Origin of the sequence: Streptococcus sp. HMSC078H12 (assembly GCF_001814615.1) — a bacterium.
Taxonomy (GTDB): domain Bacteria; phylum Bacillota; class Bacilli; order Lactobacillales; family Streptococcaceae; genus Streptococcus; species Streptococcus salivarius_F.
Genome location: NZ_KV817316.1, coordinates 537,101 through 580,377 on the forward strand (window position 1 = coordinate 537,101; position 43,277 = coordinate 580,377).

Consider the following 43,277-nt stretch of genomic DNA (forward strand, 5'->3'; position numbering starts at 1 on the left):
CACCTCTTTAGAATTAAAGAGAGGACTGTCTCCATTGGCCAAAATAGTGGCCTCAGGTGCCTTAGCAGCACCATCTAAAATCATCTGATAAGTGGTATAGATTTCACCATAGCGGTCCATTTGGTCACGGAAAATATTTGTGAAGACAAAAAGACTTGGAGTGATGTATTCAGTGATTTTTGGAAGGCTAGCCTCGTCAATTTCCAAGACAGCGATTTTCTTACCAGACTTGGCTTTTTTAGCTGTTAGGAAAGTAGAAGTGATTCCTGTGATCATGTTGGCTCCACTAGGGTTGGTCACAATCTCACCAAAAGCTTCTTTAAGAATTCCTACTGTTAAAGCTGTTGTCAGAGTCTTACCATTGGTTCCAGTGACAACGACAATCTCGTAATCCTTGGCTAAAGTGTCTAAAATATCTTTGTCAAATTTAAGGGCGATTTTTCCAGGCAGGGTTGAGCCACGTCCCAATTTTGAAAGGACGAAATGGCTAGCTTTACCCGCCAGAATTCCCATGGTAGTTTTCATAGTCATGAATTTATTTTATCACAAAAAGTAGTGATTGTAGTCTCAAAATAGTTAGAATTCGTGGTATAATAGAAACTGTTTAAAAATTAAAAGAAAGTGTGATATGTATGGGAATACTTTCGTCCATTGATATTGATTTTTGGCGGTCACTCTTTGATAGTCCGCTGAAAGTTATCGTCAATAGTTTGGACATATTGATTGTTGCTTTTTTAATTTATCGCTTTATTAGGGCCCTACGAGGGACAAAAATTATGACCCTTGTTCAAGGGGTTGTCTTATTTATTTTAGTCAAACTGATTTCTGATTTTATAGGCTTCACGACGATTTCTTATTTGATGAATCAGGTTATCAACTATGGGGCCATTGCGGCGGTTGTAATCTTTGCGCCAGAGCTTCGTTCTGCACTTGAAACCTTTGGACGGACACCTCAGCATTTTTTGCAAAATAAAGAGGTTAGCTCAGACGAGAAGTTGGTTCAAGCCTACGTTAAAGCTGTTAAGTACATGAGTCCTCGTAAGATTGGGGCGCTGGTTTCTATTGAACAGACTCAGACCTTACAAGAGCAGATTGCGACTGGAATTCCACTTGATGCGGTGGTGACTGGGGAACTTTTAATTAATATATTCATCCCAAATACACCGCTTCATGATGGGGCAGTTATCATCAGAGATAACAAGGTTGCGACGGCTTGTTCTTATCTGCCATTGACGGAATCTAATAAGATTTCCAAAGAGTTTGGGACTAGACATAGGGCTGCCATTGGTCTTTCAGAACAGACAGATGCACTGACCTTTGTTGTGTCTGAGGAAACTGGTGCGATTTCAATTGCGTACAAGGGAAATTTCATCCATGATCTCTCTGTTCAAGAATTTGAACAAGAGTTGAGTCTTATCTTGTTGAAAGAACAAGAACCACGTCAGTCATTCTTCCAACGTTGGATGGGAGGTAGCAAAAAATGAAGCGTTTCGTAAATTTCTTTAAAGACGATCGTTTATGGCAGATGCTAGTTGCTCTCTTCTTTGCTGTGGTACTCTTTTTCACGGCATGGTCGGGAAATACGCAAAATAAAAACAATAGCTCAAGTGCATCTAATACCTTTACACAAACCGTTGAATCGGTTCCTGTGGATATTAAATATGATAGTGATAAGTACTTTATCAGTGGTTATTCCTATGATGCCGAAGTCTATTTGACAGCGACAACACAGCTGGCTTTAACGACTGAGACAAGTAGTGATACGCGTCACTTTAAATTAGTTGCTGATTTGTCGAATCTGGGTCAAGGAACCAGTCGAGTACCTATTCAGGTTAAGGATCTTCCAGCTGGAATGTCTGCGCAAGTATCGCCATCAACCTTGACGGCGACTATTGGTAAAAAAGCCAGCAAGACCTTTGACGTCGTAGCTAACATCACATCAGATAAGTTAGCAAATGGCTATGAAGTAAAAAAAGTTAGCCTGGATGCAACCAAGGTAGAGGTGACGTCGAGTGAAGATATCATTAACCAGATTGATCATGTTCAAGCAGTATTGGAAGGTGATTCCAACCTGTCTGAAGATTATGATGGGAACTTGGTCCTTCAAGCAGTTTCGACAAATGGAACAGTCCTAGCAAGTTCAATCTCACCAGCTAAGGTGCATGCCAAGATTAGTTTGCGAAAATTAAGCAAATCTGTTCCTGTCAAGGTCGAACTGACTGGAGATAAGGCTAGCAATGTGTCTAGTATCAGCTATAGCTTTGATCGTGGACATGTGACTATCGTTGGTAGCCAAGAAGCTATGGATAAGATTGATAGCATCACAGTCCCAGTAGACATTAGTCAAGTGACTAAGGACACTTCAAAAACAATAGACCTTAAGGCAGAAGGTGTTACGGTTCAGCCTGGCACTGTTAAGGTTAACTTAAAAGTCACGCAAAAATAGGGGAGTTACATTTTCCCAAAATTCATGTATAATGGATGGGATTGAGAGGGACTAATCTCATAAAAATGTAACCAATTAAAAATATTTAAAATCAAGGGTTGAAAATATTGGCGAAATCTTATAAAGTTAGATTATCTAGATAGATTTCACTAGATTGACTCTTGCTAAACAGCATCACAGTTTAAGGAGGATTTAGTGCTCAAGCACTAATAATAAAATTATGGGTAAATATTTTGGAACAGACGGTGTTCGTGGAGAAGCAAATGTTGAACTTACGCCTGAATTGGCCTTTAAATTAGGTCGTTTTGGTGGTTATGTGCTTAGCCAACATGAGACTGGCCGTCCTAAAGTTTTTGTGGCACGTGATACACGTATCTCTGGTGAGATGTTGGAATCTGCCTTAGTAGCAGGTTTGCTCTCAGTGGGTATTGAAGTCTACAAACTTGGAGTACTTGCAACACCTGGCGTCTCATACTTGGTTCGTACAGAAAATGCAAGCGCTGGGGTTATGATTTCAGCCAGCCATAATCCAGCTCTTGATAATGGTATCAAGTTCTTTGGTGGTGATGGCTTTAAATTGGATGATGCGCGTGAAGCGGAAATTGAAGCCCTTCTCGATGCTGCAGAAGATACACTTCCACGCCCTTCAGCTGAAGGACTTGGAACACTTGTTGATTATCCAGAGGGTCTTCGTAAATACGAAAAATTCTTGGTAGCTACAGGTGTTGACCTTGGTGGCATGAAAGTTGCTTTGGATGCGGCTAATGGTGCGGCTGCGGTATCTGCACGTAATATTTTCCTTGACTTGAACGCAGAAATCGCTGTCATTGGTGACCAACCTGATGGCCTTAACATCAATGCTGGTGTTGGTTCGACACACCCAGAGCAGTTGCAAGCCTTGGTTAAAGAAACTGGCTCAGCAATTGGTCTTGCCTTTGATGGAGACAGTGACCGTCTCATCGCTGTTGATGAAAATGGTGATATTGTTGATGGTGACAAGGTGATGTACATCATCGGTAAACATTTGTCACAAAAAGGCGAGTTGGCTAAAAATACCATTGTAACGACAGTTATGTCAAACCTTGGTTTCCACAAGGCACTTGACCGTGAAGGCATTAACAAGGCAGTGACTGCTGTTGGTGACCGTTACGTTGTTGAAGAAATGCGTAAAAACGGGTACAACCTTGGTGGTGAACAATCTGGACACGTTATTATCATGGATTACAACACAACTGGTGATGGCCAATTGACAGCAATCCAATTGACTAAAGTCATGGTTGAAACAGGTAAGAGCTTGTCTGAATTGGCTTCAGAAGTGACTATCTATCCACAAAAATTGGTTAATATTCGTGTGGAAAATAGCATGAAAGATAAGGCTATGGAAGTTCCTGCCATTGCCGCGATCATTGAAAAAATGGAAGCTGAGATGGCTGGAAATGGCCGTATCTTGGTTCGTCCAAGTGGTACCGAACCTCTCCTTCGTGTTATGGCAGAAGCACCAACAGATGATGAAGTAAACTATTACGTTGATACGATTGCTGATGTTGTTCGTGCAGAAATTGGATTGGACTAAGTATGATAGCTAAACTGAGAGCCTTCATGGCTACCGAAGTTTTCAAGTACCTTTTCTTTGGTGTCTTGGCAACTTTGGTCTATATGGTTAGTCGTACTTTGATTTTCCAGTTTACCCAACAAGGAACACTTTCAGCAGTCTTAGCAAATGCGATTGCCATTATCTTTGCCTTTTTTACAAATGACATGTTTGTCTTTAATCAGGAAAAGACAGGTATGGTCACGCGCTTTGTTAAGTTCGTGGGAGCCCGCCTCTTGACCTTGGTTTTAGATTTGGCTCTGGCCTATTTCTTGGTCGATACCTATCCAGAAATTATTGGTCAATTTGTTGGGCATAGTCATGCTTGGGTAAACGGTATCGAGAGCCTTTTCTCTCAGGTCCTTATCATTGTATTGAACTACATTATTTCTAAATTTTTCGTCTTTACAGGCGAGAAAGTATAAACAAAAAGGAAGTTGTTAGGAAATGTGTTAAAACCATTTCTTACCAACCTCCTTTTTTGATATAATTGAAGAGACTTAAAAAAATAGAAAGATGAAACATGTACGTACAATTATCTCAACGCCTCAAGGACGTAGCAACCTACGTTCCGAAAGGCGCAAAACTCTTGGATGTAGGCAGTGATCATGCCTATCTTCCGATTTATTTACTTGAAAAAGGTTTGATTACTTCAGCTATTGCTGGTGAAGTGGTAAAAGGCCCTTATGAATCTGCTCTTGCTAATGTCTCAGCTTCTGGTTTCCAAGATAAAATAGATGTGCGCTTGGCTAATGGCTTGGCTGCCTTCGAACCTGCTGATGAGGTAACAACTATCACGATTTGTGGCATGGGAGGACGTCTTATTGCGGATATCCTAGATGCTGGAAAGGACAAACTAACAGGCGTAGACCGTCTGATTTTACAACCAAATAATCGTGAAGATGATCTCCGTATTTGGTTGATGGAAAATGGTTTTGAGATTATTGCCGAATCCATCATGACTGAAAATGGCAAATATTACGAAATCATGGTGGCAGAAGCTGGACATATGAGCCTTTCAGACAAGGAAGTGCGTTTTGGTCCTCATCTCATGAAAGACCAATCTCAGGTTTTCCAGCTCAAATGGCAGAGAGAAATCAATAAACTAGAGATTGCTTTAGGCTCCATTCCTCTTGCCAATCAGACTGACCGTGCAGCTATTGAAGATAAAATTCAAACCATTAAGGAGGTTTTGAACTATGTTAGCTAGTGAACTTATCAAGACTTATGAAGAATTTTGTCCACAGGAGCTTTCCATGGAAGGTGATGTGGTTGGTTTGCAGATTGGCAGTCTGGACAAGGAGATTCAGAAGGTCATGGTTACCTTGGATGTTCGTGAAAATACAGTAGCTGAAGCTATTGAAAAGGGTGTGGACCTTATCATTGCTAAGCACGCTCCAATTTTCCGTCCAGTTAAGGATTTGGTGTCTTCGCCTGACCGAGATATTTTGCTTGACCTGGTTAAGCATGATATTGCAGTCTATGTGAGTCATACTAATATTGATGTTGTTAATGATGGCCTTAATGATTGGTTCTGTGACTTACTTGACATTAAAGACACCACTTATTTAACGCAGACTTCTGAAAATCATGGAATCGGTCGAGTGGGTGATATCGCGCCACAGACCATTGAAGAACTTGCTCTCAAAGTAAAAGCAGTTTTTGGCTTGGACAGTGTTCGCTTGGTTCGTTATGACCATGATAATCCTCTTGTTAGCCGTGTGGCTATTTGTGGGGGTAGCGGTCAAGGATTTTACAAGGATGCTTTGAAAAAGGGGGCACAAGTCTTTATCACTGGTGATGTTTACTATCATACAGGGCAAGAAATGATTACTAATGGTCTCTTGGCTATTGACCCTGGGCACCATATTGAAGCCCTCTTTATCTCAAAGATTGCTGAGAAACTTGAGGTCTGGAAACGTGAGCATGAGTGGAATGTGACCATACTTGAAAGTCAGTCCTCAACCAATCCTTTTGACCATTTGTAGGAGGATGTGTCTGTGACTTGGCTTTTGCATCAAAATGTGGTCTTTTTGGCCTTACTTGCAGGTCTTTTTACTTGGGGCTGTACCATTGTCGGCTCGGCCATTGTTTTCTTCTTCAAGAATATTAGTCGTAAATTATTAGATATCATGATGGGCTTTGCGGCTGGTGTCATGATTGCGGCCTCTTTTTGGTCACTTTTGGATCCCTCTTTAACTTATGCGACTCAAAATGGCTATGGGAAGTGGTCATGGTTCCCTGCGGCAGCTGGTTTCTTGCTTGGAGGTGTTGCCCTTCGTTTGATTGATGCCGTCGTTCCCCATTTGCATTTGGGGAATGACATCTCTAAAGCAGAAGGTATTCAACCTCGTAAGAAAAAGTTGTCCAAGACAGCCCTGCTTTTTTTGGCTATCACCATTCATAATTTTCCAGAGGGATTAGCAGTCGGTGTGACTTTCGGCGCCTTGGCTGGTGGCAATATGACATTCGCGGGTCTTATGGGAGCCATTGGTCTAGCTATAGGTATTGGTTTGCAGAATGTCCCTGAAGGTGCAGCCCTCTCAGTTCCTATTCGAGCAGATGGAAAATCTCGTATCAAGGCCTTTTATTGGGGATCTATGTCAGCTATCGTGGAGCCTATAGGGGCTGTTATGGGAGCTGCTCTTGTCATGTTGATGATGGCGATTATTCCTTATGCTTTGGCCTTTGCGGCTGGTGCCATGATTTTTGTGGTAACGGAGGAATTGATTCCTGAATCACAAACCAATGGTAATACTGACGTAGCAACCTTGGGCCTTATGGTTGGCTTTGTCGTCATGATGGTCATGGACGTGGCCTTGGGGTAAAAGAATAATAAAGAGCTGTGCCTATTGATATAGGACTCAGCTCTTTTCAAATAGATGGAGTAAAAAATGAAAATTGCAATTGTTGGAGCAGGTATTGTCGGTTCAACGGCTGCCTATTACTTATCAAAAGAAAAAGGCGTAGAAGTTACAGTATTTGATCATGGTCTTGGACAAGCAACCAAGGCAGCAGCTGGTATTATCAGCCCCTGGTTTTCCAAGCGTCGTAATAAGGCCTGGTATCGCATGGCCCGTTTGGGAGCCGATTTTTACCAAGATTTAGTTTCAGATCTTAAAAAGGATGGTTATGACACGAGCTTCTATGATCAGTCTGGTGTAGCCCTTCTCAAGAAAGACGATAGTAAATTGGACGCTTTGTACCAGCATGCAGAAACGAGACTAGAAGAATCACCCATTATTGGTGAACTCTCTATAAAAAATGCTGAGAATCTCCCTGAATTCACTGGATTTGACCATTATCTCTATGCTTCTGGAGGAGCCAGAGTGGAAGGGGCAGAGTTGACAGCTACCTTGATTGATGCCTCTGGTTTTGAAAAGGTGGGGGGACGAGTTACACTCTCTCCTCTTGACAATGGCACTTACGAGATTAATGCTCAAACTTTTGATAAGGTCATTCTCGCTTGTGGTGCCTGGCTAGGTCAAACGCTTGAACCCCTTGGTTTTGAAGTAGATGTTCGCCCCCAAAAAGGTCAATTACGTGACTATTTCTTTGAGGGGTTAGATACTGGTAAGTTGCCTGTTTTGATGCCAGAGGGTGAACTAGATGTTATCCCATTTGCTGGTGGAAAGATTTCGGTAGGAGCCAGCCACGAAAATGACCAAGGCTTTGATTTGACAGTTGATGAGACTGTACTTGCAAGTCTGGAGGAAGAGGCTAAGACCTATTTCCCTGACTTAAGCACGGCTAAGTCCTTCTCAGAACGTGTGGGAACGAGAGCCTACACGAGTGATTTCTCTCCTTTCTTTGGAGAAGTTCCAGAGCTTGAGAGTGTCCTTGTTGCTTCTGGTTTAGGATCTTCAGGGCTCACGACAGGGCCACTGATTGGAAAAAATCTGGTTGATTTGGCCATGAATCGACCTGGTAGCTTGGATAGTGCGGACTATCCAGTGGCTCAGTACATTAAGAAAAAAGACTAATAGTATTAAAGTTATTCTAGATATTTAGACTCAAGAATCAGTTGGCTATTTCTTGCTATTGAGGGATGTTGGCTGATTCTTTTTTTATTAGAGTTATTTACATCCATTTCTTATTTGATTAGAAAATGATAAAATAGTAACTGTTCATCGATTGTAGGTGAATACTAATAAAAAATGGGGAGGGACTATGTTCCAAAAAGTTAAAGTATATGTGACAGTCTTTGTTTCCTTGTTAGCCATAAGTTTAGGCTTGTCTGTCAAAGCAGGGGCAGCAGAAGACTTGGCTGTGACAAAGACAAGAATTGTCCTAGAGAGTTATGAGTTTGGTCCTGCTGTAACCAAAGTCATTTTTGAATTTAATCAGAAGGTCACACCAGAGGTTGTCCACAGCTCAACCCAGGTTACAACAGCAGGAGTTAGCCGTCAGGTGACGAATTCTTATGTGTCCGACGATCAGGGGCATGTGGTCTATTATGATAACAGCAAGTACGTGACACTTGAATTGAGCCTACCTTCTTATAATCGCTACAACATGGGTGGAAATGCTGAACCTATGTATTTTAACCTTTCTACTTGGACTAACCAATGGCTGGAAAGTTATATGGTATCGATGAAAGATTTGTCAGTAGTGGCAGAAGGTAGTAGTCAGTCGCAAATGGTGTCTTCTGAGCAAGATGCCATCAATAATCGTTTGATGCCAACAACGGAGGTTTTCGATGAGCGAGGGCAGGTAGGTAACATGCAGTATGCGGCTTATAGTGCCCAGACCGGTACGGGAAATAGCACCAAACCTTTGATAGTCTGGCTACACGGCATTGGTGAAAGAGGGACAGATATAAATATTCCCCTTCTTTCAAATGACGTCTATGCGCTTACCCAGCCTGATATTCAAGGCCATTTCTTAACAACTGGTGATCAGGCGCGTGGGGTCAATGTGCTTGCTGTTCAAACGCAGACACCTTGGGGGTCGGATAATGCATCACAACTCAAAGAGACCATTGATACCTACCTAGCCAATCACCCAGAGGTAGATAAGGGACGAATTTATCTTGCAGGGGTTTCCAATGGTGGTGGTATGGTCTTGACCATGGGAGCAACCTATCCAGATTATTTTGCAGCTCTCATTCCAATTGCTGCTCCCTTAACTATTGACCAATCTGGGATTGATAAACTGAAGGACCAGCCTATGTGGTTGATTCACACGAAAGCAGACGCAACAGTTCAACCAGAAAATAGTGTCTTGCCTCTATACAAGAGTTTGATTACCTCTGGAGCTTCTAACAAATGGTTTTCATACTTTGAAACAGCTACCGGGACTGATCTTCCTGGTACAGAGTATGATGGGCATTGGGCTTGGATTTATTTCTTCCATGACCAGGTGATTGGCGTTCAGCATCCTGAAAATACGAAAAATTGGGATGGTTATAGTGGTATGGTAGCCACTGACCCAACCTATGGCGGTGGCTCTCGAGCTAGTGTCAATGGGCAAACCTATAACAGTATCTTTGACTGGATGAGTGCACAAAGGCACTGAAGAAGATGATGATTACGCTTTCTAAGGAAAGTGCTACAAGAGGTTATCTTCAATCTAAAAGGGTTTCAATCGAAATCCTTTTTTCATTGGATTAAGAAAATGGACACTTGTGATTTTCTTAATGAAAGCTTAAGAACATAGGGTTTACCGTGACAAGAGGGCTGAAAAATGCTAAAATATAGGTAATATATTAGAGAAAAAAGGAGCCTTCTTATGAAAGGTATTATTCTTGCAGGCGGTTCAGGGACGCGTTTGTATCCATTGACTCGTGCTGCATCAAAACAACTGATGCCGATTTACGATAAACCAATGATTTATTACCCACTATCAACGCTTATGTTGGCTGGTATTAAGGAAATCCTCATCATCTCAACACCACAGGACCTTCCACGTTTTGAAGAGCTCCTTGGTGATGGTTCTGAGTTCGGTATTTCCCTTTCTTACGCAGTACAACCAAGTCCAGATGGATTGGCTCAAGCCTTTATCATTGGTGAAGACTTCATTGGTGATGATAGTGTTGCCCTTGTTCTTGGGGACAATATTTTCCATGGCAATGGTCTTTCTGCTATGCTTCAACGTGCCGAAGCTAAGGAAAAAGGAGCTACAGTCTTTGGTTATCAAGTTAAGGATCCAGAACGTTTTGGTGTTGTTGAATTTGACGACAATATGAATGCCATCTCAATCGAGGAAAAACCTGAGCATCCAAAATCAAACTTTGCTGTAACTGGTCTTTATTTCTATGACAATGATGTTGTGGAAATTGCCAAAAATATCAAGCCAAGTCCTCGTGGCGAACTTGAAATCACGGATGTTAACAAGGCTTACTTAGAACGTGGTGACCTCTCTGTTGAACTTATGGGACGTGGCTTTGCTTGGTTGGATACAGGCACTCACGAAAGTCTCTTGCAAGCTGCTCAGTACATTGAAACAGTTCAACGTTTGCAAAATGTTCAAGTGGCTAACCTTGAGGAAATTGCCTATCGCATGGGCTACATTACTAAAGAGCAGGTCCTCGAATTGGCACAACCACTTAAGAAGAATGAATACGGGCAATATTTGCTCCGTTTGATTGGAGAAGCATAATGACTGAACAATTTTTTGGTAAAGAATTAGCTGCACGTAAGATTGAAGCCATCCCAGGTTTACTTGAATTTGATATTCCAGTACATGGAGATAACCGTGGATGGTTCAAGGAAAACTTCCAAAAGGAAAAAATGTTGCCGCTTGGTTTTCCAGAATCATTCTTTGCAGAAGGAAAATTGCAAAACAATGTTTCTTTCTCACGAAAAAATGTTTTACGTGGTTTGCACGCTGAGCCTTGGGATAAATACATCTCAGTAGCAGATGAAGGAAAGGTTCTTGGAACATGGGTTGACCTTCGTGAAGGCGAAACGTTTGGAAATACTTACCAAACAGTCATTGATGCCTCAAAAGGAATCTTCGTTCCTCGTGGTGTTGCCAATGGTTTCCAAGTTTTATCTGACAAAGTATCCTACAGCTACCTTGTGAACGACTACTGGGCACTTGAACTCAAACCAAAATACGCCTTTGTCAACTATGCTGACCCAAGCCTTGATATCAAGTGGGAAAACTTGGAAGAAGCAGAAGTCTCAGAAGCAGATAAAAACCACCCATTACTCAAAGATGTTAAACCCCTAAAAGCAGAAGATTTGTAAGAATGAGTCTTGCATAGCAGTATCGCGACTGCAAGGAGCGTTATAAGATTGTTCCTGCCCTAGTGAAAACAAGATTCCCTAAGGGAATCTTGTAGGGAAATCTGGAGACTTAGGCTCCGGATTTAGCCATGAAACCGAAGGGTTGCTGGCGTCCCTCACTAGCTAAAGGAACGGTCAAGGAACTAAGAAATTTGGAGAAAAAATGACTGAATATAAAAATATCATCGTAACTGGTGGCGCAGGTTTCATCGGTTCAAACTTCGTACACTATGTCTACAACAATCATCCAGACGTACATGTGACTGTCCTTGACAAACTCACTTACGCTGGTAACCGTGCCAACATTGAAGAAATCCTTGGTGACCGTGTTGAATTGGTTGTTGGTGATATTGCTGATGCTGAATTGGTTGATAAATTGGCTGCTAAGGCTGATGCTATCGTTCACTATGCGGCTGAAAGCCACAACGATAATTCATTGAACGACCCATCACCATTTATCCACACAAACTTCATTGGTACTTACACACTCTTGGAAGCTGCTCGTAAATACGATATTCGTTTCCACCACGTATCAACAGACGAAGTGTATGGTGACCTTCCATTGCGCGAAGATCTTCCTGGACACGGTGAAGGTCCTGGTGAAAAATTCACAGCAGAAACAAAATACAACCCATCATCACCATACTCATCAACTAAGGCTGCTTCAGACCTTATCGTTAAAGCATGGGTGCGTTCATTTGGTGTTAAGGCAACTATTTCAAACTGCTCAAACAACTATGGACCATACCAACACATCGAAAAATTCATCCCACGTCAAATTACCAATATCTTGTCAGGTATTAAACCAAAACTTTATGGTGAAGGTAAAAACGTCCGTGACTGGATTCACACTAACGACCATTCAACTGGTGTTTGGGCTATCCTCACTAAAGGTCGTATCGGTGAAACTTACTTGATTGGTGCTGATGGTGAAAAGAATAACAAGGAAGTTCTTGAACTCATCCTTGAAAAAATGGGTCAACCAAAAGATGCTTACGATCGTGTAACAGACCGTGCTGGTCATGATTTGCGTTACGCTATTGACTCAACAAAATTGCGTGAAGAACTTGGTTGGGAACCACAATTTACAAACTTTGAATCAGGTTTGGAAGAAACAATCAAGTGGTACACAGATCACCAAGACTGGTGGAAAGCCGAAAAAGAAGCTGTTGAAGCTAACTACGCTAAGACACAAGAAGTGCTTAAATAATTGGGAAATCTATCACTTCCAAGCTAGTGATAGATTTTTCTATTAAGAAATCTTAGGAGAGATGATGAATAGAAAAGAATGGATTGAATATTTTGAAGCGATTAATAATCGAAAGCCCACTATTCAGGAGTGTCAGCAGGCCCTTCTAAATGGTGAATTTGTTATGGAAGGAAAACAAGCTACTTTTTCCAACAATGGAAATTCCGTGACTGAAGGAGCCATGCCTTTACCAAATCAAATGACTGGTCAAATGGTTAACCCAGCTTATTCACAGCAAATGGTTTTTGTTAAGAAGAAAAAGTTTGGCAGGAAGACTTTTATTGGTCTTGGGATTGCTATATTTCTTGTTGTAGCAACAAGTCTTGGACTCTTTTTGTTTTCTTCCAAAGGAACAAACTTGGGAGGTTTGTGGGTAACTAATGATAATGTTGGTTTGGTTTATGATTTAAGTGGGAAGAAGTCAAAACTTGTTGCAGGCTATAGGGAAGAAGAAATCAAAGAAATCTCTATTGGTAATAAAGTTAGACAGGAGTTTGAAGCACGTTTAGAAGATGTCAGTAATTCAAAACTAAAAACGATTGCTGATTTTGACAAGAAATACCAATTACAGACAAAAGAGATCATCCTGGTAAAGACGAAAGTGTTTGGATACTATAATCTGATTCAGAAAGATGGGACAAACTTAGTTCTAGATTTATTCTTATCAGACCTCTACTATGGATCAAGAAGTACCAAAGATTTAAAAAAGACATGTCTTTTTCATAAGGCAGCGGTTCCAAAAGTTTTTGTTGGGCAATGGAAAAAATTTGATTCCGATGATGATTCAGAAGGAGAAGGGACTATCTCTGAAAATGGGGTTGTTACTACAGATTCTGATGGTAAAGATATCTTAATTGCTAAGACTTTAAAAGAATATCTGGTGGATCAATCAGGCAGTATAGATAATGATAAGGTGCAAAAAGAGTTTGCTAAAATACAGAAGTCTCTTAAGTCACATGGTTTTCAGGCTAAGAGTGTTAATGACATCTACCACGATGCGAGCAAGTCATACTATTATGTCCTTGTAGATGGTGGTAAGCGCATTATTCTCTTAGAGGATAGCTTTAACCTTCTCTCTTATAAAGGTTATCTTGAAAGAGAAGACACTCGCTAATCACAATATCTCTATCAGATAAGATAAGAAGTACTTAAATAATAGTCAAGAGTCTATCATTCCTCAAGGAGTGATGGACTTTTTTTTACTAGTAAATACGACATTAACTTATGACAGCGATACAATTGATTACATAAATATTACAAAAGTTACACAAAACACTTGATTTCTGTAACAAAATAGATATAATAGACATATAGAAAAGAGGTTTATGAAAATGAAAAGAAAAGTTATTCGTGTTTGCTCACTTGTTTTGTTGTCTGTAGCTGTTTCTGGAGCACTTGTCGGATGTGGCTCTAAGTCAGAAAAAGACACTGCAGCATCATCTACAACGTCAACTTCTAAAGTAGCGAAGTCATCTCCTAATACAAAAACATCTGAGAAGAAGTCTGCTAAAAAGGCTAAGACAGAAGCTTCAGCTTCAAAGGATTCTCAAGGTCAAGAAGAAGTGAGTGCTCCTGAAGCTAGCTCTTCAAAAAATCAAGCCTCAGCTGGAAATGATGCTCAAGCAGAGACAAATGGTAGTGCTGCTTCTGAGTCAAACAAGTCTAGTCAAGCAACAGCTGATACCCAAAGTGACGCTCCTGTCCCAGCAGCTTTGGTTGGAACTTGGACTGGTACGAGTCCTCAAGCAACAGACATTAGTTTTACAGTTGATGCTGATGGCAACATTACTTCAAAGGCAAATTTCAATGTCGATTACGAACCCTATCGTCAAAGCTCTACAACTGCAAAAGCTGTTCAAATTTCTGGTAATCTCTACGTTTGGGAGGGTGGCGATTTTTCAACCTTGCTTCCTGGTATTACTGGACTAGGGGGAGCTGGTTTCCAAGCTAAGCCAGGCTTTATTCTTGAAAATGGAACTTACACGCCAGTTCAATTCATCTCTGACTTGGGACCAACCTTTGATTATAGCAACTATAATGCTTTCCCATTCTCATTAACAAAATAAAGTATAGAAGCTATCTGGAGAGATGGCTTCTTTTTTGGCTCACACTCTTATCATTCGAGGTCTCATTTCTGCTTAAAAAATGGTAGAATAGTTACATGCAAACAAAACCAACGTCAGCCTATGTGCACATTCCATTTTGCACACAAATTTGTTATTATTGCGACTTTTCCAAGGTCTTTATTAAAAATCAGCCCGTTGATGACTACCTACGGGCTTTGATTCGTGAGTGGGAGCTTTTAGATATCAAGGAGCTTCGTACCCTTTATATTGGTGGTGGGACACCGACAGCTATTTCTGCGGAGCAATTGGACTACCTTTTAAGTCATCTTCAGAAAAATTTGGATTTGTCTAAGTTGGAGGAGTTTACTATTGAGGCTAATCCTGGTGATTTGACAGTTGATAAGATTGAAGTACTCAAAAAATCAGCTGTTAATCGCGTATCTTTAGGGGTTCAGACCTTTGATGACAAGCACTTGCGTCAAATTGGTCGCAGTCACAATCAAGCACAGATTTATGAAAGTATTGATAGCTTGAAGGCTGCTGGTTTTCATAATATTTCCATTGACCTCATTTATGCGCTACCTGGTCAAACCATGGATCAGGTCAAGGAAAATGTGAGAAAGGCACTGGAACTGGATATTCCACACCTAAGTCTCTATAGTTTGATATTGGAACATCACACGGTCTTTATGAATAAGATGCGTCGAGGTAAGCTCAATCTCCCAACGGAGGACTTGGAAGCAGAGATGTTTGACTATATTATCCAAGAGTTGGAAAACAATGGTTTTGAGCACTACGAGATTTCAAACTTTACCAAACCTGGGATGGAGAGTCGTCACAATCTCATGTACTGGAATAATGATGAGTATTATGGCGTGGGTGCTGGAGCCTCTGGTTATGTCAATGGTGTTCGTTATCGCAATAGAGGGCCTATCCAACATTACCTAAAGGCTATAGCCGAGGATGGTCATGCTAGACTCAATGAAGAACATCTGACTAAGGCGGAGATGATGGAGGAGGAGTTCTTCCTTGGTTTGCGTAAAAAGTCGGGTGTGTCTATCAAACGTTTTGAAGAGAAGTTTGGCTTGTCATTCGCGGATACTTATGGAGACATTGTAAAAAAACTACAGGAAGATGGGCTCTTGGTTAAGGATTCTGAGGTGGTTCGTATGACCAAACGAGGACTCTTTTTGGGTGATAGTGTCGCTGAGCAATTTATCTTGGAGGATTAGATGGGATTAAAATTTAGTATTCCTTATCAGATTCCGTTTTATGAGACGGATATCACGCATCAGGTAAAATTACCGCACTTATTGGCTTTTTCATTGCAAGTATCTGGTATGCAGTCAGAGTCTCTGGGAAATACGGACAAGGACGTTTTTGATAAGTACGGTTTGGTTTGGATTGTGACAGACTATGCGATTGAGATTGACCGTCTGCCTCGCTACAATGAAAAGGTAACTATTACAACGGAAGCTATTTCCTATAATAAGATTTTCTGTTACCGTAATTTTTACATCACAGATGAAACTGGTCAGCAAATTATGCTCTTTAAGACTACTTTTGCTCTCATGGATTATGAAACGCGTAAGGTAGCAGAAGTGCCAGATGAGGTGGTAGCACCTTATGGGGCTGATAAGACTAAAAAATTGCTTAGAGGGCCTCGCTATAAGGCTTTGGAAAATCCAATTGAGACGCTTTATCGTGTGCGTTATTTTGACCTAGATATGAATGGCCACGTTAATAATAGCAAGTACTTGGAGTGGATGTTGGATGTTTTCGATTTGGACTTTTTGACCAAGTACACACCAGCCCATATTGACCTCAAGTATGTTAAGGAAATTCATCATGGGTCAGAGATTTATTCAGGCTACGAGTTTGACCAAGAAAGTTTGAGAAGTCAACATCAGATTTGTGTTGATGGCAATATTCATGCTCAGGCTATTATCCAATGGAAAAAAATAGGAGACGAGTAAGATGACATATAAAGGTTATTTGATTGATTTAGATGGAACCATTTACAAGGGCAAGGACCGTATTCCTGAGGGAGAAGCCTTCGTTAAGGAGTTACAGAAGCGTCAGATTCCCTATCTTTTTGTGACTAATAATAGTATGCGTACACCAGAGATGGTGCAAGAGCTTTTGCGTAATCAGTGTGAATTGGAAACACCTCTTGAGACCATTTACACAGCTACTTTGGCGACAGTTGACTACATGAACGATATGAATCGTGGCAAGACGGTTTATGTTATCGGTGAGACTGGGCTTAAATCTGCTATTGCGGATGCAGGTTATACGGTAGACGAAGAAAATCCTGCCTATGTTGTGGTGGGCTTGGACCGTGAAGTCACTTATGAAATGTTGGTTAAAGCAACGCTTGCCATCCATAAAGGAGCTATGTTTATTGGGACAAACCCAGATTTGAATATCCCAACAGAACGCGGCCTTCTTCCAGGTGCCGGTTCCCTTTTAGCCCTTATTGAGGCAGCAACACGTGTGAAACCAATCATTATCGGTAAACCTGAAGCTATTATCATGAACAAGGCTCTTGAAATCCTTGGGACAGAACGTAGTCAAACTATCGTGGTTGGTGACAATTACTTGACTGATATTACAGCTGGCATTAAAAATGACTTTCCAACACTTCTTGTGACAACTGGATTTACCAAGGCGGAAGAGGTTGCGAATTTACCAGTAAAACCCGACCATGTACTTTCTAGTCTAGCGGAGTGGAATTTTGATGCGAACTAAAATTGAGGCTGTTCTGACTCCGATTTGGCTCTTGGCCCTGTCTATCCTAGTGACGATTTATCTGGCATGGGGCTTTTATTATTTTGATATTGATTGGATGCATCTTTTGGACTATGTCATTCTTGGCAAGACAGAGCTCTGGCATAATTTTAATATCCTCATGCAGTACCTGACCTTTCCTTGGGTTGATCATCTGTCCATGCCTGATTTTCCATCGTCGGAGAGTGGGCTCAAGCATTTCCATGATGTGAAGTGGCTCTTTCATTTGGTACAGGGGCTTGTTATTCTACTAGCTTATCCAGCAGTAACCTCTCTTTGGCGAAATGTGAAGAAAGGGACCTTTGGTCTTTACGTTAAACTTTATATGAGTCTAGCACTCTTGCCGGTCCTTATTGGGGTTGTGGGGCTTTTTCTCGGATTTGATGAGTTTTTTACGCTCTTTCATGAAGCACTCTTTCCTGGGGACAGCAGTTGGCTCTTTAATCCAATCTTGGACCCGATTATCAACGTTTTGCCAGAAGAGTATTTCCTTCAGTGTTTTGTCATTTTCTTTCTTGTCTATGAGGGAATCATGGTGAGTCTGACCTGGTTGGCCCGTAAGCAGCTTAAAATGTATTTGAAAAATAAGGAGTAGTTATGTCTATTCGTGATAACCATTTGCATACCCATCATTCCTATGATTCGGATGCGAACTTTACTGATTATTTGACGCATTTTGATGGGGAGATTGTAACGACTGAGCATTATGATCTCTCTAATCCTTATACCAAACAGGATGATGTGCCAGAGTATGAGGCCTATAGTCGTGAGATTGAAAGTCTTAACCGTAAGTATGGCAATCGTATTAAACGTGGTATCGAGATTGGTTATTACCAGCCTAGGGAAAGGGATATTGTAGACTTTCTGGATGGTAAGGACTATGATCTCAAACTTTTATCTGTTCACCATAATGGGGTCAATGATTATCTTGATGATGAGGTAGCTGATATGGACAAGGCAAGCATTATTCAAGAGTATCTGGACAAGTTGGAGTATGCTATTGGCCGTGTGGACGCAGATGTTCTGGCCCATTTTGACTATGGTTTCCGACTGTTTGACGTGACTGTTGATGAGTTAAAAGCTTATGAAGAACAGCTCAAACGTATTTTCCAGAAAATGATTGCTAATGATTTGGCTTTTGAGCTGAATGCAAAGAGTATGTATCTCTATCATCACGAAGACCTCTACCGTTATGCCCTAGGCCTTGTTAAGGATTTGGGATGTCGCAAGTATTCTATTGGCTCTGATGGGCATAAGTTAGAGCATTTTCGTCTGAACTTTGATAAGATTCAGGGGCTCTTGAGAGAATTTGATATTACTGAAGATATGATTATATAGCGAAGATGGCTTCAACTGAAGCTGTCTTTTTCTTAAGGAAAACTTAAAGGAAAAGCGTGGTTGTGGGATTTATAGAAGATTTTAAGTTTTGCTTGTTATGCTAATGTCAAGCAAAAGAAACTTATGGTTTCTATCTTATCTTTCAAAATTGGAGGTTTTCTATGAAATTTCTCAAAAGGCATGCCTATGCCTTACTCTTTACCCTTTTTCTGATGGGGGCAAATGTCTACTCTCTCCTAAAGGTCTTTGTCATTCCCTCAGCAGTCTCAACGGTTTCAGCCAATACGACTAGCTCAAGCACATCTTCGTCGACAGCATCTACCAGCACTGGTAAGGTGACTAAGACGGATACAACTTACAAAGATGACAACATGGATATCAAAATCACGACGGGTAAAACTAGTGATACCACTTACTATGTGGCAGATATCAAGTTGTCAAGTGCCGACTACCTTAAAACAGCTTTGGCGCAAAATACCTACGGGACTAACATCACCGACACGACATCTAGTATTGCCCAGCAAAATAATGCTATCTTTGCCATCAATGGTGATTACTATGGGGCTAACCAGTCAGGTTATGTGATTAAAAATGGTCAGGTCTATCGTGATACTGATCGAAATAGTGACTATGAGGACCTAGCGGTTTACTCAGATGGTAGCTTCAAGACCTTTAAGGAGGGCGATACAACGGCTCAAAAATTGGTTGATTCAGGTGTGGTGAATACCTTTGCCTTTGGTCCAACCTTGGTTGAAAATGGCAAGATAGCTGTATCAGAAAATGAAGAGGTTGGTCAAGCCATGGCTGACAATCCACGTACAGCCATCGGAGTTATCGAAGAAAGTGACGGCAGTGTGCACTATATTGTCATTGTCTCTGATGGTCGTACCAGTGAGTCGTCAGGATTGACTCTTTATGAAATGGCAGAGTTGATGAAATCTTATGGCGTGACGACAGCCTATAACCTTGACGGTGGTGGCTCATCTACCATGTACTTCAATGGTCAAGTCATTAACAAGCCAACCACAAACGGAAATAAAATCTCAGAAAGGGCGGTGAGCGATATTGTCTACATCGGTTACTAAAAAATCAGCCAGCAAACACTTTTTCACTTATATCAGTTTAACCATTTTTAGCTTAGTCTTTACTTTTGTCTATGAACGTTTTTCTTATGGGGAATCGTCCATGTTTATGCGTATGATGTTTTTTGCCCCATTGGCTGGAGCACTTATCTATCTGCTAACAGGAGTGGGAATGTCTTGGGTGAAAACACGTCTCTCAAAACTACTCTTTAATTCGTCTATTGCCGTTGTTGCTAGTGCCTGCTTAGTTAAGGGAATCGTTGAGGTTTCAGGTCGTACGACTAGCGTGGATATGCCTTATTGGTATGTTGCTGTAGGACTGCTTTGTTTGAGTATTATGACAGGCTTTATCAGACCTAGAAAATTGGCATAAAATAAAAGCTTGGAGCTGTGCTTCAGGCTTTTTATCTTACTTTGAAAAAATATTTAGGATAAATATACAAACCATAATAGGAAGAAATTATTTAAAACTGGGAATTTGCCTAAAGAAATTTTCATAAAAAATAACTGAGTTTGATTTTTTTTGTAGTAGGAATTTAGATAGAACGAGACTGTCTGTAGTGATGGAAATACCTGAATCTATCGTATTTCCGGTGTGAGGAACTTTTGAGACATGGGGTTCAAAACTTAGTCATGGAACTTTTTGGATAGCTACAATCGTCTACCAGATAATTTCACACTCGTCCGCCATCACCTAAGGAAAGTCTCAAAAGACTTGTTTCTGCTATTAAATATACATGATTTTCAACTCTTTATAAAAATATACAAAAAAGACTTGCATTGTTCTGAATTTTCATGTAAAATAATTTCAAATCTAAATCGTTGAGAGAAAAAGTCTGATCGCTTGACAGAGAATGCGGGAAGCTGAGAACGCATGAGATCAAAGACGACACATTCTTGAGAGCGTATGCGAACTCTGGATGACAGTAGTGTACGACGGGTGGTTCCGTTAGAGACTAGGAGTTACAAGAGAGACCTTGTGACTTCATGAGGAAGAGGGGGTGACCCCTGTTCGAATTAAGGTGGAACCACGTGCCAACGTCCTTGCAAAAGTTGTTTTTGCGAGGGCGTTTTTTGTTACACTTGCTTTTAGCATTTGTAGCTAGACGTACACTTGGTTGGAGTTGAACAGAAAGGATAAACTATGGAAATCAAAGGATTACGAAAGATTGAACCCTATGTGGCAGGTAGTCAGCCTGCTGAGAAAAATATCATTAAGTTGAATACTAATGAAAATGCCTATGGACCAAGTCCAGCAGTCCATCAAGCTTTAGCATCCTTTGATGCCCATCAGTTACGCAAGTATTCGACTTTGGATCAAGCGGCTTTACGTCAGGCCTTATCTGAACAGTTAGGTGTTCCTGCCGATCAAGTGATTATTGGAAATGGGTCAGACGATATTTTATCAATGGCTTTTCTAGCTTTCTTTAATAGCGAGGAAGAAGTCTTGTTTCCAGATTTGACCTATGGTTTTTACAAGGTATGGGCAGATTTGTATCGCATCCCATTTAGAGAAGTGCCCTTGAACTCTTCATTTGAGATTGATATTCAAGATTATCTGGTTGAAAATGGTGGGATTGTCCTTACTAACCCAAATGCGCCAACAGGTATTTATAAACCTCTCGATCAAATTGAAGAGATTGTAAAGGCCAACCAGTCAGTAGTTGTGATTATCGACGAAGCCTATATTAACTTTGGTGGGGAGACTGCCTTACCTCTCCTAGAAAAGTATGACAATGTGTTTATTACTAGAACCTTTTCTAAGGACGCCTCACTTGCAGGCTTGCGTGTTGGCTATGGCATCGGAAGTCCAAAGCTAATGACTGTGATCAATGCCGTCAAGAATTCGGTCAATCCCTATAATGTGGATAGCATCGCAGAAGTACTGGCGACTGCAGCCGTTAATTCTTGGGATTATTATGAGGATAGCTGCGCTAAGATAATGGCCACACGTGACTGGTTTAGTCAAGAATTGAAAGCTATTGGCTTTGATGTTCTTCCTTCAAAAACAAATTTTGTTTTGGTCAAACCACACGGAGTGACGGCAGGCCAATTGTTTGACTATCTTCAAAGTAAGAAAATTTATGTCCGTTATTTTCCAAAAGTGGAGCGTATTTCAGATAGACTACGCATTTCTATTGGAACTCAGGATGAGATGGAGCGCGTACTAATGACAATACAGGAGTTACAAGCATGAAAAAAACGACATTAGCCTTAGGAATGCACGATAAACTTTTCAAACGTGCCCGTACCATGTATCAGATTGAGCATCGTATCTGTGATTTGTTGATGACAAAGGGCTTTCTTCGAATTGAGACACCAACCTTGGAGCATTTCGAAGTCTTTAGCGATGTTGTGGACAATGGTAACTACAATTTCTTTGATAAAAATGGAGATCTTGTTAGTTTACGTCCTGATATTACTAGCCAAATTGGGCGCGTGATTGCTTCGACACAAGTTCATACACCGATTAAATTTTCATACTCTGGAAAAGTTTTTAATTACAATGAGGAGATGCGTGGCCTATCCAATGAGCATACGCAGGCTGGTATTGAGATCATAGGATTCCCCGTTCACCAGGCCATGGAAGAAGCTGTGATATCTGCTAAAGAGGCTCTGGATGCTGCCGGTGTCAAAAATTACAAGTTTGAGTTTTCACATGCTCGTCTCTTACAACTCATTTTTGAAGAATTAGACCTTCCAGCAGTAAAAGAAGCAGAGTTGGCAGACTATATCCGTGATAAGTCAATTACAGGCCTCAAGGAATTCACCAAAGAAAATCCAAGTCAATATGACAAGGTCTTGGAGCAGTTGCCTTTCCTCTTTGGTGAGACAAAGGCTGTTTTGACCAAGGCTAGAGAGTTGACAGACAGTGAAGCCTTTTTGACGGCCTTGGATAGTTTGGAAGTCTTAACTAATCGCCTAGCAGATAGTCTCCCAGAGACGACGCTTGATTTGGCTCAATTGCCAGCAGTGCCTTACTACACAGGCATGATGTTTAAGGTCTTTGGTGATAAGGTGCCAGATGCCTTTGTATCAGGTGGCCGTTACGATAAACTATTTGAACGCTTTGGTGCCACCGAATTAACAGCGGTTGGTTGGGCCATTGATGTCGATTCGGTCTATCAAGCAGTGCATGATGATGTGGAATTTGGAGGTGACTTGGATGACTAGCAATCAAATCACAATTGCCTTGACCAAGGGACGTATTGAGAAAGATACAGTTAAATTACTAGAAAAAGCTGGCTTTGACATGTCATTCATGGCTGATAAGGGCCGTAATTTAATTTTCGAAAGTCCTGACAAACGTTTCCGTTTTCTCCTAGTCAAAGCACCAGATGTGACCACCTATGTCCGACATGGTGTCGCAGATATTGGGATTGTCGGAAAGGATGTTTTGGTTGAACATCCGACAGGCTATTTGGAAATGTTAGACCTTAATTTTGGCCTTTGTAAATTCTCCGTAGCATCAACAGAAGACTATAACCCTGATGACCATAAGCGTAAACGTATCGCCACCAAGTATCCAACCATTGCGACGGATTATTTTAATCAAAAAGGTGAGGATGTTGAGATTATTTCAATTCAGGGGAGTGTTGAGATTGCCCCTGTCATTGGTCTAGCAGATGCCATTGTCGATATTGTGGAAACAGGGAATACCCTTGTTGCTAATGGCTTAAAAGTTTATGAAGATATTTGCAGGATTTCAGCACGAATGATTGTTAATAAGGCTTCTTTGAAAAATAACAAGGAAGTTCTACCATTCATTTGTAAGATTGAATCACTTGTAGGGAACGAGGAGGTACCGTTCGAATGAAACGATTAACTGGAACAAATAAAGAAATTGCAGAGCTTCTTTATCAGGAGCAATTGGAACTGTCAAAAGAAAATAGAGACGTTGAAAGCACGGTTCAAGCCATTATTGAAGACGTTAAAAAACGTGGAGACGAGGCCCTTCGTGACTATTCAGCTAAATTTGATAAGGTTGACTTGACTGATTTTGAAGTTGGACAGGACTTGATTGATCAAGCCTTTAAAGAGATTGATCCAGAGGTTTACCAAGCCCTAGTTAATGCTAAAGAAAACATTGAATCTTATCACAAACATCAGTTGGAGACTGGTTTTGAGGACCAACCAAGTGAGGGTGTTATTCGTGGTCAATTGATTCGTCCCATCAATCGTGTGGGTGTTTATGTTCCTGGAGGAACTGCGGCTTATCCGTCATCAGTTCTTATGAATGTTATTCCTGCCAAAATTGCTGGGGTTAAAGAGATTATTATGATTACGCCGCCTCAAGAGCACTTTGTTCCTGCGATTCTGGTAGCCGCCAAATTGGCTGGTGTGGATAGCATTTACCAAGTTGGTGGGGCTCAAGGGGTTGCGGCTTTGGCTTTTGGTACAGAAACAATTCCAAAAGTGGACAAGATTACAGGTCCTGGTAATATTTTCGTGGCGACTGCCAAGAAACAAGTTTACGGTATTGTCGGTATTGATATGATTGCAGGACCATCAGAAATTGGTGTTATCGCTGATAGTAGTGCCAATCCAACCTATGTGGCAGCTGACCTCTTGTCTCAAGCAGAGCACGACACACGCGCACGCGCCATTTTGGTCACAGATTCTGAAGCCTTGGCAGATGCGGTTGAAAGTGAGATTGAACGTCAACTCAAGCTTTTGCCACGTGAGGCGATTGCTCGTCCATCTGTCGAAAATAACGGCCGTATTATTATTGCCAATGATACAGATGCCATGTTCGAACTCATGAACTTGGTTGCGCCAGAACATTTGGAAATTGCTATGGACAATGCTTATGATTACTTGGAAAAAGTGGAAAATGCTGGTTCCGTCTTTCTTGGTCACTTTACCAGCGAACCAATTGGCGACTACTATGCAGGTGCCAACCACGTTCTTCCGACGACAGCGACTAGCCGCTTTTCATCAGCTTTAGGCGTGCACGATTTTGTCAAACGTATCCAATATACGCAATATGATAAGGCAGCAGTCAATAAGGCTCAGCACGATATCACAACCTTGGCTTATGCGGAAGGCTTGCAGGCCCACGCCAAGGCAATTGAAGTCAGAAACGACAATAATTGAGAGAGTAGAGGAAGAAGTTATGAGACAAGCAGAAATTGAACGTAATACCTTTGAAACCAAAATTAAGTTAAGCCTCAATTTGGATGCTCAAGAACCAGTAGATATTCAAACAGGTGTCGGATTTTTTGACCACATGTTGACCTTGTTTGCCCGCCACGGTCGTATGTCTTTGGTGGTGAAGGCTGATGGTGACCTTTGGGTTGATAGTCACCACACCGTTGAAGATGTCGGTATTGTCCTTGGTCAAGCTCTTAAAGAGGCCTTGGGCGATAAAGCAGGGATCAACCGTTATGGAACGGCTTTTGTACCTATGGATGAAACCCTCGGAATGGCAAGTTTAGACTTGTCTGGACGTAGCTTCTTGGTCTTTGATGCTAGTTTTGATAATCCAAAATTGGGTAATTTTGACACAGAACTGGTTGAAGAATTTTTCCAAGCCTTGGCTTTCAATGTTCAGATGAATCTCCACCTCAAGATTCTCCACGGAAAAAACAATCACCACAAGTCAGAAAGTCTTTTCAAGGCAACAGGACGTGCCTTGCGTGAGGCAATCACAATCAATCCTGATATTCACGGCGTAAACTCGACAAAGGGGATGCTATGATTATCGTCATTGATTACGATGCGGGGAATACCGCAAATGTTCTACGTGCCCTTGAAAAAATCGGTGTGACTGCAGAATTGTCTGCTGACAAAGAAAAAATCCTAGCTGCAGATGGGTTGATTTTACCTGGTGTAGGTGCCTATCCAACGGCTATGGCAGAGCTTGAGCGAAGAGGCTTGGTAGCTGTTATCAAAGAGGCCGTCGCACAGGGAGTTCCCCTTTTGGGAATTTGTTTAGGCATGCAGATTTTAACAGAAAAAGGACTGGAACATGAAGAAACAGATGGTCTTGGCTTTATTCCAGGTGTCTGCCGTCCTATTCCAGCCAGCAAGGAACAACCTGTCCCACATATGGGGTGGAATAATTTGGCTGTTAAGCAAGCCAGCCCTTTGACAGATGGTTTAGATGGCCAAGCTGTCTACTTCGTTCACAGTTATTTCACAGATGTCCCTAGCCAATACATTGATGTTACCGCAGATTATAGTATTGAGGTGCCAGCCATGATCCATAAAGACAATGTTTACGGGGCTCAATTCCATCCTGAAAAATCAGGGGATATTGGCTTAGGGATTCTTGAAAAGTTTGCAGGTTTATGTAAAGCCTAGAAGCTAGTGAGAGCAAAGACTTTTTAGTTAGAAAGGATGGTAGGGGAGATGCAAATTCTACCAGCAATTGATATTAAGGATGGACAGGCTGTTCGTCTCTTTAAAGGAGATTTTAACCAACAAACCGTTGTCAATCCAGATGTTATTGAGCAGGCAAAGACCTTTAAGGATGCGGGCATTCAATTTATTCATGTCGTCGACTTGGACGGTGCCCTAGATGGTCGTGCCACTAACCGTGACTTGATTGCAGAGGTCAAGAAGGTTTCTGGACTTGGCATCGAAGTTGGTGGCGGTATCCGTACCTTGGAGCAGATTCGTGACTATTTGGAAGTTGGCATCGACCGTATTATTATCGGTTCAATGGCCGTTAAAAATCCTGACTTCGTTCGAGCAGCTTTAGAGGAATTTGGTGCCGATAAAATTGTCGTGGGTATTGATGCCAAGGCAGGGTTTGTCGCTACCGAAGGTTGGTTGGAAACAAGCAATGTAGACTACATCACCTTGGCCAAGGAAATGGAAAAGATGGGCGTAACCCTCTTTGTCTATACAGATGTTGATCGAGATGGCACACTGACAGGACCCAATCTTGATCACTACAAACGTTTGGTATCTGAACTCACGACCGCCAAAGTCATTGCTTCAGGTGGGATTGCAGAGGTAGAGGACTTAAATCAGCTAGAAGAGATTGGTGTGGCGGGAACCATTGTCGGCAAAGCCTACTATAACGGCAATATCACATTAGACCAGCTCAAGGCTTTCGGAGGTTAATATGCTTAAAAAACGTATTATTCCCTGTTTGGATGTCAAGGATGGCCGTGTCGTCAAGGGGGTCAATTTTGTGAATCTGACAGATGTTGGTGACCCTGTTGATTCTGCGCGTGCTTACTATGAGGCTGGCTGTGATGAACTTGTTTTCTTGGACATCACAGCGACTTCAGACAATCGTGAAACAACGGTTGACATGGTGCGCCGTGTCGCAGACCAAGTTTTTATCCCCTTCACGGTTGGTGGTGGTATTCGTTCAGTCGAAGACATGAACAAGATGCTCAAAGCTGGTGCTGACAAGGTTGCCGTCAATTCCTCAGCCCTTGCCAATCCAAAACTAATCGCTGATTGTGCTCAAAAATTTGGGAATCAGTGTGTAGTGGCTGCGATTGATGCCAAAAAGATGTCTGATGGGAGCTGGCATGTTTTTGTGGCTGGTGGCCGGAAGGATACAGGTAGGGACCTCATCCAATGGGCTCAAGACGTCGTCGCCTTGGGGGCTGGAGAAATTCTCTTAACCAGCATGGACAAGGACGGCACCAAGTCTGGTTTTGATTTAGAAATGCTCAATCGTGTGGCAGAAGTCGTTGATGTTCCGATCATTGCCTCTGGTGGTGCAGGAAATATTGAGGATATTGTAGAAGTCTTTGAAAAGACAACAGCAACGGGTGCTCTGGCAGCCTCTATCTTCCACTTTGGTGAGGTAAATATAGGCGAAACCAAACAAGTCTTGGCAAATGCAGGAATTGAGGTGAGACGATGACAGAGGTTAAACTTGATTTTGACAAACAAGGCGGACTGGTACCAGTCATTGTGACAGATTACAAGACGGGGCAGGTGCTCATGTTGGCCTATATGAATGAGGTGTCCTATCAGTTGACACTTGAGACCAAACAAATGCATTACTGGAGCCGTTCTAGAAATGAGCTTTGGCATAAGGGGGCCACATCTGGTCATTTCCAACATGTCAAAAGCATCAAGACAGATTGTGATCAGGACACCTTGCTTATCGCTGTGGAACAAGAAGGAGCAGCCTGTCATACAGGAGCCTACAGCTGTTTCTTTACGGATATATATGATGACAATCAAGATAAATAGGAGTAGCTATGTTAGAAACACTTTATAAGGAAGCCTTAGATCGTAAAAAAAATCCCAAAGAAGGATCTTATACCAATTACCTTTTTGACAAGGGGCTAGACAAGATTCTTAAAAAGGTTGGCGAAGAAGCAACAGAAGTTGTGATCGGAGCCAAAAATGCTGATAAAGAAGAAATTGCCAATGAGACAGCAGACGTCCTCTATCACCTAGCAGTCATGCTCGTTGAAACAGGGGTTAGCCCTGAAGACGTTGAAGCCGTACTTAAAGCACGTCAAGGCAAACAAAGCAATGTCCATGACCGAAAAGAAGTAACGGATTATTGAGGATTATCTCAACCGATTGAGACTAAAACGAAAAGCCTGAAGTGATTCAGGCTTTTTTGACAGAGGAATTCTAATTATTTTGTTCCTCTAACCACCATGAGAAAGCGCTTTAAAATGCTATAATAGGAGTGAAGAAAGCTCGTTTTATTTGAAGGATTTGGTGTGCTTGTTTTTACAAATGATTGGGGAAAGGAAGGATGTCCTATGGAGAAAAATAATCCTTATATCATAACTCTTTCTCGTTTAGTTATTGTCCTCCTCTGTTCTAGTCTTTTAGTTGGTTGTAAAGTTGTACTGCCAAATTCTTACTTCAAGGCTAGGGAAAAAACGCAAAAAATCTTGGCTCATAATGGTTTTAAGGGAAAGGTCCAAGTTAAGCTTATCAAAAAGGTGTTTCTAGATTCAGATGGTATTTATGTCGATTATACCTATTCAGAGGACACCTACGATAATCAAACCATATCATTAGATTCACAAATTACTTTTAACCTGGACTGGACAGTTAATGGTGAAGAATATGTGACCCCTGGTCATTACTGGGAAAGCTACTTACAACAAAAATCTGTGAAAAAAGAAGAGCAGAAACTCTTTAAGGAGCTTAAGAAGCAATCGTTAGGCCTTGATATCGAAGATTTCTCTTTCAGAGATCATACTACGATAGATCAAGAGGCTGGTAATCGTCGAAAACATTTAGCCGAAGAAAACCGTAAAAATGGGAAATCTGATTTTTATGGCTATTATCAAATTCCCTATCAAACAATGATTGATGAACACCTTGTCACTATGGAAATAAAAGTACATGACTCAAAAAATATTAGCAAGAAAGATTTAAAAAAGGCAGCAACTAAACTGGATGCTAGAAAGCTGCCAGATGGAGAGTACGAATTTTATTATTTCGCAACTGATAAAGAAAATTCCGCTAACTATGACAATTCCGGATATATAAGCTATACCTTTAACATACAAGATGGTAAGGTTGTCCAAGATGAAGATGATTAGAAAGTATTTTGATTTTCATCGATAAGCTAGACTGCCATACTAGGCCGTTAAAAGTGGGGTTACAGCTAAGTGAAAACACTAACCTCAAAACATGCAAAAACATCTCCGAAAATCAGTCGGAGATGTCTTTTTGTCTTACAAATTCTTTTTCTTTTTAGCTTTTTTTGTTAGAGCCAGGTCACAATTTTTAATACTAGAGATAAGGTGATTGGTCAATTGGAAGTCATCCACTTGGGGATTCAAGTCCACTTCGTAGACCAGTTGCATGATTTCACCCCCACCAGTAGTATTAAGGGAAATTAAGTCGCATTCACTGGTGAAATTGAGCAAGGCTTTAGTGATTTTTTGATCGATCAAGTCTTGGTAGGAGACGTTAATGGTCAGGAGTCTACGACGTTGGTTGTCCGTTCGGCTTTGACGATTTTCCAAAAGAAGCCAAACAGCTAAAAGGAAGATGGTAAAGAGGACGGCTAGTAAGAGATAGCCTGTCCCAGATGCCAGACCAATAATCATGGCCATAAAGACGGCGATTAGCTCTCTAGAACCACTGGTAGCTGAGCGAAAACGAATGAGACTAAAGGTCCCAGCCACGGCGATAGAGGTCCCCAAACTCCCATTGACAAGGAAGATAACTAGGGTCATCAAACATGGAAGTAGTGTCAAACTAATGGCGAATTCTCTGGTGTAGAGGGTCCGGTATTTGTAAGTCCAGGTTAGGGCCAATCCTAAAACAAGGCTGACCAGTAAGGCCAGCATGAGTTGAAGGGGACTAGCGGTTGCGGTCGCATCATTAAAGATAGAATTGAAGAGATTAGACATAGGCAGCACCTCCTTTTTCTTGAACTGGATGTGGCCCGTAGTCTAAACCTTGTGACTTATGATAGGCGCAGCTGTATTTTGAGAATTTCTGTTCTTCCAAACCATGTTTGTCTAAGATAGCTTGAAGCCAGTCAGGCTTTTTGCCAGGTGCCTTGATTTCCATGATAATCGTATCTTCATCAAGAAGGGGAAAACCATGATTTCCCTTAAAGAGACTGACGTCTTCATCACGGTAAGTCAGATTTTGGTCAAGGGTAACACGAACTTTATTGTAGGCATAGCCTTCGATAGTCTCTTTTTCTTTCATTGAAAAACGGTCGTAGTAGATATACATACGAGGTTTGAGTCCCTCATTATAGCGCTGGCGTAACTGATGAATATCTTGCAAGAGCTGGCGGTCAGTGATTTGACCATGATTCTTACCGTCTGTCATCAAGTTAGTGATGGCAAGTGGAGTTGAAACGAGACGAAACTTATGACCGATTCCTTCATCATCTTTGGCTTTAACCTCTAAAAATACCTTACTATCAATTTTAGGATTGGCTAGGTAGGTACGCATGCGGATTTTCTCTTGACGGTGATTACCATCTAAGGCATCTTGGATGACGTCAAAATTATCCGTATCAAAGTAAATATTTGAAATGGTAGATGTCGGATAATCATCCTCTACCAAATACTCCTTAAGATCAGTGAGCAGGTCCTCAAGATTTTCCTTTGAGACCACATATTTCGTTTCAATACGTTTAAAACGTGTTTCCAATTGTTTAACCATGAAAAAACTCCTTTTATAGATAAGATACCAAGCCGTAAAGCAACTCTCAGGAAAATAGGGAATTTGTTGTAGGAACATCTATTTCCAAACAGTCGACTTATTGTTTTAATTCTTTTTTATAGTAGAAAAGTTGAGCTAAAATGTACTATTTTATAGCACTTACTTGCTCGCCTATTAGTCTATGGGACTTTTCTGAAAGAAGTCCTAAGCCAAACTTTCACCAAACTTAACTTAAGATAAGTTTTAGTTAACCTTTAGAAATGTTTTAGCTAAGTCCCGTAAACTGTAATCATCCAAACGAACACGAGAGGAAAAAATATGAAATCAAAAAAACTAAAAAAATGGACGACTTTATTGACCTGTGCGACTGCCCTAACAGTCATGACAGCTTGTAGTCAATCAAGCAGTCAGTCAACTGGGACGACGACTACAAGTTCCAAAACAAGTGCTGTAACATCAACGACCAGTAAGAAAACAAATAAGAGCAACAGCAACTACTTTACTTCTAAAGATTCTGATACCTCTTATAACGAAAGCTCAGCTACTAAGATTAAGTTATCAGGCTCATCTGCGGATGTTTCAGGTGATGGTGCAGCCCTATCAGGTTCAACTGTAACCATCTCCAAAGCTGGGACCTACGTCATTTCAGGAAAATCCGATGGTGTGCAAATCAAGGTAGACGCTGGAGATTCAGACGATGTCCATATTGTTCTAGATGGTGCTACCATGACAAATACAAATGCAGCAATCAATGCCACAAAAGCTGGTCATGTCTATCTGACACTTAAAGATGGCACTACAAATACACTTTCTGATTCAAGTTCTAATAGTGATGAAGATGCGGATGCTGTGATTTTTTCTAAAGGAGATTTGACCATTAACGGTTCAGGTACTCTAAACATTGATGCCAAGAAAAATAACGGTATTAAAGCCAATGACAGCCTTCATATGACTGGCGGTACCTATAAGATTTCCTCAGTCGGTGATGCCTTCAATGTCAATGATGAACTCAACATCACAGGAACAACTATGACCATTGAAGCGGAAGAAGATGGTGTTAAGGTCGATAATGATGACGACACCTCAGTAGGTACCATGTATCTGTCTGACAATACCATGACCATTAAGGCTGGTGACGACGGTATTCATGCGTCCGGGGACCTGATTATTGATAGTGGTACTTACAAGGTTGAAAAATCAACCGAAGGTATCGAAGGTAAATCTGTGACCATTAATGGTGGAAATATAGATGTCTATGCAACGGATGATGGTGTCAATGCGGCCAATGCTAATGCCAGTCAAAGTGAGATTTTCTTCAAGATGACCGGTGGAATCCTAAATGTTGAGGTTGGCGAGGGTGATACCGACCCAATCGATTCTAACGGCGATATTTTTGTATCGGGTGGAACGATTAATCTGACTGGCCAGTCTGGCTTTGACTTCGATGGTTCAGCGACCTATACCGGTGGTGACATTACTATCAATGGTGAGAAACAAACTAAGATTGAAAACTCAATGCCTGGCGGCGGTGGTCCCCAAGGTGGTGGGCAACCAGGTGGCTTTGGAGGAGGTCACTAAAGAGTCATAGGATGAGACAGAAAGGAAGTGCCTATGTATATTATTATTCCAGCTTATGAACCAGACAAACGCCTGATTCAGGTGGTTCAAGATATTACCATAAAACTCCCTAAAGCCCGTATTATTGTTGTTAATGATGGGAGTGGCCCAGGCTATAACGACTATTACGACGAAACGGCTTTTATTGGAGCGACTGTCCTTACCCATCCTATCAATAAAGGAAAAGGAGCTGCTCTCAAAACTGCCTTTGCTCACATTCAAGAAGAAGTAGTCGGTCAGCACCTTTCGGCTCAACCTATTGTCACAGTTGACAGTGACGGTCAGCATCTGATTAAAGATATTGTCCGTGTGGCCAAGGCAACCGAGGAAAATCCAAGTCATCTTGTCTTGGGTGCGCGTGCCTTTGTTGGTAAGGTACCAGCACGTAGCCGCTTTGGAAATAAGGTAACTGCTGGACTTTTCCGTCTAGTAACTGGCCAGAAAGTCACAGATACTCAGACAGGGCTTCGAGGCATGTCAACCGACCTGATTCCCTGGCTTCTTAATCTAGATGGCAATCGTTTTGAGTACGAGTTTAATATGTTGCTTGAAGCCAAAAAGTCAGGCCATCAAATCTCTGAAGTCCCTATTGAGACCGTTTATCTGGAGGAAAATAAAAGTTCGCACTTTCGCCCCATTCGTGATTCCATCCGTATTTACAGCCCTTTTTTAAAGTTCTCTGGCACGGCTGTTTTGGCCTCAGTCATTGATGCAACAGCCTTATTTGTGCTCTTTGCCTTGACGAAGAATCTGCTCCTTTCGGTCGTGCTAGCTCGTGTGATTTCGGCTTCCAGCCAGTGTCTACTGAACGCCAATGTGGTCTTTAATCCGACAAGCTCCCTCTTTAGGTCGAGTGTTCGCTACTTTATGTTGGTCCTGGTCCTCTTGGCCTGTAACTATTTCTTACTTAGTAGTCTAGTTGCTATTGGTTTAGGCTTGGTTCTGGCAAAACTAGTTACAGAAACCTTGCTCTTTTTAGTTAGCTACAGGGTCCAACATAATGTGGTTTTTGCTTAATAGCTGACTTGAAAATCGCTAACTGATTGAATAGAGATAGTTTATTTACCTCTCAATTACCTCTAAAAATTTTCCTAAAAATATAGAAAAAACTACCGTTTTCGACATTCGGTAGTTTTTAATGATTGTCAAAATGTTTTTCAATTTACATTATGATTAAAAATTGAAATGACTTGATAAAGACTCGAAATGGCTGAAAAAAATATGCTATAATGAAATTGTTTGAATTATGTAGATTTCATTCAAACTAGGAAAATGAAAAGAGGACCTAAAATGGGAAAAAAGGTACATTATAAGCTTCACAAAGTTAAGAAGCAGTGGGTGACGATTGCCGTCACTTCGGCAGCACTTGCCTCTATCGTAGGTGGCGCTACAGTTGCCAATCAAAAGGTTTCAGCTGATGAAACAACTCAACCAGTTGCCTCTACGACAGCTGAAAGCGATGTTGTCGTCGAAACGCATGAAGTAGCCGCTCCTGCAGCAACTGCTACGACAGATGCGACAGCAACAACAACTGACAAGGCTGCTGATACTGCAACAGTCGAAACTCCTGCGGCAGCAACCACTGCAGCAGATACAACTACTAATACCGCAACACCAGCAACAACTGATCGTGCAGCAGTAGCAAATGGTGCGACAACAGAAACACCAGCTGCAGCAGCGACAGATACAACGCTTACAGTAGCTGAAAAACCAAAATCTGGCGTTACTGAAAAAGAAGAAACAGCAGCACTCTCTTTGGACAACATCAAACAAGTTGATGGTAAATACTATTATGTCAAAGAAGATGGTTCATACAAAACAAACTTTGCTGTTTCAGTTAATGGCCAGTTGCTTTACTTTGGTAAAGATGGTGCTTTGACAAGCACATCAACACACTCGTTCACACCAGGTACAACTAATCTAGTTGATGCTTTCTCTTCACATAACCGTGCTTACGATTCTAAGAAAGAAAGCTTTGAGTTGGTAGATGGTTATTTGACACCTAATAGCTGGTACCGTCCAGTCACTATTTTGGAAAATGGTGAAAAATGGCGTGTGTCAACTGAGAAAGACTTCCGTCCACTTTTGATGGCATGGTGGCCTGATGTAGATACACAAGTTGCCTACCTCAATACTTTCTCTAAACACTTTAACCTTAACGCAACTTATTCAACCAGCCAAAGTCAATCTGAATTGAATGCAGCTGCTAAGACAATTCAAATTAAGATTGAACAAGAAATTTCAGCTAAAAAATCAACTGAATGGCTTCGTCAAGCAATTGAGTCTTTTGTAAAAGAACAAGACCAGTGGAATACTACAACTGAAAACTATACCCTTGCTGACCACCTTCAAGGGGGAGCTCTTCTTTATGTTAATAATGACAAGACACCTTGGGCAAATTCTGATTACCGTTTGCTTAACCGTACACCAAGTAACCAAGATGGTTCTCTAAATGGTACAGGAAGATACTTGGGTGGTTATGAATTCCTACTTGCCAATGACGTTGATAACTCAAATCCAGTTGTGCAAGCTGAGCAGTTGAACCAAATTCACTATCTTGTGAACTGGGGATCAATTGTTATGGGTGATAAGGATGCTAACTTTGATGGTATCCGTGTTGATGCAGTTGACAATGTCGATGCTGACCTTCTCCAAGTTTATACAAACTACTTCCGTGCGGCCTTTGGTGTGGATAAATCTGAAGCCAATGCACTCGCTCACATTTCTATCCTTGAAGCTTGGGATTTAAATGATAATGCTTATAATCAAAAACATGATGGTTCAGCCCTTGCCATGGATAATAACCTTCGTTATGCAATTATGGGTGCACTTTATGGATCGGGCTCTTCATTGAAAGATTTGATTACTAGCAGTTTGACAGACCGTACAAATAATAGTAAGTATGGAGATACACAAGCTAACTACATCTTTGCGCGTGCTCATGATAACCTTGTTCAAGATATCATTCGTGATATCGTTCAAAAAGAGATCAATCCAAAATCAGATGGTTATACCATGACTGATGCTGAATTGAAACGTGCCTTTGAAATCTATAATGAAGATATGAAGAAGGCAGAAAAACGTTATACTATTAACAATATTCCAGCCGCCTATGCTTTGATTCTTCAAAATATGGAGCAGGTAACTCGTGTTTATTATGGAGATCTCTATACGGATAACGGCCAATATATGGCTACCAAGTCTCCTTACTACGATGCTATCACAACGCTCTTGAAGAACCGTATGAAATATGTTTCAGGTGGACAATCGATGAAAGTCGACACGTTCAATGGAAAAGAAATCTTGTCATCTGTTCGTTACGGTAAAGATATTATGACTGCTGACCAAACTACGGGTGTAGCAGAAACAAGTAAACATTCTGGTATGTTGACACTTATTGCCAATAATCAGGATTTCTCACTGGGTGATGGTACTTTGAAAGTTAACATGGGTAAACTTCATGCTAACCAAGCCTACCGTCCATTACTTCTTGGTACTGATAAGGGAATTGTCACTTACGAAAATGATGCGGCAGCAGCTGGAAAAATTAAATACACTGATGCTGAAGGGAACTTGACTTTCAGTGGAGATGAAATCAAGGGGTATCGAACTGTTGATATGAGAGGTTATCTTGGTGTTTGGGTACCAGTAGGTGCGCCTGATAACCAAGATATTCGTGTTAAAGGTTCAGATAAGAAACTTGATAAGACATTCTCTGCTACTGAAGCATTAGATTCACAAGTTATCTATGAAGGTTTCTCAAACTTCCAAGATTTTGTTGAAAAAGATAGCCAATATACTAATAAATTGATTGCAGAAAATGCAGAACTCTTCAAGTCATGGGGAATCACATCATTCGAGATGGCTCCTCAATTTGTATCGGCTGATGACCGTACCTTCCTTGATTCTGTTATCCAAAATGGTTATGCCTTTACTGACCGATATGACCTTGCCATGAGCAAGAATAACAAATACGGTTCTAAAGAAGATCTTCGTGATGCCCTTAAGGCGCTTCACAAGCAAGGTATTCAAGCAATTGCTGACTGGGTACCAGATCAACTTTACCAATTACCAGGACAAGAAGTTGTAACAGCAACACGTGCTAATAGTTATGGTACTCCAAAGGCCAATGCTTATATCAATAACACTTTATATGTTGCAAATTCTAAATCATCAGGTAAGGACTTCCAAGCTCAATATGGTGGTGAGTTCCTTGATGAGCTCCAAAAGAAATATCCACAGTTGTTTGAAGATGTGATGATATCAACTGGTAAGAAGATTGATCCATCTGTTAAAATCAAGCAATGGTCTGCTAAGTACATGAATGGTACTAATATCCTTGGTCGTGGTAGTCGTTATGTTCTCAGTAACGATGCTACTGGTCGCTACTATCAAGTTACTGAGAATGGCATCTTCTTGCCAAAACCTTTGACAGATCAAGGTGGTAAGACAGGTTTCTACTATGATGGTAAGGGTATGGCCTACTTTGATAATAGTGGTTTCCAAGCTAAGAATGCCTTCATTAAATATGCTGGAAATTACTATTACTTCGATAAAGAAGGTTATATGTTAACTGGTCGTCAAGATGTCGATGGTAAGACTTATTTCTTCTTGCCAAACGGTATCCAGCTTCGTGATTCTATTTATCAACAGGATGGTAAATATTATTACTTTGGTAGCTTTGGTGAGCAGTACAAAGATGGTTACTTTGTATTCGATGTACCGAAAGAAGGTACTTCAGAAACAGAAGCTAAATTCCGTTATTTTTCACCAACTGGAGAAATGGCTGTTGGCTTGACTCATGCTGGTGGAGGATTGCAATACTTTGATGAAAATGGCTTCCAAGCTAAAGGTACTAAGTATGTTACTCCAGACGGAAAACTCTACTTCTTCGATAAAAATTCAGGTAATGCCTACACAAATCGTTGGGCTGAAATCGATGGTATCTGGTATGAATTCAATGATCAAGGCTATGCACAAGCTAAGAAGGGTGAATTCTACACAACAGATGGCTCAACATGGTTCTACCGTGATGCAGCTGGTAAAAATGTGACAGGTGCCCTTACTTTGGATGGTCACGAATACTACTTCCGTGCAAATGGTGCCCAAGTTAAAGGTGAATTTGTTACTGAAAATGGCAAGATTAGCTACTACACTGTAGATAATGGTTACAAGGTTAAAGACAAGTTCTTCGAAGTAAACGGCAAGTGGTACCATGCTGATAAGGATGGTAACCTCGCCACAGGTCGTCAAACAATTGACCACCTTAACTATTACTTCAATGCTGATGGAAGCCAAGTTAAATCTGATTTCTTCACTCTTGATGGTGGTAAGACATGGTACTACGCCAAAGATAATGGTGAAATCGTGACAGGTGCGTATAGCGTTGGTGGTAAAAACTATTACTTCAAAGAAGATGGTAGCCAAGTTAAAGGTGACTTTGTTAAGAATGCTGATGGTTCACTTTCTTACTATGATAAAGATTCAGGGGAGCGTCTCAATAACCGTTTCTTGACAACTGGTAACAATGTTTGGTACTACTTCAAAGATGGTAAGGCTGTAACAGGACGCCAAAATATCGATGGTAAAGAGTATTACTTTGATCATTTGGGACGTCAAGTTAAAGGTAGCCCAATCAGCACACCAAAAGGAGTGGAATACTACGAATCAGTTCTTGGAGAACGTGTGACAAACACATGGATCACTTTCCAAGACGGTAAGACTGTCTTCTTCGATGAAAATGGTTATGCTGATTTTGATAAATAATCAATCAATCTAATCTTAATCTGAGAGATTAAGTGAAAAACGATATGATTTGACATGAATTTATAGGTGAAATTTCTTGAAAACGAGAATCGTTTAAAGAAATTTTGCCTTTTTTGCTCCTTAAAGAAAAAAATCTGACAAATATCAATTTTGAGTCAGAATCGTTGTAAAAGCCATTGTATCAAGGGTTTTAGTGGTTTTTATAGAAAATAGTTTTACTTATCAAATGATATGAAAATGAGAATTGAAAGCCTATGAAATAGGTGTGTTACAAAACTTTTCTAATGTTGCTGTTATGTTACATATAATTTATAAAAAAACAATTAATTCGAGAAATAGTTAGAAAATAATGATATAATGTAATTGTTTGAAATCGGATAGATTTCAGTCTGATTTTGACAAATAAAATCACGGGGAAAATTATAATGGAAAATAAGGTACACTATAAGCTTCATAAAGTTAAGAAGCAATGGGTCACAATTGCAGTTGCCTCTGCAGCACTTGCTACTGTCGTAGGAGGATTGTCTGCAACAACATCTTCAGTTTCAGCGGATGAAACTCAAGATAAGATAGTAACTCAACCAAATTTAGATACAACAGCCGATTTAGTTACTTCTACAGAAGCAACCAAAGAAGTCGATAAACGTACAAATACAAAAGAAGCAGATGTTTTAACGCCTGCTAAAGAAACAAATGCCGTCGAAACAGCAACTACAACGAACACACAAGCAACAGCTGAAGCAGCTACAACAGCAACAACTTCTGATGTAGCGGTGGCAGCTGTTCCAAATAAAGAAGCAGTTGTGACAACAGATGCACCAGCTGTTACAACTGAAAAAGCAGAAGAACAACCAGCAACAGTGAAGGCTGAAGTTGTAAACACAGAAGTTAAAGCGCCAGAAGCTGCTTTGAAAGATTCAGAAGTAGAAGCTGCGCTTTCCTTGAAAAACATCAAAAACATTGATGGTAAATATTACTATGTTAATGAAGATGGTTCACACAAAGAAAACTTTGCCATTACTGTAAATGGTCAATTGCTTTACTTCGGTAAAGATGGTGCCCTTACAAGCTCATCAACATACTCTTTCACACCAGGAACAACAAATATTGTTGATGGTTTCTCAATAAATAACCGTGCCTACGATTCATCTGAAGCTAGCTTTGAATTGATTGATGGTTATTTGACTGCAGATAGCTGGTACCGTCCAGCTTCTATCATCAAAGATGGTGTAACTTGGCAAGCATCAACTGCAGAAGATTTCCGTCCACTTTTGATGGCTTGGTGGCCAAATGTAGATACACAAGTTAACTACTTGAACTACATGTCTAAAGTATTTAACTTGGATGCTAAATACACTAGCACAGATAAGCAAGAAACTTTGAATGTTGCTGCTAAGGATATCCAAGTTAAGATTGAACAAAAGATTCAGGCTGAAAAATCAACACAATGGTTGCGTGAAACTATTTCTGCTTTTGTTAAGACACAACCACAATGGAACAAAGAAACTGAAAACTACTCTAAAGGTGGCGGCGAAGATCACCTTCAAGGTGGTGCCCTTCTCTATGTAAATGATTCACGTACACCATGGGCTAACTCTAACTATCGTCTTTTGAACCATACGGCTACTAATCAAAAGGGTACAATTGATAAGTCAGTTCTTGATGAGCAGTCAGATCCAAACCACATGGGCGGTTTCGACTTCTTGCTAGCTAATGACGTAGATTTGTCAAACCCAGTTGTTCAAGCGGAACAATTGAACCAAATCCACTACCTTATGAACTGGGGTTCAATCGTTATGGGTGACAAGGATGCTAACTTCGATGGTATCCGTGTCGACGCGGTAGATAATGTCGATGCAGACATGCTTCAACTCTACACAAACTACTTCCGTGAGTACTATGGTGTTAACAAATCTGAAGCAAACGCTCTTGCTCACATCTCAGTCCTTGAAGCATGGAGTCTTAATGACAACCACTACAATGACAAGACAGATGGCGCTGCGCTTGCTATGGAAAACAAACAACGTTTGGCTCTCCTCTTCTCATTGGCTAAACCAATCAAAGAACGTACACCGGCTGTAAGTCCTTTGTATAACAATACTTTCAACACGACACAACGTGATGAAAAGACTGATTGGATTAACAAAGATGGAAGCAAGGCCTATAACGAAGACGGAACAGTTAAACAGTCTACAATCGGTAAATACAACGAGAAATACGGAGATGCGTCAGGAAACTACGTCTTTATCCGTGCCCATGATAACAACGTTCAAGATATTATTGCTGAAATCATCAAGAAAGAAATCAATCCAAAATCAGATGGTTTCACAATCACTGATGCTGAAATGAAGAAAGCCTTTGAGATTTATAACAAAGACATGCTCAGCAGCGACAAAAAATATACCTTGAACAACATCCCAGCAGCATACGCTGTTATGTTGCAAAACATGGAAACAATCACTCGTGTCTACTATGGAGACCTTTATACAGATAATGGTAATTACATGGAAACTAAGTCTCCATATTACGATACCATTGTTAACTTGATGAAGAATCGTATCAAGTATGTATCTGGTGGACAAGCTCAACGTTCATACTGGTTGCCAACTGATGGTAAGATGGACAATTCAGATGTTGAACTCTACCGTACAAATGAAGTCTATGCTTCAGTACGTTATGGTAAAGACATCATGACAGCTGATGATACAGAAGGTTCTAAATACAGCCGTACATCTGGTCAGGTAACACTTGTAGCTAACAATCCAAAATTGACTTTGGATCAATCAGCTAAACTTAATGTTGAAATGGGTAAAATCCATGCCAACCAAAAATACCGTGCTTTGATTGTTGGTACAGCTGATGGTATCAAGAACTTTACATCTGATGCAGATGCAATCGCAGCAGGTTATGTGAAAGAAACAGACAGCAACGGTGTCTTGACTTTCGGTGCTAATGACATTAAGGGTTATGAAACATTTGATATGTCTGGTTTCGTAGCAGTTTGGGTTCCAGTTGGAGCTTCAGATGATCAAGATATCCGAGTAGCGCCTTCAACAGAAGCTAAAAAAGAAGGAGAGTTGACTCTTAAAGCGACTGAAGCTTATGATTCACAATTGATCTACGAAGGATTCTCTAACTTCCAAACTATCCCAGATGGTTCAGATCCTTCAGTTTATACTAACCGTAAGATTGCTGAAAATGTTGATTTGTTCAAGTCATGGGGCGTAACATCATTTGAAATGGCACCTCAATTTGTATCTGCTGATGATGGTACTTTCCTTGACTCAGTTATCCAAAATGGTTATGCCTTTGCGGACCGTTATGACCTTGCTATGAGTAAGAACAATAAATACGGTTCTAAAGAAGACCTTCGTGATGCTCTTAAGGCACTTCACAAAGCTGGTATCCAAGCAATCGCTGACTGGGTTCCAGACCAAATTTACCAATTGCCAGGTAAGGAAGTCGTAACAGCGACTCGTACTGATGGTGCTGGACGTAAGATTGCGGATGCTATCATTGATCACTCGCTTTATGTAGCTAATACTAAGTCATCAGGTAAAGATTACCAAGCTAAATACGGTGGTGAATTCTTGGCTGAGCTTAAAGCTAAATACCCTGAAATGTTCAAGGTTAACATGATCTCAACTGGTAAACCAATTGATGATTCTGTTAAATTGAAACAATGGAAGGCTGAATACTTCAACGGAACAAACGTTCTTGAACGTGGTGTTGGCTATGTACTTAGCGATGAAGCAACTGGTAAATACTTCACAGTCACTAAAGATGGTAACTTCATTCCTCTTCAATTGACAGGTAAAGAAAAGGTTGTTACTGGATTCTCAAGTGATGGTAAGGGAATCACTTACTTCGGTACAAGTGGTACTCAAGCTAAATCTGCCTTTGTAACCTTCAATGGTAACACCTATTACTTCGATGCTCGTGGTCACATGATTACAAACGGTGAATACTCACCAAATGGTAAAGACGTTTATCGTTTCTTGCCAAACGGTATCATGTTGAGTAATGCCTACTATGTTGATGCTAATGGTAATACCTACCTTTACAACACTAAGGGTCAAATGTATAAGGGCGGTTACACTAAATTTGATGTTACTGAAACTAAAGACGGTAAAGAGTCTAAGGTTGTGAAATTCCGTTACTTCACTAATGAAGGTGTCATGGCCAAAGGTCTTACTGTTATCGATGGTTCCACACAATACTTTGGTGAAGATGGTTTCCAAACTAAAGATAAGTTAGCAACCTATAAAGGTAAGACTTATTACTTCGAAGCTCATACTGGTAATGCTATCAAGAACACTTGGAGGAACATCGATGGTAAATGGTACCACTTCGATGAAAATGGTGTTGCCGCTACAGGTGCTCAAGTTATCAATGGTCAAAAACTTTACTTTAATGAAGATGGAAGTCAAGTTAAAGGTGGCGTTGTTAAGAATGCAGATGGTACTTATAGTAAGTACAAAGAAGGTTCTGGAGAGCTAGTGACTAACGAATTCTTCACAACTGATGGCAATGTTTGGTACTATGCAGGCGCTAATGGTAAGACTGTTACAGGTGCTCAAGTTATCAATGGACAACACCTCTACTTTAATGCAGACGGAAGCCAAGTTAAGGGTGGTATTGTTAAGAATGCAGATGGTACTTATAGCAAGTATGATGCTGCAACAGGTGAACGCTTGACTAATGAGTTCTTCACAACAGGAGACAACAATTGGTACTATATCGGTGCTAATGGTAAGTCAGTGACTGGTGAAGTTAAAATTGGTGACGATACTTATTACTTTGCTAAAGATGGTAAACAAGTAAAAGGGCAAACAGTAAGTGCTGGCAATGGTCGAATCAGCTATTACTATGGTGATAGTGGTAAGAGAGCTGTTAGCACATGGGTAGAAATTCAACCAGGAGTTTACGTTTACTTTGATAAGAATGGTCTTGCTTACCCACCTAGAGTGCTAAACTAATTGATTTAAAAGGCTCCTTGTCAACTGTAGTGGGTGACG

The 43,277-nt window shown here is 40.8% G+C and carries 39 protein-coding genes (1 of these 39 cut by a window edge); 36 read left to right on the forward strand and 3 right to left on the reverse strand.

Features of this window, described 5'->3' with window-relative positions:
• Positions 1-531: the beginning of a lipid II isoglutaminyl synthase subunit MurT gene (murT, locus tag HMPREF2979_RS04060; RefSeq protein ID WP_070655257.1), read on the reverse strand. It extends 813 nt beyond the left edge of the window; 531 of the gene's 1,344 nt are visible here — the first part of the coding sequence; the start codon lies at positions 529-531; its stop codon lies off the left edge, out of view.
• 101 nt (positions 532-632) lie between these two features.
• Between murT and cdaA the strand changes: the two genes are divergently transcribed.
• The 32 genes from cdaA to HMPREF2979_RS04220 all read left to right on the forward strand — a co-directional run bounded on the left by cdaA (position 633) and on the right by HMPREF2979_RS04220 (position 29,285).
• A complete protein-coding gene (gene cdaA, locus HMPREF2979_RS04065; protein ID WP_037600527.1) occupies positions 633-1,484 on the forward strand; it encodes a diadenylate cyclase CdaA in 852 nt (283 codons plus the stop codon).
• Positions 1,481-2,446, forward strand: a complete 966-nt coding sequence (locus HMPREF2979_RS04070; protein ID WP_070655259.1) for a CdaR family protein — start codon at positions 1,481-1,483, stop codon at positions 2,444-2,446. Before cdaA ends, HMPREF2979_RS04070 begins: the two co-directional genes overlap by 4 nt.
• A 220-nt stretch (positions 2,447-2,666) precedes the next feature.
• Positions 2,667-4,019: a phosphoglucosamine mutase gene (gene glmM, locus HMPREF2979_RS04075; RefSeq protein ID WP_013990769.1), complete on the forward strand. Its 1,353-nt coding sequence runs from the start codon at positions 2,667-2,669 to the stop codon at positions 4,017-4,019.
• A gap of 2 nt (positions 4,020-4,021) precedes the next feature.
• Positions 4,022-4,462, forward strand: coding sequence for a GtrA family protein (locus HMPREF2979_RS04080; RefSeq protein ID WP_013990768.1), 441 nt, complete (start codon positions 4,022-4,024; stop codon positions 4,460-4,462).
• 98 nt (positions 4,463-4,560) lie between these two features.
• Complete coding sequence (locus HMPREF2979_RS04085) at positions 4,561-5,247, forward strand: tRNA (adenine(22)-N(1))-methyltransferase (protein ID WP_070655261.1); 687 nt, start codon at positions 4,561-4,563, stop codon at positions 5,245-5,247.
• Positions 5,237-6,025 carry a Nif3-like dinuclear metal center hexameric protein gene (locus HMPREF2979_RS04090; RefSeq protein ID WP_070655262.1) on the forward strand — a complete coding sequence of 263 codons (789 nt, stop codon included), beginning with the start codon at positions 5,237-5,239 and terminating at the stop codon, positions 6,023-6,025. Before HMPREF2979_RS04085 ends, HMPREF2979_RS04090 begins: the two co-directional genes overlap by 11 nt.
• 12 nt (positions 6,026-6,037) lie before the next feature.
• A complete protein-coding gene (locus HMPREF2979_RS04095; RefSeq protein WP_037600988.1) occupies positions 6,038-6,865 on the forward strand; it encodes a ZIP family metal transporter in 828 nt (275 codons plus the stop codon).
• Between the two features lie 66 nt (positions 6,866-6,931).
• Entirely contained in the window at positions 6,932-8,020 is a 1,089-nt protein-coding gene (locus tag HMPREF2979_RS04100; protein ID WP_070655263.1) for an NAD(P)/FAD-dependent oxidoreductase, read from the forward strand.
• A gap of 187 nt (positions 8,021-8,207) precedes the next feature.
• Positions 8,208-9,554: an acyl-CoA thioester hydrolase/BAAT C-terminal domain-containing protein gene (locus HMPREF2979_RS04105; RefSeq protein ID WP_070655264.1), complete on the forward strand. Its 1,347-nt coding sequence runs from the start codon at positions 8,208-8,210 to the stop codon at positions 9,552-9,554.
• 213 nt (positions 9,555-9,767) lie between these two features.
• Positions 9,768-10,637: a glucose-1-phosphate thymidylyltransferase RfbA gene (gene rfbA, locus HMPREF2979_RS04110; RefSeq protein ID WP_002883992.1), complete on the forward strand. Its 870-nt coding sequence runs from the start codon at positions 9,768-9,770 to the stop codon at positions 10,635-10,637.
• Positions 10,637-11,230 (forward strand): dTDP-4-dehydrorhamnose 3,5-epimerase family protein, encoded by a 594-nt coding sequence (locus HMPREF2979_RS04115; protein WP_037600997.1) that lies wholly within the window; start codon positions 10,637-10,639, stop codon positions 11,228-11,230. Before rfbA ends, HMPREF2979_RS04115 begins: the two co-directional genes overlap by 1 nt.
• A 202-nt stretch (positions 11,231-11,432) precedes the next feature.
• Positions 11,433-12,479: a dTDP-glucose 4,6-dehydratase gene (gene rfbB / locus HMPREF2979_RS04120; protein WP_002884100.1), complete on the forward strand. Its 1,047-nt coding sequence runs from the start codon at positions 11,433-11,435 to the stop codon at positions 12,477-12,479.
• A 64-nt stretch (positions 12,480-12,543) separates the two neighbouring features.
• The gene (locus HMPREF2979_RS04125) at positions 12,544-13,632 is read left to right on the forward strand and encodes a hypothetical protein (protein WP_070655266.1); all 1,089 of its coding nucleotides are present in this window, start codon (positions 12,544-12,546) and stop codon (positions 13,630-13,632) included.
• Positions 13,633-13,843: 211 nt separating this feature from the next.
• Positions 13,844-14,584 (forward strand): hypothetical protein, encoded by a 741-nt coding sequence (locus tag HMPREF2979_RS04130; protein WP_070655268.1) that lies wholly within the window; start codon positions 13,844-13,846, stop codon positions 14,582-14,584.
• 95 nt (positions 14,585-14,679) lie between these two features.
• Positions 14,680-15,816, forward strand: a complete 1,137-nt coding sequence (hemW, locus tag HMPREF2979_RS04135; RefSeq protein WP_070655270.1) for a radical SAM family heme chaperone HemW — start codon at positions 14,680-14,682, stop codon at positions 15,814-15,816.
• Positions 15,817-16,560: an acyl-ACP thioesterase domain-containing protein gene (locus HMPREF2979_RS04140; RefSeq protein WP_070655273.1), complete on the forward strand. Its 744-nt coding sequence runs from the start codon at positions 15,817-15,819 to the stop codon at positions 16,558-16,560.
• 1 nt (position 16,561) lies between these two features.
• Positions 16,562-17,335, forward strand: a complete 774-nt coding sequence (locus tag HMPREF2979_RS04145) for a TIGR01457 family HAD-type hydrolase (RefSeq protein ID WP_070655274.1) — start codon at positions 16,562-16,564, stop codon at positions 17,333-17,335.
• On the forward strand, positions 17,325-17,969 hold the full coding sequence (locus tag HMPREF2979_RS04150) for a TIGR01906 family membrane protein (protein ID WP_070655276.1): 645 nt from the start codon (positions 17,325-17,327) through the stop codon (positions 17,967-17,969). The genes HMPREF2979_RS04145 and HMPREF2979_RS04150 overlap by 11 nt, the downstream gene beginning before the upstream one ends.
• Before the next feature lie 8 nt (positions 17,970-17,977).
• Positions 17,978-18,712, forward strand: coding sequence for a PHP domain-containing protein (locus HMPREF2979_RS04155; protein ID WP_070655306.1), 735 nt, complete (start codon positions 17,978-17,980; stop codon positions 18,710-18,712).
• Between the two features lie 161 nt (positions 18,713-18,873).
• The gene (locus HMPREF2979_RS04160) at positions 18,874-19,797 is read left to right on the forward strand and encodes a phosphodiester glycosidase family protein (protein WP_070655278.1); all 924 of its coding nucleotides are present in this window, start codon (positions 18,874-18,876) and stop codon (positions 19,795-19,797) included.
• Positions 19,778-20,167: a hypothetical protein gene (locus HMPREF2979_RS04165; protein ID WP_070655280.1), complete on the forward strand. Its 390-nt coding sequence runs from the start codon at positions 19,778-19,780 to the stop codon at positions 20,165-20,167. The genes HMPREF2979_RS04160 and HMPREF2979_RS04165 overlap by 20 nt, the downstream gene beginning before the upstream one ends.
• A 771-nt stretch (positions 20,168-20,938) precedes the next feature.
• On the forward strand, positions 20,939-21,991 hold the full coding sequence (gene hisC / locus HMPREF2979_RS04170) for a histidinol-phosphate transaminase (protein WP_070655282.1): 1,053 nt from the start codon (positions 20,939-20,941) through the stop codon (positions 21,989-21,991).
• A complete protein-coding gene (locus HMPREF2979_RS04175; RefSeq protein WP_070655284.1) occupies positions 21,988-22,968 on the forward strand; it encodes an ATP phosphoribosyltransferase regulatory subunit in 981 nt (326 codons plus the stop codon). Before hisC ends, HMPREF2979_RS04175 begins: the two co-directional genes overlap by 4 nt.
• The gene (hisG, locus tag HMPREF2979_RS04180) at positions 22,961-23,611 is read left to right on the forward strand and encodes an ATP phosphoribosyltransferase (protein ID WP_002883998.1); all 651 of its coding nucleotides are present in this window, start codon (positions 22,961-22,963) and stop codon (positions 23,609-23,611) included. Before HMPREF2979_RS04175 ends, hisG begins: the two co-directional genes overlap by 8 nt.
• Positions 23,608-24,891 carry a histidinol dehydrogenase gene (gene hisD / locus HMPREF2979_RS04185; protein ID WP_004182681.1) on the forward strand — a complete coding sequence of 428 codons (1,284 nt, stop codon included), beginning with the start codon at positions 23,608-23,610 and terminating at the stop codon, positions 24,889-24,891. Before hisG ends, hisD begins: the two co-directional genes overlap by 4 nt.
• Positions 24,892-24,910: 19 nt before the next feature.
• Positions 24,911-25,495: an imidazoleglycerol-phosphate dehydratase HisB gene (hisB, locus tag HMPREF2979_RS04190; RefSeq protein WP_002888923.1), complete on the forward strand. Its 585-nt coding sequence runs from the start codon at positions 24,911-24,913 to the stop codon at positions 25,493-25,495.
• Positions 25,492-26,100: an imidazole glycerol phosphate synthase subunit HisH gene (gene hisH / locus HMPREF2979_RS04195; protein ID WP_049545184.1), complete on the forward strand. Its 609-nt coding sequence runs from the start codon at positions 25,492-25,494 to the stop codon at positions 26,098-26,100. Before hisB ends, hisH begins: the two co-directional genes overlap by 4 nt.
• Positions 26,101-26,148: 48 nt before the next feature.
• Entirely contained in the window at positions 26,149-26,868 is a 720-nt protein-coding gene (hisA, locus tag HMPREF2979_RS04200) for a 1-(5-phosphoribosyl)-5-[(5-phosphoribosylamino)methylideneamino]imidazole-4-carboxamide isomerase (RefSeq protein WP_070655286.1), read from the forward strand.
• Between the two features lies 1 nt (position 26,869).
• Entirely contained in the window at positions 26,870-27,628 is a 759-nt protein-coding gene (gene hisF / locus HMPREF2979_RS04205; protein WP_070655287.1) for an imidazole glycerol phosphate synthase subunit HisF, read from the forward strand.
• The gene (gene hisI, locus HMPREF2979_RS04210; protein ID WP_070579376.1) at positions 27,625-27,963 is read left to right on the forward strand and encodes a phosphoribosyl-AMP cyclohydrolase; all 339 of its coding nucleotides are present in this window, start codon (positions 27,625-27,627) and stop codon (positions 27,961-27,963) included. The genes hisF and hisI overlap by 4 nt, the downstream gene beginning before the upstream one ends.
• An 8-nt stretch (positions 27,964-27,971) precedes the next feature.
• Positions 27,972-28,286: a phosphoribosyl-ATP diphosphatase gene (gene hisE / locus HMPREF2979_RS04215; RefSeq protein WP_002884043.1), complete on the forward strand. Its 315-nt coding sequence runs from the start codon at positions 27,972-27,974 to the stop codon at positions 28,284-28,286.
• Positions 28,287-28,490: 204 nt separating this feature from the next.
• Complete coding sequence (locus tag HMPREF2979_RS04220) at positions 28,491-29,285, forward strand: hypothetical protein (protein ID WP_070655289.1); 795 nt, start codon at positions 28,491-28,493, stop codon at positions 29,283-29,285.
• A 135-nt stretch (positions 29,286-29,420) separates the two neighbouring features.
• Here HMPREF2979_RS04220 and HMPREF2979_RS04225 read toward each other — a convergent pair whose 3' ends face one another.
• Together HMPREF2979_RS04225 and HMPREF2979_RS04230 are read right to left on the reverse strand one after the other, a co-directional pair.
• On the reverse strand, positions 29,421-30,104 hold the full coding sequence (locus HMPREF2979_RS04225) for a DUF4956 domain-containing protein (protein ID WP_070655290.1): 684 nt from the start codon (positions 30,102-30,104) through the stop codon (positions 29,421-29,423).
• Positions 30,097-30,876, reverse strand: coding sequence for a polyphosphate polymerase domain-containing protein (locus tag HMPREF2979_RS04230; protein WP_070655291.1), 780 nt, complete (start codon positions 30,874-30,876; stop codon positions 30,097-30,099). Before HMPREF2979_RS04230 ends, HMPREF2979_RS04225 begins: the two co-directional genes overlap by 8 nt.
• A gap of 318 nt (positions 30,877-31,194) precedes the next feature.
• Between HMPREF2979_RS04230 and HMPREF2979_RS04235 the strand changes: the two genes are divergently transcribed.
• From HMPREF2979_RS04235 to HMPREF2979_RS04250, 4 genes are all read left to right on the forward strand, one after another.
• Complete coding sequence (locus HMPREF2979_RS04235; RefSeq protein WP_070655292.1) at positions 31,195-32,454, forward strand: carbohydrate-binding domain-containing protein; 1,260 nt, start codon at positions 31,195-31,197, stop codon at positions 32,452-32,454.
• A gap of 33 nt (positions 32,455-32,487) precedes the next feature.
• On the forward strand, positions 32,488-33,510 hold the full coding sequence (locus HMPREF2979_RS04240; protein ID WP_070655294.1) for a glycosyltransferase: 1,023 nt from the start codon (positions 32,488-32,490) through the stop codon (positions 33,508-33,510).
• Positions 33,511-33,783: 273 nt separating this feature from the next.
• Complete coding sequence (locus HMPREF2979_RS04245) at positions 33,784-38,259, forward strand: glycoside hydrolase family 70 protein (RefSeq protein ID WP_070655296.1); 4,476 nt, start codon at positions 33,784-33,786, stop codon at positions 38,257-38,259.
• A 425-nt stretch (positions 38,260-38,684) separates the two neighbouring features.
• Positions 38,685-43,238 (forward strand): glycoside hydrolase family 70 protein, encoded by a 4,554-nt coding sequence (locus HMPREF2979_RS04250; RefSeq protein WP_070655298.1) that lies wholly within the window; start codon positions 38,685-38,687, stop codon positions 43,236-43,238.
• Positions 43,239-43,277: the final 39 nt, after the last annotated feature.

Excerpts from the sequence above, each read along its gene's own strand:
- cdaA (WP_037600527.1), top strand. The coding sequence starts at position 633 with ATGGGAATACTTTCGTCCATTGATATTGATTTTTGGCGGTCACTCTTT.
- HMPREF2979_RS04070 (WP_070655259.1), top strand. The coding sequence starts at position 1,481 with ATGAAGCGTTTCGTAAATTTCTTTAAAGACGATCGTTTATGGCAGATG.
- glmM (WP_013990769.1), top strand. The coding sequence starts at position 2,667 with ATGGGTAAATATTTTGGAACAGACGGTGTTCGTGGAGAAGCAAATGTT.
- HMPREF2979_RS04080 (WP_013990768.1), top strand. The coding sequence starts at position 4,022 with ATGATAGCTAAACTGAGAGCCTTCATGGCTACCGAAGTTTTCAAGTAC.
- HMPREF2979_RS04085 (WP_070655261.1), top strand. The coding sequence starts at position 4,561 with ATGTACGTACAATTATCTCAACGCCTCAAGGACGTAGCAACCTACGTT.
- HMPREF2979_RS04090 (WP_070655262.1), top strand. The coding sequence starts at position 5,237 with ATGTTAGCTAGTGAACTTATCAAGACTTATGAAGAATTTTGTCCACAG.
- HMPREF2979_RS04100 (WP_070655263.1), top strand. The coding sequence starts at position 6,932 with ATGAAAATTGCAATTGTTGGAGCAGGTATTGTCGGTTCAACGGCTGCC.
- HMPREF2979_RS04105 (WP_070655264.1), top strand. The coding sequence starts at position 8,208 with ATGTTCCAAAAAGTTAAAGTATATGTGACAGTCTTTGTTTCCTTGTTA.
- rfbA (WP_002883992.1), top strand. The coding sequence starts at position 9,768 with ATGAAAGGTATTATTCTTGCAGGCGGTTCAGGGACGCGTTTGTATCCA.
- HMPREF2979_RS04115 (WP_037600997.1), top strand. The coding sequence starts at position 10,637 with ATGACTGAACAATTTTTTGGTAAAGAATTAGCTGCACGTAAGATTGAA.
- rfbB (WP_002884100.1), top strand. The coding sequence starts at position 11,433 with ATGACTGAATATAAAAATATCATCGTAACTGGTGGCGCAGGTTTCATC.
- HMPREF2979_RS04125 (WP_070655266.1), top strand. The coding sequence starts at position 12,544 with ATGAATAGAAAAGAATGGATTGAATATTTTGAAGCGATTAATAATCGA.
- HMPREF2979_RS04130 (WP_070655268.1), top strand. The coding sequence starts at position 13,844 with ATGAAAATGAAAAGAAAAGTTATTCGTGTTTGCTCACTTGTTTTGTTG.
- hemW (WP_070655270.1), top strand. The coding sequence starts at position 14,680 with ATGCAAACAAAACCAACGTCAGCCTATGTGCACATTCCATTTTGCACA.
- HMPREF2979_RS04140 (WP_070655273.1), top strand. The coding sequence starts at position 15,817 with ATGGGATTAAAATTTAGTATTCCTTATCAGATTCCGTTTTATGAGACG.
- HMPREF2979_RS04145 (WP_070655274.1), top strand. The coding sequence starts at position 16,562 with ATGACATATAAAGGTTATTTGATTGATTTAGATGGAACCATTTACAAG.
- HMPREF2979_RS04150 (WP_070655276.1), top strand. The coding sequence starts at position 17,325 with ATGCGAACTAAAATTGAGGCTGTTCTGACTCCGATTTGGCTCTTGGCC.
- HMPREF2979_RS04160 (WP_070655278.1), top strand. The coding sequence starts at position 18,874 with ATGAAATTTCTCAAAAGGCATGCCTATGCCTTACTCTTTACCCTTTTT.
- hisC (WP_070655282.1), top strand. The coding sequence starts at position 20,939 with ATGGAAATCAAAGGATTACGAAAGATTGAACCCTATGTGGCAGGTAGT.
- HMPREF2979_RS04175 (WP_070655284.1), top strand. The coding sequence starts at position 21,988 with ATGAAAAAAACGACATTAGCCTTAGGAATGCACGATAAACTTTTCAAA.
- hisG (WP_002883998.1), top strand. The coding sequence starts at position 22,961 with ATGACTAGCAATCAAATCACAATTGCCTTGACCAAGGGACGTATTGAG.
- hisD (WP_004182681.1), top strand. The coding sequence starts at position 23,608 with ATGAAACGATTAACTGGAACAAATAAAGAAATTGCAGAGCTTCTTTAT.
- hisB (WP_002888923.1), top strand. The coding sequence starts at position 24,911 with ATGAGACAAGCAGAAATTGAACGTAATACCTTTGAAACCAAAATTAAG.
- hisH (WP_049545184.1), top strand. The coding sequence starts at position 25,492 with ATGATTATCGTCATTGATTACGATGCGGGGAATACCGCAAATGTTCTA.
- hisA (WP_070655286.1), top strand. The coding sequence starts at position 26,149 with ATGCAAATTCTACCAGCAATTGATATTAAGGATGGACAGGCTGTTCGT.
- hisF (WP_070655287.1), top strand. The coding sequence starts at position 26,870 with ATGCTTAAAAAACGTATTATTCCCTGTTTGGATGTCAAGGATGGCCGT.
- hisI (WP_070579376.1), top strand. The coding sequence starts at position 27,625 with ATGACAGAGGTTAAACTTGATTTTGACAAACAAGGCGGACTGGTACCA.
- hisE (WP_002884043.1), top strand. The coding sequence starts at position 27,972 with ATGTTAGAAACACTTTATAAGGAAGCCTTAGATCGTAAAAAAAATCCC.
- HMPREF2979_RS04220 (WP_070655289.1), top strand. The coding sequence starts at position 28,491 with ATGGAGAAAAATAATCCTTATATCATAACTCTTTCTCGTTTAGTTATT.
- HMPREF2979_RS04225 (WP_070655290.1), bottom strand. The coding sequence starts at position 30,104 with ATGTCTAATCTCTTCAATTCTATCTTTAATGATGCGACCGCAACCGCT.
- HMPREF2979_RS04230 (WP_070655291.1), bottom strand. The coding sequence starts at position 30,876 with ATGGTTAAACAATTGGAAACACGTTTTAAACGTATTGAAACGAAATAT.
- HMPREF2979_RS04235 (WP_070655292.1), top strand. The coding sequence starts at position 31,195 with ATGAAATCAAAAAAACTAAAAAAATGGACGACTTTATTGACCTGTGCG.
- HMPREF2979_RS04240 (WP_070655294.1), top strand. The coding sequence starts at position 32,488 with ATGTATATTATTATTCCAGCTTATGAACCAGACAAACGCCTGATTCAG.
- HMPREF2979_RS04245 (WP_070655296.1), top strand. The coding sequence starts at position 33,784 with ATGGGAAAAAAGGTACATTATAAGCTTCACAAAGTTAAGAAGCAGTGG.
- HMPREF2979_RS04250 (WP_070655298.1), top strand. The coding sequence starts at position 38,685 with ATGGAAAATAAGGTACACTATAAGCTTCATAAAGTTAAGAAGCAATGG.